Raw genomic sequence first — 57,671 nt, 5'->3', positions numbered from 1 at the left:
GGCGGCGGTGACGGCGGCGTTGCTGTGCAGTGCCCGGGCCGGCGACCACATCGTGGCGGCGCGCGCGCTGTTCGGCTCCTGTCGCTGGGTGGTCGAGACGCTGGCGCCGAAATACGGCATCGAGGCGACGCTGGTCGACGGCACCGACATCGCCAATTGGGAAAAGGCGGTCAGGCCCAACACCAGGTTGTTCTTCCTTGAAAGCCCGACCAATCCAACGCTGGAGGTCGTCGACATCGCAGCCGTAGCCTCGCTTGCCGATTCGATCGGCGCGCGGCTGATCGTCGACAACGTTTTTGCCACGCCCTTGCAGCAGAAGCCGTTGCAACTCGGCGCCCATATCGTCGTCTATTCGGCGACCAAGCACATCGACGGCCAGGGGCGCTGCCTCGGCGGCATCATCCTGTCGGATAAGAAGTGGATCGACGAGAATTTGCACGACTACTTCCGCCACACCGGTCCCAGCCTCTCGCCCTTCAATGCCTGGACGCTGCTGAAGGGCTTGGAGACGCTGCCGCTGCGCGTGCGCCAGCAGACGGAAAGTGCCGGCCGGATCGCGGACTTCCTCGCCGAGCGATCGGAAATTGTCCGCGTCATCTATCCCGGCCGCGCCGATCACCCGCAGGCGGCGATCGTCAAGAAGCAGATGTCGGGCGGCTCGACGCTGATCTGCCTCGACGTCAAGGGAGGCAAGCAGGCGGCCTTCGCCTTCCAGAACGCGCTCGATGTCGTGCTGATCTCCAACAATCTCGGTGACGCCAAGAGCCTGATCACCCATCCGGCGACGACGACACACAAGAATCTGAGCGACGAGGCGCGGGCCGAACTTGGCATCGGGCCAGGCACGCTCAGGCTGTCCGTCGGACTGGAGGACACTGACGACCTGCTCGAAGACATCGAGCAGGCCTTGACAGCCGCCAGGTAGGGATACGCGCCGAACTGCTGCGCTCTGATCTGCAAAGCAGGCGGGGTCAGGCGCCCGACGGCGTCTCTTCCAATTCCGCAACGGCGCTGGTTTGGATGGTCATCGTGTTGCCGCGCCAGTCGACGGCACCGCTGAGCCAGCCGCGCACCCAGATGGCGGGAAGCATCACGTCCCGCGCAACCATCGCCGGGATCATGCGCAGCGACAGGTGCCAGCCCTTGGCCGAGGCGAGAGCGCATTCCGGCAGATAGGCGACTATCAGCACGGCGATGGCGGTAGCCGGCAGGCTGAAACCGGCGCCTGCTGCCGCAACCAGCGCAAGCACCAGCGGCGGCGCCGCTCCGATCAGTATCTCGGGCGCGAAAAACAGTGGGAAGGTGACGCGACGCAGGCGTGCCCAGCGGGCCTGGCGCGACCAGATTTCGCCAAATGTGCGCAAGCCGAGCGGCTGTTCGAAGGGCGCGGCAACGAGATTGACGCGCAGTCCGAGCCCGTTGACCAGCTTGGTCGCGGCGGCATCCTCGGCAATCTCGGCGGCAAGCGCACGGATGCCGCCATTGGCGTCGAGCAATGGCTTGTTCCACAGCATGCTCTTGCCCTGGGCGAAACCGAGGCCGAGCGCCTCGCCGGTATATTGCCAGCGCGCCTGCAGCGTGTTGAGGAAAGCGCATTCGACCTCCGCCCAGAACCCGTCCGGCCGCGAGCCGATCGGCGTCGAGCAGACGAGACCGGTGTCCTGCCGCCATGCCGTCATCAGATGCTGGACATAGTCCCTCGGCATCAGGACGTTGGAATCGGCAAGGATGACCCAGTGGTGGCGCGCGGCCTCCCAGGCCTTCACACAATTGTTGAGTTTCGGATTGCCGCCGATGCGGTCGTCGCCGACCAGCAGCCGGGCCGGCACGGCCGGAAAGCGGGCTATCGCATCGGTGATCGGCCCGACCACCGGGTCGTCGGCATGGGCGACGCAGAAAATGAGCTCATAGTGCGGCCAATCGAGCGAGAAGGCGCGCTCGAGCGTCTCCTCGGTAAACGGCTCGACGCCGCGCGACGGCACGACGATCGACACCGGCGGCGCCTCGACGGCTGGCGGCGTGATCCTGCCAGGCCGCTTCAGCTTCAACGAAGCGAGCAGGATGCTGGCGAGATTGACAACAAGCAGAGCTATGGAAAGCAAGGCGGCTGTGACTGTCAATTCCATCAATGTCTGGTCGCTCCAGAAAAAACCGGCCGCATGAAAGCCGTTTTCAACAGTTCGACAGAATGCTGAGTCGCCCGGCCCTGCACACCATCCCCGGCCCTGCACACCATCATTGTCACGTGTCACTTAAATGACATTGTTGTTCGGCACCTGCGCTTAACAAATTCGGGCAACGATGGCAGACACCGAGGGGACGCACCCCGTTGACCGAACTGCGGAGAGGGTCGAATGTTCCGTCTGCATAGTGTGGAGTGATTTATGTACAGCGCCGTCACGCGCGACATCGAAGTGCAGGTCAAGCCGTTCTATCTGGAAGATCGCTCCGACCCGTCGGAGAACCGCTATGTCTGGGGCTACCAGGTGACCATCGACAACCAGTCGGATGAATTCGTGCAGCTTCTGTCGCGCTACTGGCAGATCACCGACGGCACCGGCCGGGTCGAAGAGGTGCGCGGCGCCGGCGTTGTCGGCGACCAGCCTGAACTCAATCCCGGCGATAGTTATCAGTATACGTCTGGCTGCCCACTCTCGACGCCATCCGGCATCATGGTCGGCCACTACACGATGCGCAATAAGCGGGGTGAGACGTTCGACGTCGCCATCCCCGCCTTTTCGCTCGACCTGCCGGGCACGCGGCGGACGGTGAACTGAGGCTCACTTGGGCTTCTCGCCCCAGGGCAAGGGGCGAGAAACCAAGCTCTGCGAAGGCACCGAGGCAGCACTGACGCCGGCTATTGAGCCGCAGCAAATTCCGCCGGGTCGAAGTCATATTGCTTCGAGCAGAATTCGCAGGCGACGTGAATGCCGCCATCCTCGGTGCTGTCCCTGATCTCGTCGGCGGAGAAGCCTCCGAGAATGCCGCGGATCTTCTCCCTGGAGCATGAGCACTGGTCGGCTACCGGCACGCCGCCGAAGACGCGCACGCCGTGCTCGTGGAACAGCCGGTAAAGCAACCGCTCGGCGCCGATCGTCGGGTCGATCAGTTCCGTCGGCTCGATGGTGCCAAGCAACGCCAGCAGTTCCTGCCAGGAATTGTCGGCCGGATCATGGATCTCCTCACGCGGATCGCCGTCGCCACCCGGAAGGTCGGGCACGCGCATGCGCTCCGCCGATTGCGGCAGGAACTGTGCCAGGATGCCACCGGCGCGCCATTGCTCGCGGGCACCGCCGATGCCGGGCGTCAACAGCTTGGCCACCGAAAGCCTGAGATCGGTCGGGATCTGCTCCGACTGCCGGAAATAGGTGCGGGCGGCCTCCTCCAGCGTCTCGCCGTCGAGTTGGACGATGCCCTGATAGCGCTGCGTGTGGGCGCCCTGGTCGATAGTCAGCGCCAGCACACCGCTGCCGAGCAGCGTCCGCTGCGAGGTCTCGCCGGCAGAAATCAGTGCCTCCAGCCGGTCGGCGTCGAAGCGGGCATAGGCGCGCAGCGCATGCGGCGTGGAAAAATCCGCCACCAGCATGTCGACCGGCCCGTCGGTGCGGGTCTGCAGGATGAACTTGCCTTCGAACTTGAGCGAGGTGCCGAGCAGCACCGTCAGCACGCAGGCTTCCGCCAGCAGGCGGGCGACCGGCTCGGGATAGTCATGACGGCTGAGGATCGCGTCGAGCATCGGCCCGAGCTGGACGGTGCGGCCGCGCACGTCGAGCGGGCCGACCTCGAAGGGCACGACATGATCGTCGCCGGCGTAGCCGAATTCGCCGAGTTTGGGTTGATGTTCAGCCAATTGACGGGTTTCCAACATGACAAAGCTCCGGGGCGCGGCGATGCCGCCCTCCGGGGCGCATGCGTCGAAACGCGCTCGATTTGCGTGATGCGCCTGAGATAGGCATCACGCACTCCCGGATCAAGGCGGCCGGGATCAAGGCGGCTCGGATCACGGTGACCAGGATCACAGCAGCCCGGATCAAGCGCCGAGGCACCAGGCCAAAACCGCCTTCTGGGCGTGGAGCCGGTTCTCGGCCTCGTCGAACACCACCGAATGCGGGCCGTCGATGACTTCGTCGGTGACCTCCTCGCCGCGATGCGCCGGCAGGCAGTGCATGAACAACGCGTCGGGCTTTGCCTTCGCCATCAGTGCCGCATTGACCTGATAGGGTGAGAAGACATTGTGGCCGCGAGCACGGTGCTCCTGGCCCATCGACACCCAGCAATCGGTAACGACACAGTCGGCCTCGTGGACGGCCTCCTCGGGCGAGCGGGTGAAGTTCAACTTGCCGCCATGCGCCCTCGACCAGTCGACATGCTTCTGCGCCGGCTCGCTGCCTTCCGGCACGGCCACGTTGAGGTTGAAGCGGAACCGCGCCGAGGCCTCCAGCAGCGAATGCAGCACGTTGTTGCCGTCGCCGGTCCAGGCGATGGTCTTGCCGGCGACCGGGCCGCGATGCTCCTCGAAGGTCATGATGTCGGCCATCAGCTGGCAGGGATGGGTGTCGTCGGTCAACCCGTTGATGACGGGGACGGTCGCGTTCTCGGTCAGCTCCAGCAGCCGGTCATGCGATGTGGTGCGGATCATGATCGCATCGACATAGCGCGACAGCACCTTGGCCGTGTCGGCGATGGTTTCGGAGCGGCCGAGCTGCATCTCGGCGCCGGTCAGCATGATGGTCTCGCCGCCGAGCTGGCGCATGCCGACGTCGAACGACACGCGCGTGCGCGTCGACGGTTTGTCGAAGATCATCGCCAGCACCTTGCCTTCAAGCGGTTTTGTCCGCTCGCCGGCCTTCAGCCTCGCCTTTCGCACGACGGCATCGTCCAGCATAAGGCGCAGATCGCCCTCGGAAACGGCGGAAAGATCGGTGAAATGGCGAAGGCTCATCTTGGGTCTTCCGACTGTTATTTCGCCGCAGCCGCGGCGATGGCGTCCGACAGGCCCCGGGCGCCGGCGCGGATGCGGTCGAGCGCCTCACGGATCTCGGCGTCGGTGACGGTGAGCGGCGGCAGCAGGCGAAGAACGTTGTCGCCGGCCGGAACCGCCAGCAGATGCTGGTCGCGCAACGCCATGTTCACCTTGGTGTTGGGCGCGGCGCATTTCAGGCCGAGCATCAGGCCGCTGCCTCTGATGTCTTCGATGACATCAGGAAATTCGTCGGCGACACCCGCCAGCCCCTGCTTCAGCAGCAACGCCTTGCGCTGCACATCCTCCAGAAAACCGTCTTCCAGCACCACGTCGAGCACGGCGTTGCCGACCGCCATCGCCAGCGGATTGCCGCCGAAAGTGGTGCCGTGCACGCCGGCGGTCATGCCGACGGCGGCCTCGTCGGTGGCGAGGCAGGCGCCCACCGGGAAACCGCCGCCGATGCCCTTGGCGACCGCCATGATGTCGGGCGTGACGCCAGCCCATTCATGCGCGAACAGTTTTCCGGTGCGGCCGATGCCGCACTGGACCTCGTCGAAGATCAGCAGCAGATCATGCTGTTCGCAGAGCTGCCTCAGCCGCTTCAGCGACTGCGTCGGCACCGGGCGAATACCGCCCTCGCCCTGCACCGGCTCGATCAGGATCGCGGCGGTCTCTGATGTGATCGCCTTTTCGACGGCGTCGATGTCGTCGAAACCGACCTGGTCGAAACCTTCGACCTTGGGGCCGAAACCTTCCAGGTATTTATACTGGCCGCCGGCGGCAATGGTCGCCAGCGTGCGGCCATGAAAAGCGCCTTCGAAGGTGACGATGCGAAAGCGCTCGGGATGGCCCTTGACGAAATGGTAGCGCCGCGCCGTCTTGATGGCGCATTCCAGCGCCTCGGCGCCGGAATTGGTGAAGAACACCTTGTCGGCGAAGGTGGCGTCGGCCAGCCGCTCGCCCAGACGGCTCTGCCCCGGAATCTCGTAGAGGTTGGAGACATGCCAGAGCTTGGCCGCCTGCTCGGTGAGTGCCGAGACCAGATGCGGATGGCTGTGGCCCAGCGAATTCACGGCAACGCCGCCGCCAAAATCGAGATACCGCTCGCCCTTGTCGGTGACCAGCCAAGTGCCTTCCCCATGGTCGAAGGCCAGGGGTGCGCGGGTAAAGGTCTCGAAAAGCGCCGAACCGCTCATTATATGCGTCTCCGGAACCGGAAAATCAAAAAGCCGCCAAAGCGGCGGCCTGTGCGGCTTATCGTGTTTTTCGGCCATGAAGTCAACGAAAACGTCGCGCAAGGACGCGCGGCAAGCTTTCCAGTGAGACGCCGGCTCATCAGCGACCGGGCAAGTTGGGGAAAACCGAAAAAACCGATTCGTGTTGGCCCTCGGACTCTTGTCACCGAGTCAGCGCATAAGGTACTTATAGGTCGAGAAATAACTAGATTTCGTGCGGCGGACCTAATCACCCGATATATGTGGTGTCTGCCCGGCGGAAGCCGGATCGTGGAAGGATTCCGATCGCCGCACATTTCAGCAGGAGCGCGGTCTCATGAATTGGACTGACGAGCGGGTCGAACTTCTTAGAAAATTGTGGTCGGAGGGGCTGAGCGCCAGCCAAATCGCCGCCCAGCTTGGGGGTGTCAGCCGCAATGCCGTCATCGGCAAGGTGCATCGGCTGAAACTGTCGGGCCGCGGACGCGCGACTGCCACGCCGGCACGCCAGAAGAAGAGCGTGCAGGGATCGACCGTGCAGAAATCGGTGTCGCGGGCCGCGAGCACTGCGCGGCATATCACCACGTCGATCGGCGCGACCGCGCTGCAGGCGCAATTCGACGCCGTACCGGTGACGCGTCATTATGTCCGTCCGGTCGAGAACGTCGTCGTGCCGATCTCGCGGCATCTGCAGCTCGTCGAATTGACGGAGCGGACATGCAAATGGCCGAATGGCGATCCGCTTTCGGAGGAGTTCCATTTCTGCGGCAACGACGCGGCCGAAACCGGGCCCTACTGCAAGTATCACGCCCGCGTTGCGTTTCAGCCCGCTTCGGAGCGGCGGCGGAGTAGATAAGGGAATAGGGGAGTAGGGCAGTACGGGAGTAGGTAAAGATTAGGCTTTGTGAGTGCGACCCTTGGCAACGCACTACATACTCCCTTACTGCCCTACTCCCTTACTCCCCCCTTCTTTCACAGCCAGCCGCTCTTGCGGAAGCGCCAGTAGAGAACCGAGCAGACCAAAATAATCGCTCCCAGAACGACCGGGTAGCCATATTCCATCCTAAGTTCCGGCATGTCGTTGAAGTTCATGCCGTAGATGCCTGCGAGCGCCGTCGGCACCGCCAGGATTGCAGCCCATGAGGCGAGCTTCTTGGTGATCGCCGTTTCCTGGCTCTGGCCAACCAGGAGGCTCGCCTCGAAGGCAAATGCGAGCACCTCCCGCAAGCTGTCGATCTTCTCCTGGACGGTGCGGATGTGGTCGGTGACGTCGCGGAACAGCGGGTGCATGGCCGCATGGATCTGCGGCAGGTCGGCGCTGGTCAACCGGCGGCAGACTTCCACCAGCGGCAGCGCGGCGTTGCGCAGGCGCAAGAGATCGCGGCGCAGCATATAGAGCCGCTCTATGTCGGAGCCGGTCATCGGCTTCAGCAGAACCCTGTCCTCGATCGCCTCGACCTCGTCCTCGATCTGCTCGAGCACCGGCATGTAGTTGTCGACGATGAAATCGAGAATGGCATAGAGGACGAAATCCTCGCCTTTGGCTAGCGAATGCGGGCAGCTTTCCCAATGCTGGCGAACGACGGCATAAGAAGTCGACGGACCGTGCCTGACGCTGACGATGTAGCCGGCGCCGACGAACAGATGCGTCTCGCCGAAGGTGACGCGCCTGTCGATCAGTTGAGCCGTGCGGGCAACGATGAACAACGCATCGCCATATTGCTCGATCTTCGGCCGCTGATGCGGATGCTCGGCGTCCTCGATCGCCAGATCGTGCAGGTGGAATTGCGCCTGGACACGAAGCAACAGGTCGCGGTCCGGCTCCAGCAGGCCGATCCAGACGACATGACCGGGCTTCTTGGCCCATTCGCCGGCTTCCTCGATCGGAATGTCGGCGACACGCCGGCCGGCGGTATAGACGCTGGAAGCGACGATGGCCGATGTCGGCGGGGCCGGCGTCAGGTTCCGAACGGTTTCCATCGCTACCTCCTGGAGGCATGGCCTCGGGTCAGGATCAGGAACGTTCGGTAAAGCTTAGCCTAAATCAGCAAGGGGTTCGAGAGGCAGCCGTTCACTTCGCCGGTAGCGTTGCGGGAAGCACAATCTTGTCTGTCTTGTCGCCCTTCGGCCGCTCGGCCGGCATCTGGTCGCCGGTGACGATGTAGTAGATCGTCTCGGCGATATTGGTGGCGTGGTCGCCGATCCGCTCGATGTTCTTGGCGCAGAACAGCAGGTGCGTGCAGGGCGTGATGTTGCGCGGATCTTCCATCATGTAGGTCAGCAACTCGCGAAACAGCGAGGTGTACACGGCGTCGATCTGATCGTCGCGGTCACGCACGAAGCCGATCTTTTCCACCGAGCGCGACGCATAGACGTCGAGCACTTCCTTGAGCTGCGTCAACGCCAGGTCCGCCAAAGCCTCGATGCCGCGGAACAGGCTGGTCGGCTGGCGCCCTTCTATGACGGCAACCACGCGCTTGGCGACATTCTTGCCGAGGTCGCCGACCCGCTCGAGATCCGCCGAGATGCGGATCGCGCCGACGATCTCGCGCAAATCCGTCGCCATCGGCTGGCGCTTGGCGATGATGATGATCGCCTTGTCGTCGATCTCGCGCTGCCCCTGGTCCAGAACGGCATCGTCGCGGATGACCTTCTGGGCAAGGCCAGGGTCGGCGTTGACCAGAGCGGCAATCGCCTGTTCGACCATGCGTTCGGCATGCCCGCCCATCGCGGCAATGCGCTTCGACAGATATTTCAGCTCCTCGTCATAGGCGCTGACGATGTGCACGGACTGCATGGAGATGCCTTCCCGGGTCTTCTGGTCCGAGTCGTTCCTCGAATCCCCGCTGATACGCTAGCCGGATGACAGAAAAAAGAAAGCGTTAGAGCGACGTGCGTCCACTAGGCCACAGAGTAGGCTCTAAAATCCTGTATCCACGCATCCGGCGGTCCTAATGTCTTCCGGTACTCGGGCCGGCGCGTGCTTAGATAGTGAGGTGTCAGTGCGCCAGCAAATGCACCGTGAAAGCTGCGCCGTTGCCGACCTCCGATGTGATCGACAGCCTGGCATTGTGGCGCGTCAGGATATGCTTGACGATGGACAGGCCAAGGCCAGTGCCCTTCTGGGTCCGGCTGTTTTCGACATCGACGCGGTAGAAACGTTCGGTGATGCGCGGGATGTGCTCCTCGGGAATGCCGGGGCCGAAGTCCCGGATGGTGACGTCGATGCCCGGTTCGGGACCGTCATCGCTGTGGGCAATCGTCACCACGACACGTCCACCCGACTGTCCGTATTTGCAGGCGTTTTCCAGCAGATTTTCGAAAACCTGGAAAAGTTCATCGCGATCCCCCGGCACATTGAGTGGTCCTTTCGCGAAATCCCGCTCGATGGCAACGCCGTTTTCCCGGGCAAGCGGACCCAGCGAATCGATGACGCTGTCGAGGGTCTGGCGGAGATCGACCTCGGTTCCCGGCTTCAGATAGGGTTTCATCTCCAGCCGCGACAGCGACAGCAGGTCGTCGATCAGGCGCGCCATGCGGCCGGTCTGGTTGTGCATGATCTGCAGGAACTGCTCGCGCGCCGCCGGGTCGTTGCGGGCCGGGCCGCGCAGCGTCTCGATGAAACCGGAAATCGAGGCGAGCGGAGTTCGCAGCTCATGGCTGGCATTGGCGATGAAGTCGGCCCGCATCCGGTCGATGCGGCGCGCCTCGCTCTGGTCCTTGAAGACCAGCACATAGAGGTCGGTGCCGTGGCCGACCGAAGATGCACTCACGCGATAGGCCCGTTCGACCGGCAGCTTTTCGGTATATTCGACGACGTCCGAAGCGGCGGCGCCCGACAGGATACTGTCCAGCAAGGCCTGCATCTCGGGCGCGCGGAATTTCAGCGACAGCGACATGCCCGGTGCGATGCCGCCGAAGGCGGCGAAGGCGGCGGCGTTGGCATGGACAATTGTCGCGGTGCGATCGAAGATGATCAGCGGATCGGCAACGGCGGCTGCCAGATATTCTCCCGACAGCTGTTGTAGCCCGCCTGCCTCGATCGCCGCGGCATCCTCCGCGGACTGGCGCGCTACGCCGGCCGGCAGCATCGCGGCGGCGAGCAGCAGCACAGCACATGCCAGCAGCACAACATAGAAGGACATGTTTGCGAAACCATAGACCGTCAAGACCGCGACGATGCCGGCCGCAAGCAGCCAGCGGCTGTTCCACAACCGGGTGGCGACGGCTTGCGCCATGGTTCGCTGTTCTGCGCCGCCCATATCAGCCATTGTCAGCTACTGTCAGCCATTCGCGCGCACTGTGCCTCCGTCCCCACCCCGACCGGCCAGGTTGGAAAATTCCCGCTGACCGGCGTTATCACTAAATCTGCTGCATCGTTCCTTTCGAAAATCGATTCCGATTTTCGGGCCGATGCAGTAAGGCTCCCAATAGCATGAGTCCGGAAGCTGGAAAGGTTCGTCTCGATGAAAAACCCCAAGGAAGATGCCGCCGGGCCTGTTCCAGGTCCGCAAAAGATCCGGATCAACGGCAAGGAGTTCGAGTTCGACATCGAGGATCCCAAGCTTCCGGACTGGATCGAGGACAACAAGCTGACCGCCGGCGGCTACCCCTACGACAAGAAAATGAAAAGCGACGAGTATGACGAGACGCTCGAGCGGCTGCAGATCGAGTTGGTCAAGGCGCAGGCATGGCTGCAATCAACGGGCAAGCGGGTGATGTCACTGTTCGAAGGACGCGATGCCGCCGGCAAGGGCGGCACAATCTTCGCGCTGCGCCAGTACATGAACCCCAGGACAGCGCGCAACGTGGCGCTGACCAAGCCTAGCCCAACCGAAATCGGGCAATGGTATTTCCAGCGTTATGTCGCGCACTTTCCGACATCCGGCGAGTTCGTCACCTTCGACCGCTCCTGGTACAATCGCGCCGGCGTCGAGCCGGTTATGGGCTTCTGCACGCCGGAGCAGCATCAGAAATTCCTGGACGAGACGCCGTATTTTGAACGGATGATCTGTAACGAGGGCATCCATTTCTTCAAATTCTGGCTGAACATCGGTCGGGAAACACAGCTCGAGCGGTTTCACGATCGCCGCTGGAGTCCTTTGAAGAACTGGAAATTCTCGCCGATCGACATTGCCGGCATCGCCAAATGGGACGACTACACCAAGGCGCGCGATCTCATGTTCGAACGCACGCATAAGGAATTCGCGCCCTGGATCATCATACAGGCCAACGACAAGCGGCGCGCGCGACTTGCCATCATCCGGCGCATCCTGTTGTCGCTTCCCTATGACGGCCGCGATCTCGACGCCATCGGCAAGGAAGACAAGAAGATCATCGGGGAAGGGCCTTCGTTCCTGGGAAGACAGGCCTGAAGCGCCGCCGCGCGCCCCCAAGGACGCGCCGCACGATTCCGGATGATCCTGTCATTCTGCCGAATGACGTCTCATGCCGCCAGCCGGGCAATCCGCTGCAGCCGCCGCAGCGTGGTATCGTCCTGCAAAGCCTGCTGAAACAGCGAAATCTCCTGGTCGATGCGATCGCAGAGTGCGCCTGTGTCGCCCTTGAGCAGGTCGCGCGTCTGCAGCAGTGCGGCGACCGGCTTCTTGGCGAGTTGCCTGGCTCTGCCAAGTGCGGCTTCCTCGACGTCGCCGACCACGATCTCCGTGACCAGGCCAAGCATCCTGGCGTCTGCGGCACTGAGCGTGTCGCCCAGGCAGAAGAAGCGGAAAGCGCCGGCATAACCGAGTTTTTGCGGCGCCAGGATGCTGGTCGCCGCGTCCGGCACGAGGCCGAAATCGACGAACGGCACCCGGAACGTGCTTTCGTCAGATGCGATCACCATGTCGCAATGGAACAGGATGGTGCAGCCGACACCGACGGCGTCGCCGTCGACACAGGCAAGGACCGGTTTGGGGAACGTCGCCAACGTGCGGAACATGTCGGTGACGGCAGCGATCAACCGTTGATGCTTGGTGGCGTCGAGGAACTCGGAGAAATCGCCGCCGAGGCAGAAGCAGCCGGCGAGGCCGCGCAGCACCACGACGCGCACATCATCGTCGATTGCAGCTTCGTGGAAGATCCTGGCCAGGCTTTCATAGGCTCGCCCGTCCAGCACCGGCCGGCCGTCATCCGACGACACCGTGACGATCAGCGAATGATTGCGGAACTCTGTTTGCGGGTGGATGTTCATGGCTGTCTCCAATTCTCACGAGGCCTGCCTCATTCCGAGCCTGTCGGGATATCCCCTGGCCAGAACCGGCGCGAAATGACTGCGACGCGACCGCACCACCTCAAGCGTGTGCTCGTTGAAGGTGAGCAGTGTGGCGACGACCTGCTGGTTACCATAGGTGCGCTGGTAGCCAAGCGGTTTCGCCAGGAAGTGCAACTGCAGCGCCCGCAGGACCCACATCGGTTCGAACTCGATGATCACCTGGTTGACATTCCGCTTCAGCCCCCACTCGACGAAGCCGGCAATGAGCTCGGTGCCGACCGTCGAGACGCCGCGCTTGCCGTCACGAAAGCCCGGCGCGACCGCATAGCGGGTCAGTTCCCAGACGTTCGGCCCGGATGGCGGCGTGCCTTCAAAGAGGTCCGCCAGCACCTCGGTCAAAAGATGCGCACGCGTTGTCGGCAACATCCGCTGATAACCGGCGAGCTCGCCATTGCGGATGACGAGCTGATGCACCGCCTCGTCATGGTCGAACTGATCGATCTCAAGGCCGTCGGGGCGCTGCAGATCGGTCCACCCCATCTCCTCGACGAAAATCTTGTAGCGTAAGCGATGAACGGCCTCCCAAAGGTCGGGACGTTCCATAAGTTCCTGTGTTGTAAGGGAAAAAAGCATCTGCCGTCTCCTAGGTTCAATAGGAAGATACGGCCGGGCTGTCCCGAGGAAATTACGCGATCACGTAGGCAAGAATTTCTAGGCCGGCACGGCCGAGCTAGCTAATATAGCCGCGCCTTATCGCTTCCGCGACCGCCTGCACCCGGTTGACGGCACCGAGTTTGCTTTTGGCGTTAAGAAGGTGTTTCTCCGATGTGTGTTCCGAAATGCCGAGAATCTGTGAAATCTCCCATTCGGACTTGCCGACGGCGGCCCATTGCATGCATTCGCGCTCACGCGGCGTCAGTTCGACGTGGTGGTCGACGGTCTTGGCCGCCATCGTGTGGATCTGCATGGCGCGGCCAATCGCATAGGTCGCCACCAGCGACACCAGCCCAAAATCGGCGCCCGACAATTCGACGGCCTCGCCGCCCAGCGACACCATGACGATCTGGCCATCGAGCGTGATCAGCGGGAAGGCCAATCCGTCGCGCAGCTTGAATTCGCCGGCGTCGCCCATCACTTCGCCGCTGCTCTTGTCGATGCGGATGCTCTGGGACGCTTCCCGCCACTGGAACGGCGCCTGCAGCTGCTTCATGTGGCTGACAACGGGGTCATGGTCGACATAGTTGCGCGCCACATAGCGCTCCAGCCATTCTCCCGGCCACTCGCAAAGCAGCACATGGTCCTTTTGCTGGCCTCTTGGCGTGCCCGGTTGCGGAACCGTTCCGGCCATCAGCGCCGTCAGGCCGAACTCGGAGGTTATGCCAAGCAGCTTTTCGCAGACCGCGGCCGCCGTATCGGCGTGCTGCAGCTGATCTATGAATTCCAGTGTGCGATCGAAGTGGCCCATTGCAACATCTACCCCATGTTGCCTTCCCGCGTTAAGATCAACGGCCCAGTGCTTGACCCGCACTTTGCCCTCGACCCCGGATTACAAACCTGCTCCCCTCAGTTTGCAGCGGCTTGCGGCTACCCTCCAGCCGACCGCCACACATGTTTGCAAGCTCGCTGAAGCATAGCCCTAAATCGGCGTGATGAAATCAAAAACCGTTGTGCCTGTGGCATTTTCGTACCAAAAGCCACATTGGACAGGACAGGGCGGAGCTCGATCGTGGCAATTCGGTGGATGACCATCGTCTTGATGCTGGCAATGACGGGGGCAGCGTGGCTCACGGGAGCGCGCGCCGCGGAGCCGCAAGTGCCGGTGCTGTGGGATGCCAAGGAGCGGCTGCCGAAGCCCGACCTTTCCGCGCTGCCGCGTCTGAGATTCCTGACCACCACCGATTTCCCGCCGTTCAACTTCCTCGACGGGGCGGGCCGCTTGTCCGGCTTCCACGTCGATCTGGCGCGCGCGATCTGCGCCGAACTCGGCATCGCCGAAAAATGCCAGATCCAGGCGCTGCCTTGGGCCGAGCTCGAAGGGGCGCTGCAAAAGGGCGAAGGGGAAGCGATCATTGCCGGCATTGCCGCCACGCCGGAGTCGCGGTCGAAATATGCTTTCTCGCGTTCCTACCTGCAGTTTCCGGCGCGCTTCATCATGCCGAAGGCAAAGGCGCTCACGGAGCCTATCTTCGACAGACTGCGTGGCAAGCGCGTCGGCGTGGTCGCAGGCTCCGCGCATGAGCGGATGCTGCGCGATTATTTCGGCACCGTCCAGGTCGTTCCTTTCGCGCAGCTGGAAGAGCTCTACGACGGTCTCAAGGCCGGCAAGGTCGACGCCGGCTTCGGCGACGGCATGCGCTTCGCCTTCTGGCTGGGCAGTTCGAATGCCGCAGCCTGCTGCCGCTTTGCCGGCGGTCCCTATCTGGCGCCCGAATATCTGGGGTCGGGCATGGCCATCGCTACCAGGGCCAACGATCCAGCGCTGGCCGCAGCGTTCGACTACGCACTGCAGGAGATTTCGGTGAAGGGCATCTTCGCCGAGTTTTATCTGCGCTATTTCCCGGTCAGTTTCTTCTGATCCGGCCCGGTCAGCTTTTTCTGATCCGGCCCGGTCAGTTTTTTCTGATCCGGCCCTGTCAGTTTCTTCTGAACCGTTGGGGTCTGGATCAAGTCAGCGTGCGCAGGCGAGCCTTGGCAGCACGGGCGATGGCGGCGACGGTGAGCGTGTCGAGATCGAGCTGGCGACGGATAAGCTGCAGCACCCTCACCTCCTCCAGGCGCATTTCGAGGTCGACGGCCGCGACCTCGAAGGCTGCGGCATAGGCGGTGTCAAGCAGGCGCTCGGGCAGTGCTTCAGCGACGTGCGCCAAAACGCCTTCCAACCCGTCCTTTTCGTGCAGCAACTTCTGGCAGTCCTGGGCGACGCCGACCAGCCGGTTGTGGTCGAAGTCCTCGAACACCGGCCATGAGCGGACGACGTCGCCAATCCGCGCCAATTCGACATTGGTCATGTCACGATCGGACGCGGAAGTGATGACCATAAGATAGATCAGGGCTTCGTGCGGTGGCAATGGCATTTAAAAACTCCTCAAACGGGCTCCGAAGTTAGGAACGCGGCACCGGCGTCGCAAGGAAAAAGCGCCGCGATCGTTGACGCCCACGGCAGGCACGCCTAGAGACCGGTTGAAAAAATCATCCGGCCCCTTCTTGCGACGATGCCAGCGAATAATTTGGAAAACAGTAACATGGCGGGATCAAACATCATCGATCTCAATCCCGAGGTGCTTGCGGCAGCGGCCGAAAGCAAGGCGTGGCCGTTCGAGGAAGCCAGGAAGATCGTCGATCGCTACAAAGGGGCTGACTTTCCCGAGACTGTCCTGTTTGAGACCGGCTACGGTCCGTCGGGGCTGCCGCACATCGGTACTTTCGGCGAGGTCGCACGCACCTCGATGGTGCGCCACGCCTTCCGCGTCCTCACCCGGGACACCGTCAAGACCAAGATCTTGTGCTTTTCCGACGACATGGACGGCATGCGCAAGATTCCGGACAGCGTCCCCGATCGCGCCGCACTCGAGCCGCACCTGCACAAGCCGCTCTCGTCCGTTCCCAATCCTTTTGGCGGCGACTATGCGAGCTTCGCAGACCACAACAACGCAATGCTTTGCCGTTTCCTGGACACGTTCGGCTTCGACTATGAGTTCGCCAGCGCGACGGAATACTACAAGGCTGGCCGTTTCGACGACGTTCTGCTGCGCGCTGCCGAACGTTTCGACAAAATCATGGACGTGATGCTGCCGACGCTCGGAGAGGAGCGTCAGGCGACCTACAGTCCGTTCTTGCCGATTTCCCCCAAAAGCGGCCGCGTGCTTTACGTCCCCATGAAGCATGTCGACGCCAAGGCCGGCACTATCACCTTCGACGATGACGGCACCGAAACCACGCTGCCCATAACCGGCGGCAGGGTGAAGCTGCAGTGGAAGCCGGATTTCGGCATGCGCTGGGCCGCGCTCGGCGTCGATTTCGAAATGTTCGGCAAAGACCACCAGACGAATGCGGTGATCTACGACCGTATCTGCAACATCCTGGGCGGGCGCGCTCCCGAGCATTTCGTCTATGAGCTGTTCCTGGACGAGAACGGCCAGAAGATTTCGAAGTCGAAGGGCAACGGACTGACCATCGACGAGTGGCTGACCTACGCGCCGACCGAAAGCCTCGAGCTCTATATGTACCAGCGGCCGCGGCAGGCCAAGAAGCTCTATTTCGACGTCATTCCGAAGGCGGTGGACGAGTATTACGCCTTTCTGTCCGCCTATCGCCGGCAGGAGTGGAAGGAGCGGCTGGGAAATCCCGTCTGGCACATGCATGACGGCAACCCGCCTGTCGTCGACCTGCCGGTATCGTTCGCGCTGCTGCTCAATCTGGTCAGCGCCTCGAACGCCCAGAACAAGGACGTGCTGTGGGGGTTCATTTTGCGCCACACGTCAGGCGTGACGCCGAAGACCCATCCCGAGCTCGACCGGCTGGCCGAGTATGCGATCCGCTATTTCGACGATTTCGTGAAGCCGGCCAAGGTGTACCGGGCCGCCGATGCGGTCGAGCGCGAGGCGCTGACGAAACTGTCCGAAGCGCTCGCCGCATTGCCGACAGATGCCGATGGCGAGGCGATCCAGAATGCCGCTCTCAACGTCGCGCGCAAGATCGAGCGCTATCAGGACCATTCGAAGCAGAGCCCGGAAGGCGGGCCGGGCGTCTCCGTCGCCTTCTTCCAGATGATCTACCAGATTTTGATCGGACAGGAGCGCGGCCCGCGCTTCGGTTCCTTCGCTGCGCTCTACGGAATAGCAGAAACCCGCGCGCTCATTCAGAAGGCGCTGGCTGGTCAGCTGGCGGCGTAGCCGCCGCCGAAGGATCGAGAATCGGCTGCGTCGGCTGCGCTGTGGCCGCAAAGGGGGCTGGTGCCGGAGGCAGGCCGGAGAGACTGGGCGCCGGCCCGAAAATGCCCTTCCTCGCCATACGGGCCTTCTCGCCGGCCTCGACGTAAGGGCCACCCTTGGCGGCGCGCGCCCAGCCGTTTTCGATCAACCACTGGCCGACATCCTGGTTGCCGACGCGGCATTCGGCGGTGATCAGGTCGCGGCCGCCCTCGGGTGGCACCGTGCAGACCACCGCCCGACCGCGCAGGAAGGCACGGAACGCCGTTCGCGCCCGGGTGCCACACGTCCACGACTTGCCGCCGTCGGTGCACGTTTCGTCCTGCCTGACGATGTCGACGCCGGAAATCGCGACGGAGTAGCCTTTGGCCCCGATCACACCGGCGGCCGATGCAACCGGCTGGAACAGTTTTGTCCCGTTCCAGTCGTCGGGCATTTTCGTTTTGGGCGGCTTGGGCGGTCCGGCCAGCGCCAACTCACTCAGCGGCGCGCGCGGCTCGACCCGCTCAAGCTCTTGCGGCTGAAGCTGCGGCGGCGCGACGACTTCCGGATCGATGGCCCTGGAACGCGCCTCTGGGCTCGCCGCCTTGGGTCGCGGATTTGCTGATGTAGCGGGCGCTTGGGATTGCGCCGCGATGCTGGCCTGCGCCCGAGCCGCGACGCGCCGATTTTCGTCCTGCAGCACGGCGCGGCCACCTGCGGCAATCGCAGCCCCCATTGCCAGGATCGTCAATACCGCGGCGGCGGCATGAAGCGGACTCACCGGCGGCCCCTACTGGCTTGCCCAGACAATCCGCGCCACCCATTCGACATCGCGCATCGGGATGTCGCGATCCGGGTGATCGGGATTGAGCGAGACCAGCATGATCGACTTCGCCGTCTGACGGTCCAGCACCTTGGCCATTACCTCGCCGGCATTGGTCTTGACGACGACGCGATCGCCCTTGCGGGTGGCGGCGCCCGGCTCGACGATCAGCACGTCGCCGTTGCGGTAGAGCGGCAGCATGGAATCGCCCTGGACCTGCAGCGCATAGGAGGTTTCGGTCGCCCGCGCTGGAAGCTCGATCAGGTCCCAGCCCTGCCCCACGGGAAAGCCGGCATCGTCGAAGAAGCCGCCGGCGCCGGCCTGGGCGAAGCCGAGCAGCGGCACCGAAGACGTCTGTGCCGGCAGAGATCCGGGGACGGTCTTGCCCCGGCCTTCGACCAGTCCGGTGAATTCGTCGAGCGAGGCGCCGGTCGCCTCGATGATTTTGGCCAGCGACTCGGTCGACGGCCAGCGCGGCCGCCCGTCCGAGGACAGCCGCTTCGACTTGTTGAAGGCGGTCGAATCGAGGCCCGCGCGTTTCGCCAGCCCCGAGGCCGAGAGCGAATAGCGCTCGGCGAGAGCATCGATGGCGGCCCAAACGCGATCATGCGAGAGCACTTTTGCTCCCCTTCCGAACAGGAAAAAATACCTTCTCCGTTCTAACCGGTGGCCGTGATTTTGTCCACCACCGAAGGCGGCGTCACGCCGCCTTCTTGGCCTCGCTCCTGGCATAGGGATCAAAGCGTTCGTAGAAAGTCTCGCCCTTCTCTGCCATCTCGAGCAGGAGCTTCGGCGCTTTGAACTCGCCGCCATACTTCTTCTGAAGACCCTTGGCGATCTTGACGAATTTTTTTGCGCCGATGCCGTCGATGTAGGACAGCACGCCGCCGGTAAAGGGCGCGAAGCCGAAAGCGAGGATCGAGCCGACATCGGCCTCGCGCGGATCGGTGACGATGCCCTCCTCCATCACCCGGGCCGCCTCCAACGCGATGGTGACCAGGAGCCGCTGCTTCAGTTCCTCATAGTCGACCTCTTCAGGCGGCAACTGCCGATAGAGATCCTTCAGGCCCGGCCACAGCTTCTTCTTGGCAGGCTTTTGCGGATAGTCGTAAAAACCCTTGCCGTTCTTGCGGCCGAAGCGGCCATGCGTGTCGACCAGCGTGTTGATCAGCGTCATCTGCTTCGGGTCGACCGCCTTGTCGCCGAGATCGCGCATGGTCTGCTTCATGATCTTCTGCGCGAGGTCGATCGCCGTTTCGTCCGTCAGCGCCAAGGGGCCGACCGGCATGCCGGCGGCCTTCGCCGCGTTCTCGATCATCGGCGCCGGAATCCCCTCGATGAGCATCTTGTAGGCTTCCGACATGTAGCGCAGCACGCAGCGGTTGACGTAGAAGCCGCGCGTGTCGTTGACGACGATCGGCGTCTTCTTGATCGCGCGGACGAAGTCGATCGCAGTGGCCAGCGCCTTGTCGCCCGTCTTCTTGCCCAAAATGATCTCGACCAGCATCATCTTGTCGACCGGCGAGAAGAAATGGATGCCGATGAAATTCTTCGGCCGCGCCGAATTCTTCGCCAGCGACGTGATCGGGATGGTGGACGTGTTCGACGCAAAGACCGCCGCCGGCTTCAGCACGGCCTCCGCCTTTTCGGTGGCGTCCTTCTTGACGCCCGAATCCTCGAACACCGCCTCGACCACCAGGTCGCAGCCTGCGAGGTCGGCATAGTCCGCCGTCGGCGTGATCAGCGACAGCAGCCTGTCCTTGTCCTCCGGCTTGGCGCGGCCCTTCCTGACCTGATCCGAGATCAGGCTGTCCGAATGCGCCTTGCCCTTGGCGGCAGCGTCCATGTCGCGGTCGAGCAGCACCACCGGAATGCCGGCCTTGGCCGTGACATAGGCGATGCCGGCGCCCATGAAGCCGGCGCCGAGCACGCCGATCTTCTTGAACTTGGTTTCCGGCACGCCGGCCGGACGACGCGCGCCCTTGTTCAGTTCCTGCAGCGACACGAACAGCGAGCGGATCATCGCCGCCGCTTCCCTGGTCTGCATGATCTCGGTGAAATAACGCTGCTCGATGCGCAAGCCGGTATCGAACGGCACCAGTAGGCCTTCATAGACGCATTTCAGGATGGCTGCGGCAGCCGGATAGTTGCCATAGGTCTCGCGACGCAGGATGGCGATTGCCGGTGGCCACAGATTGGCGCCGGCCACCGAATAGACCGGGCCGCCGGGCAGCTTGAAGCCCTTCTCGTCCCACGGCGCCACTGGCTTCAAGCCATTTTTGATCATGGCTTTGGCGGTTTCGACCAGCTTCGTCGGTTCGGCAATCTCATGGATCAGGCCCATCGACCTGGCCTTCTGCGGCGACAGCGTTTGACCGGAAGTCAGCATCTGCAGCGCCTGCTGCTGGTCGGTCAGCCGCGGCACGCGCTGGGTGCCGCCGGCACCCGGGAAGATGCCGATCTTCACTTCGGGGAGCGCCATCTTGACCTTGTCGGAATCGGCCGCGACACGGCCATGGCAAGCGAGCGACAGCTCGAACGCACCGCCCATGCAGGTGCCGTTGATCGCCGAAACCCACGGCTTGCCTGAGGTCTCCAGCTTGCGGAACAAGCCGGTCATGTAGCCGGCATTGTCGAACAATGCCTTGGTCGCCTTGTCCAGGTCCTTGGCTTTATCGGCTGCGAACTTCGACAGCATCTTCTGCAGCATGGTGATGTCTGCACCGCCGGAGAATGTGTCCTTGCCGGAGGTGATCACCGCCCCCTTTATCGACGCGTCGCTCGCCACCTTGTCGACGATGGCGTTCAGCTCCAGCATCGCCTCTTCGGTGAAGACGTTCATCGAGCGGTCGGGCATGTCCCAGGTGACCAGCGCGATGCCATCGGCGTCGATGTCGAGGGTGAAATTGGTGTAGCTCATCGGTCTCTCTCCCGTCAGACGCGTTCGATGATCGTTGCGGTGCCCATGCCGGCGCCGATGCAGAGCGTCACCAGCGCGGTGTTCAGGTCGCGGCGCTCCAGTTCGTCCAGCACCGTTCCGAAGATCATCGCACCGGTTGCGCCGAGCGGATGGCCCATGGCGATGGCGCCGCCATTGACGTTGATCCTGTCGTGCGAAATGTCGAAAGCCTGCATGTAGCGCAGCACCACCGAGGCGAACGCCTCGTTGAGCTCGAACAGATCGATGTCCGACAGCTTCATCCTGGCGCGCTTCAGCAGCTTCTCGGTCACGTCGACCGGACCGGTCAGCATCAGCACCGGTTCCGAGCCGATATTGGCGAATGCACGGATGCGAGCGCGCGGCTTCAGGTCGAGCGACTTTCCAGCCTTCTTCGAGCCGAGCAGAACGGCCGCCGCGCCGTCGACGATGCCGGACGAATTGCCGGCGTGGTGGACGTGATTGACCTCCTCCACCTCGGGGTGCTTCTGCACCGCGACGGCATCGAAGCCGCCCATTTCGCCGGGCATGACGAAAGACGGGTTGAGGGCCGCCAGCGACTGCATATCGGTCGAAGGCCGCATATGCTCATCGTGGTCGAGGATGGTCAGGCCGTTCTGGTCCTTGATCGAGATCACCGAATTCTTGAAGCGGCCTTCGCCCCAGGCTTTGGCGGCGCGCTTCTGGCTTTCGACCGCATAGGCGTCGACGTCGTCGCGCGAAAAGCCGTATTTCGTGGCGATCAGATCGGCCGAGATGCCTTGCGGCACAAACCAGCCCGGCAGGCCGACCGAGGGGTCCATGAACCAGGCGCCGCCGGACGCGCCCATGCCGACGCGCGACATCGATTCGACGCCGCCGGCGATGACGATCTCGTCGGCGCCCTGCGCGATCTTGGCGGCGCCGAAATTGATGGCGTCCAGGCCAGAGGCGCAGAAACGCGAGATCTGCATGCCGGGCGCTTTCGTGTCGTAACCGGCCTCGAAGGCGGCGGCGCGCGGAATGACAGAGCCCGCCTCGCCGACCGGATCGACGCAGCCGAAGATGATGTCGTCGACGGCGCCGGTGTCCAGCCCATTGCGGTCACGGATCGCCTCAAGCACCTTGGCGCCGAGCCGTACCGCCGGCACCTCGTGCAGCGAGCCATCCTTCTTGCCCCTGCCGCGCGGCGTGCGCACGGCGTCATAGACATAAGCTTCGGCCATTTTCCTGCTCCTTGGTTTGCTGAAAGTCTCTCAGAGAGAGCGCCCGATCAGCAATTTCATGATCTCGTTGGTGCCGCCGTAGATGCGCTGGACGCGGGCGTCGCGGAACATGCGGGCGATCGGATACTCATTCATGTAGCCATAGCCGCCATGCAGTTGAAGGCATTCGTCGACGACTTTTCCCTGCAGGTCGGACAGCCAGTATTTGGCCATCGAGGCCGTCACCGGGTCGAGGCCTCCATCGATATGGCGGGCGACGCAGTCATTGTAGAAGACCCGGCCTATGGTCGCCTCGGTCTTCAGTTCGGCCATCTTGAACTGGGTGTTCTGGAAATCGATAATCGCCTTGCCGAAGGCCTTGCGCTCCTTGACGTAGTCGATGGTCAACGCCAGCGCCCGTTCGACCATGGCGATGGCACCGGTGCCGATCTGCAGCCGCTCCTGCGGCAATTGCTGCATCAACTGGACGAAGCCCTGGCCTTCCTCGTGGCCGAGTAGATTGGAGGTCGGCACGCGCATATCGTTGAAGAACAGTTCCGACGTGTCGTTGGCCTTGAGCCCGATCTTGTCGAGGTTGCGGCCGCGCTCGAACCCTTCCACCTCGTCGGTCTCGACGACGATCAGCGAAGTGCCCTTGGCGCCCTTCTCCGGGTCGGTCTTGGTGACAATTATGATGAAATTGGCGAGCTGGCCGTTGGTGATGAAGGTTTTTGAGCCGTTGACCTTGTACTGGTTGCCGTCCTTCTCGGCGCGCGTCTTGACGCCTTGCAGGTCGGACCCGGCGCCGGGCTCGGTCATGGCGATGGCGCCGATCAGCTCGCCGGTCGCCAGTTTCGGCAGCCACTTCTTCTTCTGCTCCTCCGAGCCGTAGTGGAGGATGTAAGGGGCGACGATCGAATTGTGCAGGCCGATGCCAAAACCGTCGACGCCGACATGGCCGATCGCCTCGATGATGGCGCTCTCATGCGCGAACGTCCCGCCCGAACCGCCATATTCCTCCGGCATCGAGGCACAGAGCAGACCGGCCGCGCCCGCCTTCAGCCAGCACTCACGGTCGACCATCTCGTTCTTCTCGAACTCGTCATAGCGTGGCGCGATCTCTTCCGACATGAAGCGGTGCGCCATGTCGTAGAGCATGCCGACCTCGTCCGCCGCCCAGGCAGGTTTGGGAAGGCCAAGAATTTCGGCGGGGTTGGTCATGCTGTTTCTCCCTTGCGCCGACGTCCCCCTCCCCTCGAGGGGAGGGAAAATCGAGCTTAGAACGCTTCCGCCGGCAGTGCCATCAATGTATCGGCGCCGCTGGAGATGCGGGCGAGGTGCGCCGATGTTTCCGGCATGATCCGCTCCATGAAGAAGCGCGCCGTCACCAGCTTGCTATCGTAGAACGCCGAAGTACCATTGGCGCCATTCTCCAATCTCGCCCCGGCTGCCTTGGCCATCTGCGCCCACATATAGCCCAGCGCCACCAGGCCGAAGAGATGCATGTAGTCGGTCGAGGCGGCGCCGGCGTTATCGGGCTTGGCCATGCCGTTCTGCATCAGCCACATCGTCGCCGCCTGCAGATCGTTGAGGCCCTTCTTCAGCGCCTTGGTAACGGGCGCCATCTTCTCGTCAGTGCGGTTCTCCTCGCAGAACTCGCCGACCTCCCTGAAGAAAGCCTGCACGGCGCGGCCGCCATTCAGGGCCAGCTTGCGGCCGACGAGGTCGAGCGCCTGTATGCCGTTGGCGCCCTCGTAGATCATGGCGATGCGGGCATCGCGCACGAACTGGCTCATGCCGTGCTCTTCGATATAGCCGTGCCCGCCGAACACTTGCTGCGCCATCACCGCGTGGTCGAAACCCTTGTCGGTGAGCACGCCCTTGACCACCGGCGTCATCAGCCCGGTGTAGTCGTCGGCAGCCTGGCGGTCCTTGTCGTCACTGGCACGGTGGGCGATATCGGACTTGATCGCCGTCCACAGCGCCAGTGCGCGACCGGCCTCGTTGAAGGCCTTCATGGTCATCAGGCTGCGACGGATATCGGAGTGGACGATGATCGGGTCGGCCTTCTTGTCCGGCGCCTTCGGCCCAGACAGCGAGCGTCCCTGCAGGCGATCCTTGGCATAGGACACAGCGTTCTGGTAGGCAACCTCCGACAGAGAAAGCCCCTGCAGGCCGACGCCGAGCCTCGCTTCATTCATCATCGTGAACATGGCTTTCAGCCCGCCATTCGTCTCGCCAAGCAGCGTGCCTTGTGCCTCGTCATAATTCATGACGCAGGTCGAATTGCCATGGATGCCCATCTTCTCCTCGATCGAGCCGCAGGAGACGGTGTTCTTCTCGCCAGGATTGCCTGATGCATCGAGCTTGAGCTTCGGCACGATGAACAGCGAAATGCCCTTCACGCCTTCCGGCGCGCCCTCGATGCGGGCCAGCACCAGGTGGACGATGTTGTCCGCCATGTCGTGCTCGCCGGCCGATATGAAGATCTTCTGGCCCGAAATCCTGTAGGTGCCGTCGCCATTGGGAACCGCCCTGGTGCGCAGCAGGCCGAGATCGGTGCCGCAATGCGGCTCGGTCAGGTTCATGGTGCCGGTCCAGACGCCTTCGACCAGCTTTGGCAACCAGATCGCCTTCTGCTCGTCGGTGCCATGGGTAATGATCGCGGCGATCGCGCCCTGCGTCAGGCCGGGGTACATCATCAGCGACATGTTGGCCGAAATCATATATTCGGAAACAGCGGTATGCACCGCGTAAGGCAGACCCTGGCCGCCAAATTCGACGGGTGCGGCCAGCCCCAACCAGCCGCCCTCGCGGTATTGGTCGAAGGCCTCCTTGAAGCCTTTCGGCGTCGTCACCGAACCGTCGCCATGGCGCACGCAGCCTTCCATGTCGCCGACGCGGTTCAGCGGCTGCATGACATTTTCAGCGAGCTTGGCGCCCTCGGCGAGGATGGCCTCGACCACGTCCGGTGTCGCGTCGGAAAATCCGGGAAGATTGGAATAGCGCTGGTAGACCAGCACTTCGTTCAGCACAAACAGCGTGTCCTGGACCGGCGCCCTGTAGATCGGCATGCATTTCCTCCACCATGCGGCCTTGGCCCCGAATCCCCCAATGTGAAGTCAGACGGGCATGTGGACCAATGTTCAGGTCGGAATAGCAAAAGTTGACGTTTGCGTAAACGTCAATTTTTTGATGCGACAAATTATTCCGGCCGCTCGCTCATAGCGTAACGGCGCTGGCCGTAGCCAGTGCGAACAGATTGAAAATCCCGGCGCAGCCGCAAGACAACGGGAAGAGCCGCGCAGCCAAGGCCCACGCGGCTCTCTCCCAGAAGGCCGTTCACCGGAAGCCGGCGAAGAATTACCCGGCGACGCTGGCCTGCGGCGCCGAGCGTTCGCTCAGCATCTGACGCACCGCCGCCATCGAGTTGCTCAACTCGTTGATGGCATCGTCGATCAGAGCCCGCTGCTTCTGCAGGCGGGCAAGCTGCTTCTCCGACTTGTCGAGCGTCAGTCGCAACTGCTTGGTGTTGGAACCGCTGGGGTCGTAGAGGTCCATCATCTGCTTGACGTCGCGCAGCGAGAACCCGACCTTGCGGCCGAGCAGGATCAGCTTCAGCCGCGCCTTGTCGCGGCGCGTGTAGAGACGGGTCGAGCCGTCGCGCTGCGGATTGAGAAGGCCCTTGTCCTCGTAGAAACGCAGCGTACGCAGCGTTACTCCGTATTTCTTGGCCATCTCGCCGATGCGGACAAGATCCTCGCCGGCTTTATCGGACATGTCATTGGTATTGGCCGCGGCTTCGCCGGGCGAAACAAGTTTCATGGTCACTGGCTTTCCCCATCTGGTGGCGCCGCGGTCCTGGACCGTGCGTCGCCTGAGTCGAAGCGGGGGCGTGCTTCCACTCGTGGTTTCAACAAACAAAATCGCAAACGGCACAATCTGCACCCTTACGTTTACGTCAATTCTATACCGATAGCCGCCTCACGAAGCAAGGGCGTCGTGCGGGAGGAACTTTTTGCCGCATCCGCCAGCGCATGGCCAGGCGCTTCAGGCGCTCGTCAACATCGTTGCAACTTCTTAAGCTTGGTTAACGCGTTGTTTACCACGTTGGGCGAATTGTGCGCATGTCGGTCACCCGTGGTTATCCTGTAGCGAATTTTTCACGGTTTTTCGGAGTCCACCGCAGCAAAGCCGCGGCCGTCTTCGTTTCCGGCAGGACTTTGGGAACTGGTCATAAAGCCAGCAGCGATTGTGAACGGGCGCATCGATGAACAGCAAGCGGTCCTATCTCGATACACTCAACACCGGCCGGCAGCGCAGGGCGTACACCACGCTTGAACAGCTCAACCGTTCCCTGGAAACGCTGGAGCAGCGGCTGGAGCGGACGCGCGAGGACTTGAGCGAACGTCCCGATCCGCGCCGGCTGAGCGCGGAGCCGCGCTATGCCAGCGCCCGGCCCTATGAGGATCCGCGCCCGGCGCAGTCGCCGAAAAGCCCGGCGCCGGCTGCCTTCGATGAGAATTACCAGGCGATCGCCCGCGACATCGACCGCGTGCGCGGCCAGGAAGACGGCGTCGCCGTGGTCGGCAAGATCGCCGGCGAATTGCGCGGCCTGCGCGAGGAACTGCGCCACCAGATGACCGCCGGCCTGCAGCGCGAATTCGAAGCGCTGCGCAACGACATCGAGCGGGCTTTCCAGGCAAGCACCCAGACGGGTGGCCTATCGGCGGGAGGCAAAGGCAGCGCCGAACTCGGCGTCGAGTTCGAGCGGCTTTCCGGCGCCATCCAGTCCCTGGCCGAAAAGAGCGACGACAGAAGCGTCAACATGCTCCGGCTCGATCTGGAGCAGGTCAAGGCCGCGCTCGACACATTGGCGCGCGAGGAGAGCGTGCAGGCGGTCGGCCGCCGCTGGGACGAGTTCGACCGCCGCTGGACCGCGTTTGAGGATCGTGTCGATGCCGATCAGCGACAGCGGTCGGACGCACCCGGTCTTTCGATGCTGACCGAACGGCTCGAACAGATCAGCAATGCCGTCAACAATCTGCCGGAATCGCTTTCGCTGCGCTCGCTCGAAGAGAAGGTCCGCACGCTTGCCGGCGCCGTCGAGCATTTCGCCCGCCAGCAGGACAGTCTCGGCAGCAGCACATTGGCGATGATCGACGAGCGGCTGGACGAGATTTCCCGCGCCATCGTCGCCTCGACCGTCGCTGCGCAGGCCAATTCATTCGACCCCGAAGCATTCGAGCGTATCGAGAAGCGGATCGCCTCGCTTGCCGAACAGATCGAGGAAGTGACGCAAGTCCACCCCAGCGGCGAGGTCATCGACCGCCTCAACATGCTGTCGAGCCGGGTCGACGACCTTGCCAACCGGGCCAATTTGCCTGAGCAGGCGATGGAGCGTCTCGACAAGCAGATCGCGCTTATTGCCGACAAGATCGACCGGGCGCCTGCCATGCCGGACGCCGACTATATCTTCCAGGGGCTGGAACAGCGTTTCGACGTGCTGTCCGGCATGATGGAGCGCCGCCAGGGCGACGCGATCGAACAAGGCAACATGCTGTTTCGCGATCTCGAGCGCAGGTTGGACGAAGTTGCCGACAGGCTGGACCAGCGCATGCCGCAGATCGACGGGGCCGGCATCATGGACGCCCTCGACGCCCGCTTCAGCGCGCTGGCCCAGCGCTTGGAGACGCGCGTTCCCGATCACGCAGGTGAAGCGGCGATCCGTGGCCTGGAAAGCCGGCTCGAAGACATTTCAGTCCGGCTGGATTCATCGGCGGCACAAGTCGCCGGCATCGACCCGGCCCTGATCCGCAGCCTGGAAGCGCAGGTCGCGGGCCTGTCGGCGCACCTTTCGAAACCCGGCGCGCCACTGCCGGAATTGGAGGATATCAGCCCTCGACTCAACGAAATCGAGAAGTCGCTGGCTGGCACCCGCGATTCCATCCTCAGCGCGGCGCGCGAGGCAGCCGAGAGCGCCGTCCGTTCGTTGGCGGGCTCCAGTGCCAACACGGCGGCCGTCTCTGGCCTCGCCCAGGATCTGAAGACGCTCGAAGCACTGACGCGCCGTTCCGACGAGCGCAATTCGAGGACCTTCGAAGCCATCCACGACACGCTGCTCAAGATCGTCGACCGGCTGGGCTCGCTGGAAACCGACGAGCCGGCCGACGCTGTGAGCGAACTTCTGAATACGCAGCCGGCCGAGCCGGACAGCTGGCGCGGCGTGCGATCGTCAAAGATGGCCGTACGTGACGCGCCGTCCATGGACATCGACCAGCCATCGCCGCTGACGGAAGACATGGCCGACCTCGACAGCCATGTCTCTGCCATGATCAGTGATGAACCAGGTTCCCATAGCGAACCGGGCACGCGTAGCGACCTGGGCACGCGTAGCGACCCGGGCACGCGTACGCCGGCCGAAGCCGCCGCGGCCGCAGCCATGGCGGCGCTTGGCTCGGACACGGCGGAAAAAAGCCAGCCGACCGGCGGCCGGAAGTCGATGCTCGGCGGACTGGCGCGCGCCTTCAAGGCCAAGAAGGAGACGATCGTTCCGCCGCTTGCCGGCTCCGCGCCTGATGTCGAGATACCGATTGCCGATCTCGACGAGCCGCTGGACCCGAAGGTTGCCAACCGGCCGCTGGAGCCCGGCTCCGGCCCACCTGACCTCAACGCCATCATGAAGCGCGTGCGCGACGAACGCGGCCCGCCCGGCAGGGCCGGCAATGCCGACGCATCGAAATCCGACTTCATCGCCGCAGCCAGGCGCGCGGCGCAAGCGGCCGCTGCCGAGGCCGACGCTCTCAAGCGGCAATCGACGATGAGGGGGCCGGTAAAGGCGCTCAGGATCGGCGACTTGCTCAAGGCGCGACGCAAGCCGATTCTGATGGCAGCCGCCGCGGTCATGCTGGCGCTCGCCGGCCTGCAATTGGGCAAGGCCTTTGTTTCCGACCCGGTCGATATTGCCAGCAACGACACGGCGCCGATGGCGGCCGCGCAGCCAGCGGAAAGCGCATCGATCGGTACCGTCAACGAGCCGAAGACGGACACAGAAACTGCAGGGGATAGCGCACCAGACCACGCTGTCCGACAGGCAGAGCCATCCGAATCGGTAGCCGAGGACGACATGCCGGCGCAGGCCGCCATCGCCACGCCGTCGGATAACGAGAGATCGGCAGATGCCGAAACGCCGATCGACTCAGGGTCCGCGGCCGAGCCTGTTCCTGCATCAATGGCTTCAACGACGTCGCCCGATCCGGCGGCGGCGAACGTGACAGCGTCGGCACCTGCGGGCCCGACGGCTGCGGACGCCGAACCAATGGCCACCGCGCCGGACGCCACGCCCGCGACCCAGGACATGACCGGCACGGTCACGTCAGCGGTTGCTTCGACGGCGGCGGCCACTGCCAAGATCGACATTCCAGCCGATGCCGGCCCGGCTGCCTTGCGTGACGCAGCGGCCGGCGGCGACGCCAAGGCACTGTTCGAGATCGGCTCGCGCTACGCCGAATCGCGCGGCGTCAAGCAAGACATGGCAGCGGCCGCCAAATGGTACGAGAAATCAGCCGAGCTCGGCTTCGCACCGGCGGAATACCGCATCGGCAACTTCTACGAGAAGGGCACCGGCGTCGCGCGCGACGTCAAGAAGGCGAAGACCTGGTACCAGCTCGCCGCCGCGCAGGGCAACGCCAGCGCCATGCACAACCTCGCCGTGCTCTTCGCCATGGCGGCGGACGGCGTGACCGACAATGAATCGGCCGCGCACTGGTTCCAGGCCGCCGCCGATCTCGGCGTCAAGGACAGCCAGTTCAATCTCGGCATCCTGGCGGCGAAGGGCGTCGGCATGAAGCAGAATCTCGAAGAGTCCTACAAATGGTTCGCGCTCGTCGCCAAGACCGGCGACAAGGATGCGGCGGCAAAGCGCGACGAGATCGCCAAGGCACTCAGGCCCGAGCAGCTCGAACGCGCACGCGCCGCCACGGAGCTGTGGAAGGCAAAGCCGCTCGATCCTGCGGCCAATTCGGCCGATATTCCCGAATCGTGGCAGGACGGCACGCCGCAGACGACCGCCAGCGTCGACATGAAGAAGGTCGTTCAGAACATCCAGCGCATTCTCAACAAGAACGGCTACGAAGCCGGTAATGACGACGGCGTGATGGGCCAGAAAACCAAGGATGCCATCATGGCTTTCCAGACTGACAACGACCTGAAGCCCACCGGCACGGTCGACGAAAAGCTGGTCAAGGCGCTGCTTGCGCGCAAATAACGGCAGATGCGTCGTTTCCGCGACGCCTTTGCCACACATTTGCCTGTTAACTGATTGAGTTGTTTTTTGTTTCGGCGACGTGGCGAGGTTTGACTTCGCCGCCCGGCCGGCGCAAGAACGGACAGGCTTTTGGCGCGAATGCCCGCCACGGTTGCATTCGCCGACGGGCAAACTGATCGAGACTGACGGGTGGGCATCTATCTCCCGATCGCGGAAATTTCCGTCAACATTTTCGTGCTGCTGGCCATGGGCGCGGCGGTGGGTTTCCTCTCGGGCATGTTCGGAGTGGGCGGCGGCTTCCTGATCACGCCGCTGCTGATCTTCTACAACATACCGCCGGCGATCGCAGTCGCCACCGGCGCCAACCAGGTCATCGCCTCCTCCTTCTCCGGCGCATTGTCGCACGTGAAGCGCGGCACGCTCGACTTCAAGCTCGGCGGTGTGCTTTTGGCCGGCGGCATCGTCGGCTCGACCGGCGGCATCTTCGTCTTTGGCTTCTTGCGCCGGCTCGGCCAACTCGACCTGTTCATCTCGCTGCTCTACGTCGTGCTGCTCGGCACCGTTGGCGGGCTGATGCTGGTCGAGAGCGTCAATGCGCTGCGCGCCGCGCGCAGCGGCGCGGCACCGGTGCTGAAGAAATCCGGCCAGCACAACTGGATCCACCGCTTGCCGCTGAAGATGCGGTTCAGGGCCTCGAAGCTTTTCGTCAGCGTCATCCCGGTGCTCGGCCTCGGCGCCGGCATCGGTTTCCTGTCGTCGATCATGGGCGTCGGCGGCGGCTTCATCATGGTGCCGGCGCTGATCTATCTCTTGAAAGTGCCGACCAACGTCGTCGTCGGCACCTCGCTGTTCCAGATCATCTTCACCTCGGCCTACACCACGCTGGTCCATGCCACCACCAACCAGACGGTCGACGTCATGCTCGCCTTCTTGTTGATGGCGGGCGGCGTCGCCGGCGCGCAATACGGCGCCAAGGCCGGCCAAAGGCTGCGCGGCGAGCAGCTCAGGGCGCTGCTGGCACTGCTGGTCCTGGCGGTTGCCATCCGGCTCGCCATCGATCTGTTCGTGACGCCGCCCAGCCTCTATTCGCTGTCCGGCGCGGATCCGACCTGATGGCGGGTTTTAGGACGTTCCTGGCCGTTGCCTCGCTGTCGCTGTTCGCCGCCTCGTCACCGGCAAGAACGCAGACGCCGGTTACCGAAAACATCCAGATCGGCCTGTCCACCGACCATGTCTCAATCACCGCCGGCTTTTCCGGCGCCGACCTCACCATCTTCGGCTCATTGGAAAATGCCGACCCGCGTGTCGCGCGCCAGGGGCGCTATGACATCGTCGTCGTGCTTGAGGGTCCGGCCCGGAAGGTCGTCGTGCGCCGCAAGGACCGGGTGCTCGGCATCTGGATCAATCTGGAGTCCGAGACCTTCAAGAATGTGCCGGTGTCCTATTCGGTGGCGACGACGCGCCCGCTGCAGGACGTCACCGACCCCAACAGCTACAAGCAACTGTCGCTCGGCGCCGCCAACATCTACATGCAGCCGGCCGACGTTGACGACAGTCCGGCGACCATCCAGGAATTCACCGCAGCGCTGCGCGAGCGCAAGACGGCGACCGGCCTCTACAGCGTGAATGTCGGCGGCGTGCAGTTCCTGTCGCAGAACCTGTTCCGCGCCACCGTCAGGCTCGCCCCCAATGTTCCGGTCGGCACCCACAAGGCACGCGCGTTCCTGTTCAAGAGCGGCCTGTTCATCAAGGAAAGCTCCGCCCAGCTCGAAATCCGCAAATCCGGTTTCGAACAGTCGATCTTCCGCGTCGCCCACGATTATTCTTTCCTGTATGGCGTCTTCGCGGTGTCGTTGGCCATGCTGACCGGCTGGCTCGGAAGGCTCGTCTTCCGGAAGGATTAAACTCTCTTCAACAGGCGGTTCCCCTTTTTACGCTCGTGGGTTAGACCGCGACCCCGGCCCGGCCGAACACCGGCTGTCGCTCCCCAAATAAAAAATACAGGACTTTGAGATGCGACCAGCATTCGGCGGTATCGACTTCGGCACTTCGAATTCCACCGTCGGCGTGATCAGGGACGGGCAGCCGCAACTGGTGGCGCTGGAAGACGGCGAGGTGACGCTGCCCAGCGCGGTGTTCTTCAATTTCGAGGACAACCGCACCTACTTTGGGCGCCGCGCCATAGCCAACTATACCGACAGCATCGAGGGTCGCCTGATGCGCTCGCTGAAGAGCGTACTCAGCGGTACGCTAGTCCATGAAAAGACGCGCATCAAAACCCGATCGATCGCCTTCACCGAGATCATCGGTCTGTTCGTCGGTCACCTCAGGAAAAGGCTGGAAGAGGATACGGACGATACGGTTGAAAGCGTGGTGCTCGGTCGTCCCGTGCAGTTCGTCGACGACGATGCCGAGGCCGATGCCAAGGCCGAAGGTGAACTCGAAAACGCGGCCCGTACCCAGGGCTTCAAGCATATCGCCTTCCAGTTCGAGCCGATCGCGGCGGCGCTCGACTACGAGCAGAAGGTGACGCGCGAAGAACTGGCGCTGATCGTCGACATGGGCGGCGGCACGTCCGACTTCTCGATCGTGCGGGTCTCGCCGCAGCGCGCCCGCTCCCTCGATCGCAAGGACGACATCCTGGCCAGCCGAGGCATCCACATCGGCGGCACCGACTTCGACCGGCTGTTGAGCATCGCCCATGTGATGCCGCAACTCGGCTACCTCTCGCCGACCAAGGACGGCAAGCGCAACTTGCCGGCCAGCTACTTCATCGACCTGGCGACATGGCAGCGCATCAATCTGGTCTACACCGCCCGCGCGATGACGCATCTGCTCCAGATCCGCTACGAGGCGGAACGCGCCGACCTGGTCGACCGCTTCATCGACATCGTCGAGCATCGTTACGGGCACGCGCTGGCCGCTTTGGTCGAGAGGGCCAAGATCGAGCTGACGGAGCAACCGTCCGCCGAGGTGATGGTCGCGCTGACGGGAGCGAAGTTTGCGACCGAAATTACGCGCGCCGGGATCGACGACACGATCGCCAGGTATATCGAACGGGTGGCCGCGACGGTTGGTGAGACGATCCGCGACGCGCAGGTGAAACCGTCCGACATCACCGCGGTGTTCCTGACCGGCGGATCGACCGCCATTCCGCTGGCAAGGCAGCAGATATTGGCCCTGGTGCCGCAGGCGTCGGTCATCGAAGGTGACATGTTCGGCTCGGTCGGGCTTGGGCTGGCGCTCGATGCGCAGCGGAAATTCGGCTGACCCGGCTTACCCGCGGACGGTCTCGCCGGCCCTCACGCCCAGATGCGCCTTGAGCGCCATCTGGGCCAGACTTGCCTGCCGGTCACGATGCGTGATCATGGCGAAATCGCGCTTTGGCAGATCGATCGACACGGCTCGCAGGCTGCCTTCGGCAACCGCGCGTTCGACAACGAGCTCCGAAATGATGGTGGCGCCGGCGCCGGCCTCGACCGCCTGACGGACCGCCTCGTTGCTCGGCAGCACCAGGAATATCCGCAGCTCTGCGAACGATATCCCTTCGCGGCGGGCAAGATCTTCCAGCACCTCGCGAGTGCCCGATCCGCCTTCCCTGATGATCCAGCGGAGTTCCCTGATATCGGGATGCCCGCGCGAGACTTCGGCGATCTCGGGATGTGAATGCGCCACGACCAGCATCAGGCGATCCACATCGACCTTGGCGCGCCGCAATATGTCCGATTCAGTGCGCCCCTCGACCAGGCCAAAATCAGCCGTACCGTCGAGTACGGTGGTCTCAACCTGCCTGGTGTTGCCGATGGTCACGCTCAGCCTGACGGCGGGATAGGCCTCGTGGAAGGAGGCCAGCCGGCGCGGCAGCCAGTAGCTGGCGATGGTCTGGCTGGCGGCGATGGAAAGGCTGCCGGTGATCGTCTGCGAGACGTGCTCCAGCACGTCGTGGGCGGCAGCCGCCCGTTCGAGCACGGCCTTCGCCTCGGGCAGAAACCTGCGCCCGGTCTGCGCCAGTTCGATGTTGCGACCGACCCGGTTGAACAGCTGGACGCCATGCTGCTGTTCGAGCGAGCGGATGGCGGCCGAGGCGGCCGACTGGGAAATGCCCAGCAGTTCGGCCGCCTTGGTCATGTGCGCCCGTTCGGCGACGGCAACGAATATCCGCAGTTGGTCCAGGGTCATGCGGAGAATTAAGAAACAAGTTCGATTGGAATTACAAGAGCAACTTGTTAGACAGATCGATTGCTTTGTTCTAATTTTCCCGGCGGAGTTGGAAAAAAATCGCGGCCAACCTGCAACGGGTAGAAAAGTGATCGGGCGGTTCAAATCCTTGTTTGCCCATTGGACCCGCGGTCTGCGGCGTCGGCTTGCCGGCGACCGTTATCATCCGGAAGAACACTACATGCGCGGCCCCGGGCCGAAGACGAGAGCCAAATTCGCAGACCGCAAAAGCCCCGAATCATGAACCACGGACCGCTGCGCGGCGCCAATTCCGCACCGTCCCAACGGTCGCTTGCCAACACCCGCGCGCCCGACGAGGGCGACGGCGTCGATACCTCACCTGACGTCTCCGACAGCATCGCCAAGACCACCTGCTACATGTGCGCCTGCCGGTGCGGCATCGACGTCCACATCAAGGACGGCAAGGTCCGCTACATCAACGGCAACAAGGACCATCCGGTCAATCGCGGCGTGCTGTGCGGCAAAGGCAGCGCCGGCATCATGCAGCACTACAGCCCGGCCCGGTTGAAGAAACCGTTGCTGCGCAGCGGTCCGCGCGGCACCGGCGAATTTCGCGAGATCGAGTGGGAGGAGGCTTTCTCGATCGCCACGGAACGGCTTTCGAAAATCCGCCGCACCGATCCGAAGAAACTCGCCTTCTTCACCGGGCGCGACCAGTCGCAATCGTTGACCGGCTGGTGGGCGAGCCAGTTCGGCACGCCGAATTTCGCCGCCCATGGCGGCTTCTGCTCGGTCAACATGGCGGCCGGCGGGCTCTATACGATCGGCGGCTCGTTCTGGGAGTTCGGCGAACCCGACTGGGACAACACCAGGTACTTCATGCTGTTCGGCGTCGCCGAGGACCATGATTCCAACCCGATCAAGATCGGTCTCGGCAAGCTCAAGGCGCACGGCGCCAAGGTGGTCTCGATCAATCCATGCCGCACCGGCTACAACGCCATTGCCGATGACTGGATCGGCATCCGGCCCGGCACCGACGGCCTGTTCGTGTTTGCTCTCATCCATGAACTGCTGAAGGCCGGCCGCGTCGATCTCGATTATTTGCTGCGCTACACCAACGCCCATATCCTCGTCATCCAGGAGCCGGGTGCAGCCGATGACGGGCTGTTCGCACGCGACAGCGGCGGCAATCCGCTGGCCTGGGACAGGCTGGCCAAAGTCTCCGTCAGCGCCACCGATAATGGTGCAAAACCGGCGTTGACCGGCAACTTCCAGGTCGATGGCCGCCGCTGCGTTCCGGTCTTCCAGCTCGTTGCCGACCGCTATCTGCAGGAGAGCCATTCTCCCGATGCGGTCGCCGAACGCTGCGGCGTTACCGCCGACACCATCCGCCGCATCGCCGCCGAACTGGCGCATGTCGCCTTCGAGCAGGCGATCGAACTGCCGGTGGCGTGGACCGACTGGGCCGGCCGCCGGCACGAGACGATCAAGGGCCGGCCGGTGTCGATGCACGCGATGCGCGGCATCTCGGCGCATTCGAACGGTTTTCACACCTGCCGCGCCATCCACCTGCTGCAAGTACTCCTGGGTACGGTGGACGTGCCCGGCGGGTTTCGCTTCAAGCCGCCCTATCCGCGGTCGGCGCCGCCGGGGCCGAAGCCGGCGGGCAAGGACGTCAGGCCGATGACGCCGCTCGAAGGCATCCCGCTCGGTTTCGTCTGCGGCCCGGACGATCTGCTGGTCGATGACACCGGCACGCCGATCCGTATCGACAAGGCCTATTCCTGGGATGCGCCGCTGGCAGCACACGGGCTCATGCACACGGTCATCCGTAACGCCTGGGCCGGCGACCCCTACAGGATCGATACGCTGTTCATGTACATGTCCAACATGGCCTGGAACTCGTCGATGAATACCGTCGAGACGATGGCGATGCTGACCGATATGGATGCGTCAGGCGAGTACAGGATCCCGTTCATCATCTATTCCGACGCCTATTATTCCGAGACCGTGCCGTTCGCCGATCTCGTGCTTCCCGACACGACCTATCTCGAGCGTCATGACTGCATCAGCCTGCTCGACCGGCCGATCAGCCACGCCGATGGGCCGGGTGACGCCATCCGTCATCCGGTTGTCGAGCCGGACCGCGACGTGCGGGCGTTCCAGACGGTGCTGATCGAGCTCGGCGCGCGGCTCGGCCTGCCCGGCTTCGTCGCCGACGACGGCTCGGCCAAATACCGCGACTATGCCGATTACATCGTCAATCATGAGCGCAGGCCAGGCATCGGCCCGCTCGCCGGCTGGCGCGGCAAGGACGGAATTTTGATCGGCAAGGGCGATGCCAATCCCGACCAGCTTCGGCGCTACATCGACAATGGCGGCTTCTGGCACCACGATTTTGCCGACGACCAGCGCTACTACAAGATGGCCAACCGATCCTACCTCGAGTTTGCCGAGACCATGGGTTTCATCCCGAAGGCCGAGCCGATCGTGTTCCAGCTCTATTCCGAGCCGATGCAGCGGTTTCGCCTCGCCGCGCGCGGCCATGGCAGGGTGCTGCCGCCGGAGCCGGAGCGCAGCCGCATCGAAACCTATATGGACCCGTTGCCGTTCTGGTACACGCCCTTCGAGGAGGCGGTTGTCGACGTTGAGAAATACCCTCTGCATGCTCTGACGCAGCGGCCGATGCACATGTATCATTCCTGGGGCTCGCAGAACGCCTGGCTCAGGCAGATCACCAGCCAGAACCGCCTGTTCGTGCACAGCCGAACCGCCGCCGGCCTCGGGCTTGCCGATGACGACTGGGTTTGGATCGAGAGCATCAACGGCAGGGTCAAGGGACAGATCAAGCTGGTCGACGGGGTCAACGCCGACACGGTGTGGACCTGGAACGCGATCGGCAAGCGGCGCGGCAGCTGGGGCCTGAAGGACGACGCGGCCGAATCCAACCGCGGCTTCCTGCTCAACCACATCATCGGCGACCAGATCTCTGCCGATGCGAACGGCAAGCGCTACTCGAATTCCGATCCGGTCACGGGCCAGGCGGCATGGTTCGACCTGCGCGTCCGCATCGTCAAATGCGCGGCTGAAGAAGCCGGCTTCACCGAGCCGCAGTTCGAGCGCTTCCGGCAGCCACCGCATTTCGAGCCCTCGCCCGACAAGCTCAGTTTCGGCGCTGAATTCCGCCGGACAAGAGAGGCTTCCAGATCATGACCTGCCTTCCCGCCCATACCGACAAGAAGCTCGGCCTGGTCATCGACCTCGACACCTGCGTCGGTTGCCAAGCCTGCGTTACCGCCTGCAAGGAATGGAACACCGGCGGTCACATGGCGCCGCTGACCGACATCGATCCCTATGGCGGCGATGCCGACGGGGTCTGGTTAAACCGCGTGCACAGCTATGAGCACATGACGGAGATGGGTGGGCGCACGGTCAATTTCCCACGCTCCTGCCTGCATTGCGAGACACCGGCCTGCGTCACCGTCTGCCCGACCGGCGCCTCCTACAAACGGGCCTCGGACGGCATCGTGCTGGTCGACGAAGACAAGTGCATCGGCTGCAAATTGTGCAGCTGGGCCTGCCCCTATGGCGCGCGTGAGTTCGATACCGATGTCGGCGTGATGAAGAAGTGCACGCTGTGCGTCGACCGCATCTACAACGACAATCTGGCGGAAGAAGACCGCGTGCCGGCCTGCGTCGCCGCCTGTCCGACCAGCGCGCGGCACTTTGGCGACCTCGGCGACCCGGCATCGGCGATCTCGCAACTGGTGGCCGAACGCGGCGGCGTCGACCTGATGCCCGAACTCGGCTATCACCCGACCAACAAATATTTGCCGCCGCGCGCCCACACGCCGCGCGCTGCATCGGTGCCGGCGCCGAGGCTCGAACCGTTGCGGGTTGAAGGCGGTTTCCTCGGCTGGGTCGACCGCATGCTTTCGCATTGACCAGCAACCAGCCTCATGCATCCAGCCTTCTCCGTCGTCTTCTTCACCACTGCCACGGGCGCCGGTTACGGCCTGCTCGCGCTGCTCGGCGTGCTGGCCGGACAAGGATTTGTCCCGCCTGACTTCTGGCTCGGCCTCGTCGGCATGGGGCTGGCTCTCGGCCTGATCTCGGCCGGCCTGTTGTCGTCGGCCGGCCATCTCGGCCGACCAGAACGCGCCTGGAGAGCATTCTCGCAATGGCGCAGCTCATGGCTGTCGCGCGAAGGCGTTGCCTCGGTCGCGACCTTCGTGCCGACGGGATTGTTCGCCGTCGGCTGGCTGTTCCTCGGCCGCACAAACGGCTGGGTGGCCGTCGCCGGGCTGCTGGCTGCGGTCGGCGCGGTCGCCACCGTCTGCACCACCGGCATGATCTATGCCTCGTTGAAGCCGATCGCCCAGTGGCACAGCCGCTTCACTTTGCCCGGCTACCTGATCTTTTCGGCGATGAGCGGCAGCGTGCTTCTCAACGCGCTGCTGCAGGGCTTCGCCCTCGGCTCGACTATCGTTCTGACAGGTTGCGTACTGCTGACCTTGCTCGGCTGGGGCTGGAAGCTGGCAAATTGGCGATACAATGACAGGCTGGAAATCCCGACCAACGCCAACACCGCTACCGGACTTGCCGGCGGTACGGTGCGGTCGCTGGAATGGCCGCACACCGAAGAAAACTACCTGCTCAAGGAGATGGGCTTTCGCATCGCCCGCAAGCACAAGGCGCGGCTGCGCCAGATCACGCAAGTGCTGGCCTTCGCTCTGCCCGTCTTGCTGCTGATTGCCGCATTCGCCTTGCCATGGCCCTATGCGGCGGTGCTGTCGGCACTCGCCACATCAGCCCAATTCGCCGGCATGCTGGTCGAACGCTGGCTGTTCTTCGCCGAAGCGAAACACACCGTCACCCTCTACTACGGCCGGTAGAGCAGCTCAGCCCGGCCGCAGCATCGCGTGGGAAATCGCAAAAATGCGCTCGGTGCCGAGCATATAGGCCATCAGCGTCTCGCGGCGGAACAGCCCGGCATAGGCGCGGTCGAGCACGTTGAGCGAGCCGGTATAGGCGCCGAAGGCCGGCATGATCATGCGGCCGCCGTCGCCGGCAAAGCAGCGCCGTCGCACCGAGCGGCCCTGCTGCACGATGCGGGCGCAAGGGTGCAGATGACCTGATACCTCGCCTTCCACTCTCACCGCCGAAGGCTCGTGCCGGAATACGAGAGAGCCTATGGCCAGCTCGCGCACCGTCTCGCCGGGCAGGTCGGCCGGCGCATCCGGGTCATGATTGCCGGCAACCCAGAACCAGTCGCGGCCGGCCATCAGCGTCTCCAGGCGTTCGCGAAAGCTTGAATGCATGCGCGCGGCGCCGCCGCCGTCATGAAAGCTGTCGCCGAGGCTGATGACGATCGCCGGCTGATAATCGGCAATCACCGCCTGCAATCGCAGCAACGTCGCACCGGTATCATAAGGCGGGATCAATGTACCGCGCCGTGCCAGCGACGAGCCCTTTTCCAGATGCAGGTCGGACACGGTCAGAAGCCGAAGCTCGGGAAAATAAAGCACGCCGCGGCGATCGCAGATCGCACGCTCGCCGGCGATGCCGATAGGATCGGCATCCGCCAGGAGCGCCGTCATGGCGAGTGCGAATGTCATTTCGTCCCCATGGCCTCCTCGACCAGCGTTGCCGCATCCATCAGCAGCGTATCATCGGCCTCGCCATGCACCGGCATCTTGCCGATCTCGAGCATGATCGGCACGGCGAGCGGCGAAATCTGCTCGAGGTCTTTATGCACGATTCGTCCCTTGATACGCGAGAGCATCTCGGCAAGTCTGCTGACATCCAGCAGACCCGTGGCCGCGTCGGCACGCGTCGCCTGCAGCAGGATGTGGTCGGGCTCATGGCTGCGCAGGACGTCGTAGATGAGGTCGGTCGAGACGGTGACCTGGCGGCCGCTCTTCTCCTGGCCCGGATGACGTTTGTCGATCAGTCCGGAGATGAGCGCGCAATTGCGAAAGGTGCGCTTCAAAAGCCAGCTGCCGGCCAGCCAGGCTTCGAGATCGTCGCCCAGCATGTCCTGGTCGAAAAGCGCGGCCAGCGACGGTTTCTTCGCCCGGAACATCCTGCCCATATCGGCCAGCGACCAGATGGCAAGCGCATAGTCGGTGGCGACGAAGCCGAGCGGCCTGGCTCCCGCCCGGTCGAGGCGGCGGGTGAGCAGCATGCCAAGCGTCTGGTGCGCCAGCCTGCCCTCGAACGGGTAGGCCACCAGATAGTAGCGGTTGCCGCGCGGAAAGGTCTCGATCAGCAGGTCGTCGCGCTTCGGCAGCACCGATTTGTCGGCCTGGAAGCGCAGCCAGTCGGCGACCTGTTCCGGCAGCTTCTTCCAGCGCTGCGGGTCGTCCAGCATGATGCGGACCTGTTCGGCGAGGTAAGTCGAAAGCGGGAATTTGCCGCCGCCATAATAGGGCACCTTGGCGTCACTGCCGGGCGCATTCGACACGAAGCACTCATTGTCGCGGATGCCCTCGAAGCGCAGCACCCTGCCGGCGAACATGAAGGTGTCGCCATGCGTCAGCGTTTCGAGGAACGCCTCCTCGATCTTGCCGAGAACCCGGCCGCCGCGCGAGGCAGAGCCTTTGACATAACGCACGTTGAGCGCCGGCACCTCGATGATGGTGCCGATATTCAGCCGGTACTGCTGGGCGATGCGAGGATTGGACACGCGCCACAACCCGTCCTTGTTCAGGCGGATGCGGGCGTAGCGCTCGTAGTTTTTCAGCGCATATCCGCCGGTGGCGACGAAGTCGACGACACGATCGAACGTCGGCCGGTCGAGTTCGGCATAGGGCGCGGCGGTTCGCACCTCCTCGAACAGCGCATCGGCATGAAAAGGCGCGCCGCAGGCGCAACCCAGGACATGCTGCGCCAGCACGTCGAGCCCGCCATTGACCAGTGGCGGCGTGTCCTGGGCGCCGAGATAATTGGCGTCGAGCGCCGCCCGGCATTCCAGCACCTCGAAGCGGTTGGCCGGAATCAGGATCGCCTTCGACGGCTCATCCATGCGGTGGTTGGCGCGGCCGATGCGCTGCGCCAGCCGGCTCGCACCTTTGGGAGCGCCGACATGCACGACCAGGTCGACATCGCCCCAGTCGATGCCGAGGTCGAGCGTCGACGTGGCGACGATGGCACGCAAGGCATTCTCGCCCATGGCTTTTTCGACGCGCCGGCGCTGGGCGACATCGAGCGAGCCGTGATGCAGCGCGATCGGCAAAGTGTCCTCATTGACCCGCCACAATTCCTGGAACAGCAGTTCGGCCTGGCTGCGCGTGTTGACGAACAGCAGGGTCGTCTTGTGTCGCTTGATCTCGCTATAGATCTCCGGTGTCGCGTAGCGGGCCGAATGTCCGGCCCACGGCACGTGCTGTTCCGAGTCGAGGATGGAGATGTCGGGCTTGGCGCCGCCGGTGACGACGATCAATTCGGCCATGCAGCCGGGTGGATTCTGACTGACCAGCCAGCGCCGCAATTCGTCCGGCTCGGCGACCGTCGCCGACAGGCCGATCGTCTGCAAGCCGGGAACAAAGGATCGCAGCCGAGCCAGTCCGAGCGACAGGAGATGCCCGCGCTTCGACGTCACCAAGGAATGCAGTTCGTCGAGCACCACATAGCGCAGATCCTCGAAGAAGCGCCTGGCGTCGGGCGCAGCAATCAGCAGCGCCAGTTGCTCGGGCGTCGTCAGAAGGATGTCGGGCGGGGCCAGCTTCTGCCGCTGGCGCTTGTGCGCGGGCGTGTCGCCGGTGCGCGTCTCGATGGTGACGGACAGGCCGATCTCTTCCACCGGCTTGCCGAGATTGCGCTCGATGTCGACGGCCAGCGCTTTCAGCGGCGAGATGTACAACGTATGGATGCCGCGACGCGCCTGCCCTGGCTTTCCCCCTGGCCGCCCGGCCAACTCGGTTAGTGAAGGCAGAAATCCGGCCAGCGTCTTGCCGGCGCCGGTCGGCGCGATCAGCAGAACCGATTGCCCGGCCTGGGCAGTCGCCAGCAATTCTATCTGGTGGGCGCGCGGCGACCAGCCTCTTTGCGCGAACCATTTGAGGAATGGCTCGGGCAATCGCACGGCGGCATTCTGTTCGGCGAGGCGCGGCTGCTCTGTCACCCGCCAGAGGTAGCGCGGTGCCGTGCAATCGCCAAGCAGAATCGGAACAAAAGGTGATCGTGCGCTTTTCCTTCCCCCCCTTGTAGGGCATCGGTCAATGCTCGGTCGCTATTGAGGTTGGCGCTCTACGGCGCCCCCCTCTGTCCTGCCGGACATCTCCCCCACTTGGGGGGAGATCGGCAGTTCCGCCGACAGCGCCTCTTTTTCGAGGTTGGCGATTGGCGAAATCAAAGATGACGGCCAATCTCCCCCCTTGTGGGGGAGATGTCCGGCAGGACAGAGGGGGGCGCTGTCCCGCCGGCGTATCAAGTCGCACCGGCGAGCCCCGCCTCGATGACAATATGCTGGCAGACATTGTCGATGTCACGAATGACGTCGTCGTTCCAGAAGCGCAGGATGGTCCAGCCATCCCGTTCCAGACGCTTTGTCCTCGCCTCGTCGCCTGTATTGGCTTCGGCATGCTGCGAACCATCGACTTCGACGACGAGCTTCTTGTCCGGGCAAGCGAAGTCGACGATGTAACCAGCGATCGGAAATTGTCGGCGGAAGCCAAGCCCCATCAGCCGATGCGCGCGAAGCTCGTTCCAAAGCTTCAGTTCGGCGTCGGTCATGGCTTTGCGCATCGATTTGGCATTTGCGCGATTTCGCGGAGGCAGTGGCGTGTGAGGCATTTGGTCAGTGCTCGGTCCGTATTGAGGTTGGCGCGCTACGGCGCCCCCCTCTGTCCTGCCGGACATCTCCCCCACTTCGGGGGAGATCGGCAGCTTCGCTTTGGCCGCCAATCCTGCAACGATGGTGATTAGAGAAGGAAAAGCGCTTGCGCTACGGCCGCCTAAACCCTGTCGGACCGCCATAGAGATAGCCGATGCGGGCGACGGCCTGCCTGAACCCTTCACGCGAGACCAGCATGGTGTGGCCGTTGGCGTGGATCATCGTTTCCGGATCGGTCATGACAGCGACATGGCCTTTCCAGAACACCAGGTCGCCGCGCCGCAACCCGGCAAGATCCGGACCCGGGTGGAGCGGCTCTCCGATGGTCGCCGCCTGCATGTCGGAATCGCGCAGCACTTGCCTGCCGGTCATGTGCATCGCCAGTTGCACGAGGCCGGAGCAATCGATGCCGAAGCCGGAGGCGCCGCCCCACAGATAGGGGGTGCCGAGAAAAGTCTCCGCGACCGCGACATAGTCGGCAGCCGGCTCTCCTAGAGGCCTGAGATGGCCTGAGATGACTGCCTCGCCGGACGGCAGCAACGCATAATGCGTGCCGCGCGTTTCTGCCGCGCCGGTCACCGTCAGCGCCGATCCCATCGACAGTTGCCCGCTCAGCGGAAGCCGCAAATCAGGTCCCGGATAGAGGAAAGTGCGCGGCACCGAGACGACATGGGTGGGCGCATGGTCCCGTCCGCCCAGCACGGTGTCGGCGACATAGCCGACATAGCCGTCGCGCTCCGACTGGATCCAGGCCCAGCCCTCGGCATCTTCGAAGACGAGGACGTCGTCACCGAACAGGGCTTGCGTGTTGACGCCGGCATCCGGCCGCGGCGCCTTGCGGATGTCGGCCACTGCGGCTGAAATCCGCGCTGGCCGCCCGGCGACGAAGCGATCGGCGGCGACCTCGCCTTTCAGCCTGATATCGGCGAGATCGGAACGGAAGGCGTGAAGGCGGGCATCCCTGGCGGTCAAATCGGCAACTCGACTCTGGCTTGGTGTTGGAGCATGGTCTCTTCCGAAAACGGTGCTGCTTTGCTTCGCTGACCTGCGGTTCGGAATCCCTGCTCTAGATCGGCAATTCCTGGGCTCTGGCAATGATAACATCGCCGAAGCGCTCGACAAAGAGAGCACCTTCTACGGTTCGCTTGACCAGCACGTTGCGCTTGTCGAGTTCATCGCGATGGCGCGAAACCAGCTTCATTGCGCCCATCGTGTCGAGCGCCCGGGTGATCACCGGCTTGGTGACATTGAGCCGCGCGGCGAGGCCGCGCACCGTATGCGGCGGTGGATCGAGATAGATCGTGAACAGGATCGCCGTCTGGCGCATGGTGAGGTCCGGCGCATCGTCGCGCACCTGGTGCAGCATCACCTGCTGCCACAGTCGCAAGGCCTGGCTTGGGCGCATCGAAATCGACATCCGGCCACAATGACGGCAAATTGTTTCGGTTCCGTTTCAGTCACGAGAATGTCCTGCACCGCACCGTCAGGCGTAGCGTTTCGAGATGACTCTTTCCAGCGCGCGGATGCCTTGCGCCTCGCCGCCGGCGAGACCGTACGGACGATCGGACGGGTTCCAGGCGAAGATGTCGAAATGCGCCCAGGCGGCGGTCTTCTCGACGAAGCGCTTCAGGAAAAGCGCCGCGGTGATCGAGCCGGCGAAACTGTCTGACGTGACATTGTTGATGTCGGCGATCTTCGACGACAGCTTTGCGCCATAGGGTTTCCACAGCGGCATGCGCCACAGTGGATCCTCGACTGCGACGGAGGCCGCAGCCAGGTCGGAGGCCAGCGCTTCATCGCCGGTGTAGAACGGTGGCAGATCGGGACCGAGCGCGACGCGAGCAGCCCCGGTCAAGGTCGCCATGTCGACCAGCAGTTGCGGCTCGTCGTCGTCTGCCAGAGCCAAGGCGTCCGCCAGCACCAGCCGTCCCTCGGCGTCGGTGTTGCCGATCTCGACGGTGATGCCCTTGCGGCTCACCAGCACGTCGCCGGGCCGGAAGGCGTTGCCGGCAATCGAATTTTCGACCGCCGGGATCAGCACACGCAGCCGGACCTTCAGCCCGGCGGCCATGATCATCGAGGCGAGGCCCAACACGTTGGCCGCGCCGCCCATGTCCTTTTTCATCAAAAGCATGCCCGAGGACGGCTTGATGTCGAGACCCCCGGTGTCGAAGCAGACGCCCTTGCCGACCAGCGTCACCTTCGGGGCGTTCTCCGGTCCCCAGATCATGTCGATCAGCCGCGGTGCGCCTGTTGAAGCGCGGCCGACCGCATGGATCATCGGGAAATTCTTCTTGACCAGGTCGTCGCCCCTGGTCACCGACACTTCGGCGTCGTACGTCCCGGCCAGCGTCCGAACTGCCTTCTCCAGCTCGTCAGGTCCCATGTCGCTGGTCGGCGTGTTGACCAGATCGCGCGTCAGGAAAACGCCATCGGCGATGCGGCGAACGTACGCCCCTTCAGCGCCGGGCGGCAGCGAGAAACGCAGCGTCCTGCCAGGCTTTTTGCCATAGCGGGTGAAGACATAGCCGCCGAGCGCCAATGCGATGGCCGCGATTTCCGGCTCGGCCAGTGTGGAGGCGAAATGCCAGTCGCCTGCGGGCAAGGCTCTCGCCAGCGCGCCGATGGCAAGCGCGCCTTCGCCGTCGCCCGTGCCAAACAGGGCGCCGGCAAGCGCGCCGTTTTCGTCGGGCAGGATCAGCGTCCGGCCAGCCTGACCGGAAAAGCCGTTGGCCGTGGCCCAGGCGCGCGAGGAGGAGGCAAGCCCTGCCGCATCCAGTCGATCCTTCGCCACCAGATATACCGGCAAAGTGGTCTTCAGTTTTCCCTCGATGAGTTCGACTGGCATTCGATGATCTCCGGCTTCCGAGTCGGCGCTTTTTAACGATCCGTTAGGGTTAACAGAATATTTCTGCGGGAGGGAAGATGGCCACGTAAAAGCCAATTTGACGAATGGAGGCCCGGGTGCAGATGCCGACCAACCGCATGACCAACGCCACGGCCAAGCGGCTGATCACCACGGCGTTCATAATAGCGCTCGCGGCCAGCGTTGCAGGCTGCGGGACCAGCAAGCTGACGACCGGCTCGATCGGACGCCCCAGCGGCAAACCCTTGGAAACCATGTCGGCCGGCGAGTTGCACAAGGCGACGATCGCGCTGGGTCAGTCCTACGCCAAGAACCCCAACGACAAGCGGATCGCGACGAATTACGCCGCGGCGCTGCAAATGGATGGCGACGCCGACCAGTCGCTCGCCGTGATGCGCAAACTGGCGATCGCGCTGCCGAAGGACCGCGACGTGCTCGCCGCCTATGGCAAGGCACTTGCCGCCAACGGGCAGTTCGAGCCGGCGCTCGATGCGGTGCGCCGCGCGCAGACACCGGAGTATCCCGACTGGAAGCTGGTGTCGGCGGAAGCCGCTATTCTCGACCAGCTTGGCCAAAGAGACGGGGCGCGCCAGAATTACCGCAAGGCGCTTGACCTCAAGCCGAACGAACCTTCGATCCTTTCCAATCTCGGCATGTCCTATGTGCTGGAAGGTGATCTGCGCACGGCTGAAACCTATATGCGCTCGGCCGCCCAGCAGCCGAATGCCGACAGCCGCGTCCGCCAGAACCTGGCGCTGGTCGTCGGCCTGCAGGGCCGCTTCGACGAGGCCGAGACGATCGCCTCGCAGGAACTGTCGCCCGAACAGGCGCAGGCGAACGTGACCTACCTTCGCCAGATGCTCGCCCAGCAGAACGCCTGGAGCCAGCTCAAGGACCAGGACAAGACAAAGCCCGCCACCAACTGACCGCGGCGCGGTCTTGCCTTCTCCCCTTGTGGGAGAAGGTGGATTGGCGCGCAGCGCCAAGACGGTTGAGGGGTGTTGGCCGGAGCGCCGTCGGTGCCAAGCTGGAGCACCCCTCATCCGACCGCTTCGCGGCCACCTTCTCCCACAAGGGGAGAAGGGGGAGCCGATCGCTGATCGTCGAGATCGACGGCAGCCAGCATACGGGTTCGAAACGATCGGGTACGAGACGCCGAAGGCATTGTCGCCTATTGGCTGCTCGACGCCGGCTGGTCGCCGAAAATGCCGCGCTCGCTGACCTGGATGCCGGCGGGACCCAGAATGATGGCGAACAGCACCGGCAGGAAGAACAGGATCATCGGCACGGTGAGCTTCGGCGGCAAGGCCGCGGCCTTCTTCTCGGCGGCGTTCATGCGCATGTCGCGGCTTTCGCCGGCAAGCACGCGCAGTGCGTGCGCCACCGGCGTGCCGTAGCGCTCGGCCTGGACCAGCGCCTGCGACACCGACTTGACCGATTCCAGGCCGGTGCGGCTTGCTAGGTTCTCGTAGGCCTGCTTGCGCTCCTGCAAGTAGGAAAGCTCGGCATTGGTCAGGATGAACTCTTCGGCAAGCGCCACCGACTGCGCGCCGATCTCGTCGGCGACCTTATGAAACGCCGCCTCCACCGACATGCCGGATTCGACGCAGATAAGCATCAGGTCGAGCGCGTCCGGCCACGCCATCTGGATCGACTGCTTGCGCTTGGTGGCGCGGTTGTTGACATAGAGCACCGGCGCGTAAAAACCGGCATAGGCGACGACGATACAGACGAACAACTTGATGAGAGGCGGCTGCTCCGGCAACCCGCCGAGCACGAACAGATAGATCGCAGCCAGGGCAAAGCCGACAAACGGCAGGATCAGACGGAAGAAAAGGAAACGCGTCAACGGATTCTGCCCGCGGAAGCCAGCCACCTTGAGTTTCTGCAAGGTGCCTTCATCGGCCAGGGCGCGCCTGAGGTCCAGCCGGTCGACAATATTGCGCATGCCGATCGACTGTTGCTCGCGCAGGCCCTTGCGGCGGCGATCGGCATCGAGGGCAAGCCGCGCACGCTGCTTGGCGCGCAGTTCGTCGCGCTCCAGCGCCACCGATTTCATGCGCGCCTTGAGCTGGTTTCCGCCAAAGGCAGGCAGCAGCGTGAACACGGTGGCAAACACCGCAATGCCGACCAGCAGGGCAATCAGAAATGCCGGATCGGTAAGGGTTTTGACGACGTTCTCGGTCATGCGCTAAACCTCGAAGTTCATCATCTTGCGCATCACCAGGATGCCGATCGACATCCAGACCGCGGAGCAGCCGAGGATCAGATTGCCGACGCTGGTGGTGAACAATGGCATGATGTAGTTCGGGCTTGTCAGGTAGACGAGACAGGCGACGACGAATGGCAAGGCGCCGATGATCACCGCTGACGCCTTCGCTTCCATCGACAGCGCCTGGACCTTTGCCTTCATCTTCTTGCGGTCGCGAAGCACGCGCGAAAGATTGCCCAGAGCCTCGGACAGATTGCCGCCGGCCTGGGACTGGATCTGGATGACGATGCCGAAGAAGCTCGCCTCGGTGCACGGCATCGTCTCGGCCATGCGCAGGCTGGCGTCGGGGATCGACAGGCCCATCTGCTGCGAATCGATGATGCGGCGGAACTCGGTCTTGACCGGTTCGGGGGATTCATTGGCGATCAGGCGGACGGCGTCGTTCAGCGGCAGGCCGGATTTGACCGCACGCACGATGATGTCGAGCGCGTTCGGAAATTCGTTGAGGAACGCCTTGACCCGGCGGGCGCGGCTAAACGAAACGAACCAGCGTGGCAGGCCGAGGCCACCGACCAGCAGCGCACCCGGCAAGACATACAAAGGCGCACCGGCGAAATAGGCAAGAAACGTCAGGACGACGCCGCAAACCGCCGAGTAGAGATAGAAGCGCTCGAGCGAGACCTTCATGCCCGCCTGACGGATCTGGGCCTTCAGGGGCGGCTTTTTGGCGAGGCTCTGGCTGGTTTTGTGCTTCTGTTCGAGGTCCTTCAGTGAATCCTGAACCGATTTGCGCCGCTTGGCCGCTTCCGCCACGCGATCGCGCGAAGCCTTGACGACGGCACCATCCGTCTCGGCGGTCTTGATCGTTTCAAGCCGCCTGCCGACCTGCTTTTCGGTGCTGATCCGGTTGAACAGAAAAGCATAGGCGACCGCGCCGGCGCTGAGGCCGGCGAGCACGATGAATGCCAATACGGTGCCGTCAATTCCAAACATCGGCCCTGGCCCCTACGCCTGCAGATGAATCAGTCAGCGCGTTTCTCCATCGCCTCGAGCGCATTGGCGAGGCGCTGTTCCTCGCCATAGTAGCGGGCGCGCTCCCAGAAATGCGGACGACCGATGCCTGTCGAAACGTGCTCGCCCAGCAGCCTGCCGTTCGCGTCCTCACCTTTGATGTTGTAGAGAACGATGTCCTGCGTGATGATGACGTCGCCCTCCATTCCGATCACCTCGGTGATGTGGGTGATGCGCCGCGATCCGTCGCGCAGACGTGCGGCCTGGATGATCACGTCGACGGAACCGACCACGATTTCACGCACGGTTTTCTGCGGCAGCGTGTAACCGCCCATCGCGATCATCGATTCGATACGGTTCAGGCATTCGCGCGGGCTGTTCGAGTGGATAGTGCCCATCGAGCCGTCATGGCCGGTGTTCATCGCCTGCAGAAGATCGAACACTTCAGGTCCGCGCACTTCGCCGACGATGATGCGCTCGGGCCGCATGCGCAGGCAGTTCTTGACCAGATCGCGCATGGTCACCTCGCCCTCGCCCTCGAGGTTGGGCGGGCGGGTTTCCAGACGCACGACATGCGGCTGCTGCAGTTGCAGCTCGGCCGAGTCCTCGCAGGTGATGACGCGCTCATCGCGGTCGATATAGTTGGTCAGGCAATTGAGCAGCGTCGTCTTGCCCGAACCGGTACCGCCTGAAATGACGATGTTGCAGCGGACGCGGCCAATGATCTTGAGAATCTCGGCGCCGGGCGGCGAAATGGCGCCGAACTTGACCAACTGGTCGAGTGTCAGCTTGTCCTTCTTGAACTTGCGGATGGTGAGAGCGGCGCCGTCGATGGCGAGCGGCGGCGCGATGACGTTGACGCGGGAGCCGTCGGGAAGGCGCGCGTCGCAGATCGGGCTCGATTCATCGACGCGGCGGCCAACCTGGCTGACGATGCGCTGACAGATGTTAAGGAGCTGCTGGTTATCGCGAAAACGGATGCCGGTCTGCTCGACCTTGCCGTTGACCTCGATATAGACGTCCTTGGAGCCGTTGACCATGATGTCGGCAATGTCGTCGCGAGCGAGCAACGGCTCCAGTGGCCCGTAACCGAGCACGTCATTGCAGATGTCCTCGAGCAGTTCTTCCTGCTCGGCGATCGACATCGCGAAATTCTTGATCGCGATGATGTCGTTGACGATGTCGCGGATTTCCTCGCGCGCGCTTTCGGGATCGAGCTTGGCGAGCTGCGACAGGTCGATGGTGTCGATGAGCGCGGCAAAGACCTGGCTCTTGGTGTCGTAGTAGGTTTCGCTCTTTTGGCGCTGGAGCTTTTTCGGCTCCGGCGCCAATGGCGGCGCCTCGACAGCACGGCGTGCGGGCGGCGCGGCAGACACGCCAGGCGTGCCGGATAACGGCGGCGGTGCGGGTTTGGCGAGAACCGCCGTTTCCGCAGGTTTTGCCGCCGGCGCGGCAGGCGCAGGTGCCGGCTGACGGAATTCCGGGGTGAACCGGCTGCCGTCGTCGCTGCCTCTTTTACCAAACATGATCGATTACCAATTCCGCTCCGGAAGCATCACTTCTTGCCGCGCGAGAGCTTGCCAAGGAGATTGCCGAGGCCCGCTTTCTTTCTTGCCTTGATTTCGCTGCGCCCGGTCAGCACATGCGCAATCTCGTTGATAATGCCGACAACCGGGTTCCTGGCATCCATTTCGCCGAGCATGCGCCCGTTGTTGGCGGCGTTTCCGAACAGCAGCGGCTCGAAAGCAATGACCGACATCGGCGACAGGCCGAGCGAATCGGCGAAGTCGGACGACGAAATCTCCGGGCGCTTCGGCACTCCGGCCTGGTTGATGATCAGTTTCGGCGGCGGATCGTTCGGGCGAAGCCGCTTGAACATGTCGGCCAGATTCTTGGTGTTGCGCAGATTGGCCAGCTCCGGCGTCGCCGTGATCACGATCTCGTCGGCTTTGACCAGTATGTTCTTCGTCCAGCCCGTCCAGACGTGCGGAACATCGAGCACCAGCAGCGGCACGCTGCGCTGCGCCGTGTCGATAAGCTGGGTGAAAGCCTCCGGGTCGAAATCGTAGACCCGATCGAGCGTTGAAGGCGCTGCAAGCAGCGACAGGTGCTCGGCGCACTGGGCAAGCAGCCGATCGAGATAGACCTCGTCGAGGCGCTCCGGTGAGAAAACGGCTTCGGCAATGCCTTGCGCCGGATCCTGATCGAAATTGATGTTGGCGGTTCCGAAAGCCAGGTCGAGGTCGGCGACAACCACTTCCGACTTGAACAGCGACGACATCGCCCAGGCCACATTATGGGCAATGGTCGAGGAGCCGACGCCACCCTTGGCGCCGATGAAGGCGATCGAGCGGCCGATCGGCTCGGCTTCCGGATCAACGAAAATCGTCGAAATCACGCTGACGATATCGGCCATCGATACCGGCGCGATGACATATTCGGAAATGCCGGAGCGGATGAGCTCGCGATAGAGCCCGACATCGTTGTAGTGGCCGATGACCACGACCTTCGAGGTCGGATCGCAGTATTCGGAGAGCTGCGTGAGCTGCTCGAGCAATTGCTTCGGCTCGCTGCGCGATTCCAGCAGGATCAGGTTCGGCGTCGGCGCCGATTGGTAGAACTCGATGGCGGTGGCGATGCCGCCCATATGGACCTTCAGATGGGCCTTGGCCATGCGGCGATCCTCGCCGGCGCGCTCGATCGGATTGGCAACGCCCTCGGTCTCGCAAAATGCCTGGATCGAGATGCGCGGAATCGGCCGCAGCGCCTGCATGGCGGCGACATCCTGCTGCGAGCTTTCGCCGCCGTCTAACCCCGTGTCGTAGGCAAGATTGCTCATTGTCATTTCTTTCCGTGACTTGTCTTCCCGTAACTGGCGCGGCTCAAGCTCAATACTCGACTTCCGAATTGCCGAGGAACTCGTCCGAAATGCCTCGCTCGCGGTAGACGTCGATCACCCCGCTGCGATTTTCTGCGTCGATAACGGATTGCTTGCGGGGCCCGAGCAGATCGGTAGGGTTTGCGATCTGGGCGGCAAGATTGTTCTGATACGAGCAGCCGAAATCGGCATAGTGCTTGTTTTCCGAGGTCTGCAGCAGGTCTTCGGGCCAGCGTCCGCATCTGCCGGTCTGCGCCTTCACCGTGACATAGGCGACGCGGATCGGCGCGGACGCTTCGGGCGAAGCCGACTGGTAGGTGGTGATGACGATCCGGCTGCGGCTGATGCCGCTGGCAATCGCAAGCCTGGCGAAATCGCGACCGGCCGCGGTCGCGGCGATCTCGTTCGCCGAACCGCTCGGGATCGAGATCGTCAAGGTCGGAGCGGCGCTCTTGTCATAGCCATCCAGGAAGCCGAGAAGCGTGTCGCGCTGCGACCCGGTCATGCCGCGATCGCCGGCGCCGACCGGAAGGTCGATCTTCTGGTTTTTCTCGGCAATGACGATCGGATGGTTGGTGCGATAGTCGTCCGGAACAGCGCCGACCGTGATGCTGTCCCGGTTGGCGCAGCCCGCCAGCAATGCGGCGACCGCAACCGCCAGGAGCGGAACGACCGGCTGGCTGATCCGCGACCGGCCGGACCGCATCGCTGCGATGATTGTCCTTGGCTTCAATGCTGACCGAGACATGTCCGCTTCCCCCTTACTTGTAGATGAAGCCGACGACGCCGTGGTAACGGCCGTTGGGCTTGTCGGTCTGCATGGTGCCGTAGACGCGATTGACACGGCCAAGGAACATGCCGGCGCCATCGCTGGCGGCGTTGAAATTGTCGTCCGGCTTGGCAAGGGCGTTGCGCGTCACCGGCTTCACCAGATAGGGCGTAATGATGATGACCAGCTCGGTCTCGTTGCGGACGAAATCCCGGCTGCGGAACAGCGTGCCGAGCACCGGAATCTTGGTCAGCCCAGGCAGGCCGTTGACGGCTTGCCTGATGTCATCCCGTACCAGGCCGGCGATCATCATCGAGCCGCCGGAAGGCAGCTCCACCGTGGTGTCGGCCAAGCGTTTACGGAGCGACAGGACGTTCGTGCCGGGGCTTGTTACACCCTCGGATAAGGATACCGATGCCTCGGTCGTCGGCTCGGAAACCGACGTCCTGACCTTCAGGCTGATGCGGCCGGGAGACAGCACCACCGGCTGGAATTCCAGGCCAATGCCGTATTCGAGCTTCTCGATGTCATACGTCTTCACACCGGTCTGGTTATCGTCGGACACAGCTTGGGAAACGCCGGTCACCATATTGTACTCGCCGCCGACCTTGAAGGTCGCCTTCTCGCCGGATACAGCCGTCAACGTCGGCTCGGCCAGGGTTTTCATGACGCCTGACTGCTCCATGGCGTTGATATAGGCGTCCAGCGTCGAGGTGCCGATAGCCAGGCCAGAGTTCGACAGCGACTTGCCCAGGCCGGTGAAATTGTCGCTCAACGCGCTCCAACTGATGCCATTGCTGCTGCCGCTGCCGATCAGGTTGACGCCGAGCTGCTTCATCACCGAGCGGCTGACTTCGGCCACCGTCACTTTCAGCGTCACCTGGTCGTCGCCGATGATCTGCAGCAGGTTGACGATCTGGCTGACGCGACGCTCGGAATCCGGATTGTCGATGTCGACACCGGCTTCGGCCGAGCCGCCGGAGGCGGTCTGCGAATACTGTCCCGTGGTCGCTTCACCGCCGGACACGAAGATGGTGGCCAGCTGTTCCGCGCGCTTGGCATCCAGCGGAGTGTCCACGGTTCCGGTCAGGACGACGTTGTCGTTCAGCAATTCGACCGTGATGCTCGATGACGGTATGAAGCGCCTGATATAGTCTTCCAGTCCGGCGACGTCGCGTTCGACCGCCAGGTCGAGGCTGACAATCTGTTCGCCATTAGGGCCGAAGACGAAGATGTTGGTGTCGCCGACCGCCTTTCCGAAGAGATAGATGCGCCTGGCGGTGCGGGTCACCGCATCGGCGACCGCCGGGTTGGCGACGAGAATATCGTAGGCATCGCTCGGCAGGTCGATGACCACCGATTTGTTGAGACCGAGCTTGACGCGCTGGGTGGCGGTCGAAGCCGACACCTCGGCGCCTGCCGCATTCGCCTCGATGAGGCCATGTGCATTCGTTCCAAGCAGGAACAGGCCGAGAGCCGCAGCCAGTGTGACCGGAGCGTTTAACCTCATTGCCTTGCTCCCACTTCGGAAACTTCGCCCGACTTGATCAGGCGCACTGTTCCGCGCCGGCCATTGCCGGAAACGAGATAGTCGGCCTCGCCCAGATTCTTCTCCTGGGTGTCGGTGATCGACCGCAGCGCCAATGTCAGGCGATCCGCCATCTGCTGGGCGACGGTGATGATTTCCGCCTGCTGCGGTGTCAGTTCCAGCGTCGCGGTCTGGCCGACCCTGGTCCGCTTGCCTTCCTCGTCCTCCTGGATGGTCTGGTCGATCGCCAGGACGCGAATGTTCTTGAGGATGGTCTCGGTGGTAAAGCCGCTGCCGCCGGCTGCCGGATCGGCCCTGCGGGTCATGATGACGTCGACGAAATCATTGGGAAGAATGAAGCCGCCGGCCGACGTGTCGGCCGATACGGCTGTGGCGACGGCCCGCATGCCGGAGGGCAGGATCGACGACATGAAGCTCTGTCCCTCGCCGATCAGCTTGGAGCGCCGCAACGGCTCACCGGCATACATCGCCACACGGGCGACGCCGCCTTTCAGCTTCTCCAGCGCATCGGGCTCCGCGGCGCGGGTTATGAAATTCGCGTTGATGCCGTCGGCCGGCCAGGACTGCCAACTGATGTTGTTCTCCAGCGGACTGCCCATCGGAACGTCGCCGGACAGGACAAGCACGTCCTGCAGCGCGATTGCCGGCGCCTGGGGGCCGGAATCGACGATTTGAGGCGGCGGCGTCGCCACCATGTTTTTTGCGACATATCCTGCGCCACCCGCCGCGGCGACCGCCACGCCCAGAATGATCAGTCGGGATGCTGGCATCTGTCCGAACCTCGTCCTTGGCAAACAAACTAGCCAAGCCGGACCATGCAGCGGCAATCGTCAAAACAAGGTTAATTTAATACTTACGATCGTGATTAATTTAAGGTTTACATAAATTTGAGGCATCGGTCCGGACCGCAAAAAAGGCGGCCAAATCCGCCTGTTTAAACGCCAAATCGAATGTGAAAGGCAGGCCTGACGCGGGAAGAATCAGACCGCCAGGCTTGCGAGCGCCCATGCCATCAACGGGGAAGCCGGAATGGTGAGCAGGCCGCCAATGCCAAGCGCAATGCCATAGGGAACGCCTGATGTCTCGTCGGCGAAATGGCGTAAAAACGGATTGTGGCTTGTGACGGCCGCAAGCGGCGATTTCCGATAGACGAGGATGGCGAGCGTCAGCAGGCCGCCGATGACGGTCGAGACCAGGAGATATTCGACGAGGTGGATGTTCAGCCCCATCCAGACGGCGCTGGCGGCCAGCAGCTTGGCGTCGCCGCCGCCCATGCCGCCGAGCGCGAACAGCCCGAAGGTCACGGCGAGGACCAGGCCGCCGGCGGCAAAATGCCAGCCATAGCTTGCCCAGTCCATGCCGGTCAGCGGCGCGACCAGGGCGAAGACGGCGACAAGCAGCACAGGCACGCGATTGGCGATCGTCATCGACAGCATGTCGGAGATCGCGGCAAAAAGCATGCAGAACGGAAAGACAACGAAGATCAGGGCTTCAAGCATGGGCGTGGCGCCTGTGGTCAAACTGTGGCCGGCCCCAGCCTAGGCATGTCCGATTAACGATTGGTGAGGCCGAAATTTCAAATCGTCCGATACGATTAGATAAGGGCCGCCAGTGCGGCGGCCCTTATCTGGAAACAGCTGAGCGCCGCTAGCTGCCTTAGGGGGCGACGGGGGCGTTGGTCACCGCGTTTCCGATAACGTTGAACTTGGTGTTCAGCGCGGTGCCGAGCTGGCCGGCGCCGACCATGATGGCGAGCGCGATGAGAGCGGCGATCAGACCGTATTCGATGGCGGTCGCGCCGGATTCGTCCTTCACAAAACGTGCAATGAGATTAGACATTCGAGAGCTCCTACTCCAGGTGTTACAGCAATTCCGTCAACTTCTCTGTTGGCTGATCGGATACTGCCAATCTATCGAGAAGCTCTTTCAATCGGCTTAATAAACAGCCTTACCGATTCCTTTCCGTCCTCGATGGCATTGCCTGGTTAATTGTAGACTAAGCGACGCCTATGGATCCGACAGGCACGGCAGGCTGCGAAAGGCGCAATTTAGCGACCTGGTTCCTCGACACAGTGATGTTGACGATCGGTGATCGGCAACGAACGTCGATAAATCCCGTCTTTGAGACTAGCGGATGCATCCCCCCTTCGTCATCCCAGAGCGAAGCGACGCGGCACCACCCCGTTCCGCGAAAAAGCTCGAACCATTCTGGATTGGCCATCTCGATCAGCTCGATCTTCCACTGGCGCGGCCAGCGCTACAGCGACTTCTCGCGCCGGATGGAGTCGCGAATGTCGAAATGTTCCTCGTACCAGACCAGGCGCTGCACGCCGTAGCGGCTGGTGAAGCGCGAGCCTGCGCCGGATTTGTGCTCCGGCATGCGGCGGCCAAGATCGTCTGTTCGCGGATGTAAATCGTGCCGCGCTTCTGGCTCGCGGTCATATAGCCGGTCATGGACAAAGGGTAGCTCGGACCGTTGCGGATGCAAGTGCCGTTCTGGGCCGCTGCATTCTTCGGCTGATGTCACGATCGGGTGGGAGGGAGCCTTGCGGCGTCCCCCCTCCCACACCACCGTGCGTACGGTTCCGTACACGGCGGTTCATGAAGCGTGGTTTAGGCGTCGAAGCTCGTTTTGAAGCGAGATCAGCCCGAGCTTGTTGAAGAAGGCATTGCGGAAGGCATCGCTCATATGACTGGCCCCGGCATTCCACCACGGGCCGCGGCCGTTTGAGGCCCCGTCACGCGCACGCTGCTCCGTCAATCCTCGCTGCATCAGCCGCATGAACCGGGTGCATGGCCGTTTCCATTGCCGCCACAGGATGCAGCGCAACCTGCGCCGTACCCAGCGATCCAGTTCCT

48 protein-coding genes and 2 pseudogenes (1 of these 50 running past the window's edge) are annotated in these 57,671 nt (G+C 63.2%); 14 read left to right on the top strand and 36 right to left on the bottom strand.

Going from position 1 to position 57,671, the window contains the following annotated elements:
* Positions 1–925: the 3' portion of an O-succinylhomoserine sulfhydrylase gene (locus BLT09_RS31210; protein WP_091600341.1), read on the top strand. 266 nt of this gene lie to the left of the window's left edge; only the last 925 of its 1,191 coding nucleotides appear in the window; its start codon lies off the left edge, out of view; its stop codon occupies positions 923–925.
* A gap of 46 nt (positions 926–971) precedes the next feature.
* On the opposite strand, the gene BLT09_RS31205 is transcribed toward BLT09_RS31210, so the two are convergent.
* Positions 972–2,126, bottom strand: a complete 1,155-nt coding sequence (locus BLT09_RS31205; protein ID WP_091600340.1) for a ceramide glucosyltransferase — start codon at positions 2,124–2,126, stop codon at positions 972–974.
* Positions 2,127–2,384: 258 nt separating this feature from the next.
* Here BLT09_RS31205 and apaG point away from each other — a divergent pair, with 258 nt between their 5' ends.
* A complete protein-coding gene (apaG, locus tag BLT09_RS31200; RefSeq protein ID WP_091600339.1) occupies positions 2,385–2,777 on the top strand; it encodes a Co2+/Mg2+ efflux protein ApaG in 393 nt (130 codons plus the stop codon).
* An 80-nt stretch (positions 2,778–2,857) separates the two neighbouring features.
* Here apaG and BLT09_RS31195 read toward each other — a convergent pair whose 3' ends face one another.
* From BLT09_RS31195 to BLT09_RS31185, 3 genes are all read right to left on the bottom strand, one after another.
* The gene (locus BLT09_RS31195) at positions 2,858–3,868 is read right to left on the bottom strand and encodes an Hsp33 family molecular chaperone (protein ID WP_167366584.1); all 1,011 of its coding nucleotides are present in this window, start codon (positions 3,866–3,868) and stop codon (positions 2,858–2,860) included.
* A gap of 162 nt (positions 3,869–4,030) precedes the next feature.
* Positions 4,031–4,942: an ornithine carbamoyltransferase gene (gene argF, locus BLT09_RS31190; protein WP_027155178.1), complete on the bottom strand. Its 912-nt coding sequence runs from the start codon at positions 4,940–4,942 to the stop codon at positions 4,031–4,033.
* Between the two features lie 17 nt (positions 4,943–4,959).
* Positions 4,960–6,159 (bottom strand): aspartate aminotransferase family protein, encoded by a 1,200-nt coding sequence (locus tag BLT09_RS31185; protein WP_091600346.1) that lies wholly within the window; start codon positions 6,157–6,159, stop codon positions 4,960–4,962.
* Positions 6,160–6,514: 355 nt separating this feature from the next.
* Between BLT09_RS31185 and BLT09_RS31180 the strand changes: the two genes are divergently transcribed.
* Positions 6,515–7,033 carry a GcrA family cell cycle regulator gene (locus BLT09_RS31180; RefSeq protein WP_027155176.1) on the top strand — a complete coding sequence of 173 codons (519 nt, stop codon included), beginning with the start codon at positions 6,515–6,517 and terminating at the stop codon, positions 7,031–7,033.
* 116 nt (positions 7,034–7,149) lie between these two features.
* Here BLT09_RS31180 and BLT09_RS31175 read toward each other — a convergent pair whose 3' ends face one another.
* From BLT09_RS31175 to BLT09_RS31165, 3 genes are all read right to left on the bottom strand, one after another.
* Positions 7,150–8,157: a magnesium and cobalt transport protein CorA gene (locus BLT09_RS31175; protein WP_027155175.1), complete on the bottom strand. Its 1,008-nt coding sequence runs from the start codon at positions 8,155–8,157 to the stop codon at positions 7,150–7,152.
* 91 nt (positions 8,158–8,248) lie between these two features.
* Positions 8,249–8,974 (bottom strand): phosphate signaling complex protein PhoU, encoded by a 726-nt coding sequence (gene phoU, locus BLT09_RS31170; protein ID WP_023802181.1) that lies wholly within the window; start codon positions 8,972–8,974, stop codon positions 8,249–8,251.
* Between the two features lie 202 nt (positions 8,975–9,176).
* A complete protein-coding gene (locus BLT09_RS31165) occupies positions 9,177–10,415 on the bottom strand; it encodes a sensor histidine kinase (protein WP_413468404.1) in 1,239 nt (412 codons plus the stop codon).
* Between the two features lie 228 nt (positions 10,416–10,643).
* On the opposite strand from BLT09_RS31165, the gene ppk2 reads away from it, so the two are divergent.
* Positions 10,644–11,552: a polyphosphate kinase 2 gene (ppk2, locus tag BLT09_RS31160; RefSeq protein ID WP_091600336.1), complete on the top strand. Its 909-nt coding sequence runs from the start codon at positions 10,644–10,646 to the stop codon at positions 11,550–11,552.
* A gap of 71 nt (positions 11,553–11,623) precedes the next feature.
* Here ppk2 and BLT09_RS31155 read toward each other — a convergent pair whose 3' ends face one another.
* The 3 genes from BLT09_RS31155 to BLT09_RS31145 form a co-directional block, all read right to left on the bottom strand.
* On the bottom strand, positions 11,624–12,370 hold the full coding sequence (locus BLT09_RS31155; protein ID WP_084646899.1) for an enoyl-CoA hydratase-related protein: 747 nt from the start codon (positions 12,368–12,370) through the stop codon (positions 11,624–11,626).
* A 15-nt stretch (positions 12,371–12,385) separates the two neighbouring features.
* Positions 12,386–13,024 (bottom strand): acyl-homoserine-lactone synthase, encoded by a 639-nt coding sequence (locus tag BLT09_RS31150; RefSeq protein ID WP_027155170.1) that lies wholly within the window; start codon positions 13,022–13,024, stop codon positions 12,386–12,388.
* A gap of 97 nt (positions 13,025–13,121) precedes the next feature.
* Positions 13,122–13,856 (bottom strand): helix-turn-helix transcriptional regulator, encoded by a 735-nt coding sequence (locus tag BLT09_RS31145; protein ID WP_091600335.1) that lies wholly within the window; start codon positions 13,854–13,856, stop codon positions 13,122–13,124.
* A 291-nt stretch (positions 13,857–14,147) separates the two neighbouring features.
* On the opposite strand from BLT09_RS31145, the gene BLT09_RS31140 reads away from it, so the two are divergent.
* Positions 14,148–14,966: an ABC transporter substrate-binding protein gene (locus BLT09_RS31140; RefSeq protein ID WP_091600345.1), complete on the top strand. Its 819-nt coding sequence runs from the start codon at positions 14,148–14,150 to the stop codon at positions 14,964–14,966.
* An 88-nt stretch (positions 14,967–15,054) separates the two neighbouring features.
* Here the strand turns inward: BLT09_RS31140 and BLT09_RS31135 are convergent, their stop codons facing one another.
* A complete protein-coding gene (locus tag BLT09_RS31135; RefSeq protein ID WP_091600334.1) occupies positions 15,055–15,465 on the bottom strand; it encodes a tellurite resistance TerB family protein in 411 nt (136 codons plus the stop codon).
* 168 nt (positions 15,466–15,633) lie between these two features.
* Between BLT09_RS31135 and BLT09_RS31130 the strand changes: the two genes are divergently transcribed.
* Entirely contained in the window at positions 15,634–17,283 is a 1,650-nt protein-coding gene (locus BLT09_RS31130) for a lysine--tRNA ligase (protein WP_091600333.1), read from the top strand.
* On the opposite strand, the gene BLT09_RS31125 is transcribed toward BLT09_RS31130, so the two are convergent.
* The 7 genes from BLT09_RS31125 to BLT09_RS31095 form a co-directional block, all read right to left on the bottom strand.
* The gene (locus BLT09_RS31125; protein WP_091600332.1) at positions 17,246–18,082 is read right to left on the bottom strand and encodes a thermonuclease family protein; all 837 of its coding nucleotides are present in this window, start codon (positions 18,080–18,082) and stop codon (positions 17,246–17,248) included. The genes BLT09_RS31130 and BLT09_RS31125 overlap by 38 nt on opposite strands.
* A 9-nt stretch (positions 18,083–18,091) precedes the next feature.
* Positions 18,092–18,742, bottom strand: a complete 651-nt coding sequence (locus tag BLT09_RS31120) for a S24 family peptidase (protein ID WP_091600331.1) — start codon at positions 18,740–18,742, stop codon at positions 18,092–18,094.
* 82 nt (positions 18,743–18,824) lie between these two features.
* A complete protein-coding gene (locus BLT09_RS31115) occupies positions 18,825–21,044 on the bottom strand; it encodes a 3-hydroxyacyl-CoA dehydrogenase NAD-binding domain-containing protein (protein ID WP_091600330.1) in 2,220 nt (739 codons plus the stop codon).
* 14 nt (positions 21,045–21,058) lie between these two features.
* Positions 21,059–22,267, bottom strand: coding sequence for an acetyl-CoA C-acetyltransferase (locus tag BLT09_RS31110; RefSeq protein ID WP_023802169.1), 1,209 nt, complete (start codon positions 22,265–22,267; stop codon positions 21,059–21,061).
* A 30-nt stretch (positions 22,268–22,297) separates the two neighbouring features.
* On the bottom strand, positions 22,298–23,467 hold the full coding sequence (locus BLT09_RS31105) for an acyl-CoA dehydrogenase family protein (RefSeq protein WP_091600329.1): 1,170 nt from the start codon (positions 23,465–23,467) through the stop codon (positions 22,298–22,300).
* A gap of 56 nt (positions 23,468–23,523) precedes the next feature.
* Positions 23,524–25,320 carry an acyl-CoA dehydrogenase gene (locus tag BLT09_RS31100; RefSeq protein WP_091600328.1) on the bottom strand — a complete coding sequence of 599 codons (1,797 nt, stop codon included), beginning with the start codon at positions 25,318–25,320 and terminating at the stop codon, positions 23,524–23,526.
* A 289-nt stretch (positions 25,321–25,609) separates the two neighbouring features.
* On the bottom strand, positions 25,610–26,071 hold the full coding sequence (locus BLT09_RS31095) for a MerR family transcriptional regulator (RefSeq protein WP_023802166.1): 462 nt from the start codon (positions 26,069–26,071) through the stop codon (positions 25,610–25,612).
* A 445-nt stretch (positions 26,072–26,516) separates the two neighbouring features.
* Here BLT09_RS31095 and BLT09_RS31090 point away from each other — a divergent pair, with 445 nt between their 5' ends.
* The 4 genes from BLT09_RS31090 to BLT09_RS31075 all read left to right on the top strand — a co-directional run bounded on the left by BLT09_RS31090 (position 26,517) and on the right by BLT09_RS31075 (position 33,782).
* Complete coding sequence (locus tag BLT09_RS31090; RefSeq protein WP_091600327.1) at positions 26,517–30,512, top strand: peptidoglycan-binding protein; 3,996 nt, start codon at positions 26,517–26,519, stop codon at positions 30,510–30,512.
* A gap of 189 nt (positions 30,513–30,701) precedes the next feature.
* Positions 30,702–31,625: a sulfite exporter TauE/SafE family protein gene (locus BLT09_RS31085; RefSeq protein WP_091600326.1), complete on the top strand. Its 924-nt coding sequence runs from the start codon at positions 30,702–30,704 to the stop codon at positions 31,623–31,625.
* Positions 31,625–32,416, top strand: coding sequence for a TIGR02186 family protein (locus BLT09_RS31080; RefSeq protein ID WP_091600325.1), 792 nt, complete (start codon positions 31,625–31,627; stop codon positions 32,414–32,416). The genes BLT09_RS31085 and BLT09_RS31080 overlap by 1 nt, the downstream gene beginning before the upstream one ends.
* Positions 32,417–32,525: 109 nt before the next feature.
* Entirely contained in the window at positions 32,526–33,782 is a 1,257-nt protein-coding gene (locus BLT09_RS31075; RefSeq protein WP_091600324.1) for an Hsp70 family protein, read from the top strand.
* A 6-nt stretch (positions 33,783–33,788) separates the two neighbouring features.
* Here BLT09_RS31075 and BLT09_RS31070 read toward each other — a convergent pair whose 3' ends face one another.
* Entirely contained in the window at positions 33,789–34,691 is a 903-nt protein-coding gene (locus BLT09_RS31070; protein ID WP_091600323.1) for a LysR substrate-binding domain-containing protein, read from the bottom strand.
* Between the two features lie 279 nt (positions 34,692–34,970).
* On the opposite strand from BLT09_RS31070, the gene BLT09_RS31065 reads away from it, so the two are divergent.
* The 3 genes from BLT09_RS31065 to BLT09_RS31055 are packed head-to-tail and all read left to right on the top strand — an operon-like array spanning position 34,971 to position 39,586.
* Positions 34,971–37,904 carry a molybdopterin oxidoreductase family protein gene (locus tag BLT09_RS31065; RefSeq protein WP_091600322.1) on the top strand — a complete coding sequence of 978 codons (2,934 nt, stop codon included), beginning with the start codon at positions 34,971–34,973 and terminating at the stop codon, positions 37,902–37,904.
* Complete coding sequence (locus BLT09_RS31060; RefSeq protein WP_091600321.1) at positions 37,901–38,635, top strand: 4Fe-4S dicluster domain-containing protein; 735 nt, start codon at positions 37,901–37,903, stop codon at positions 38,633–38,635. The genes BLT09_RS31065 and BLT09_RS31060 overlap by 4 nt, the downstream gene beginning before the upstream one ends.
* 15 nt (positions 38,636–38,650) lie before the next feature.
* Complete coding sequence (locus BLT09_RS31055) at positions 38,651–39,586, top strand: dimethyl sulfoxide reductase anchor subunit family protein (RefSeq protein ID WP_091600320.1); 936 nt, start codon at positions 38,651–38,653, stop codon at positions 39,584–39,586.
* Between the two features lie 6 nt (positions 39,587–39,592).
* Here BLT09_RS31055 and pdeM read toward each other — a convergent pair whose 3' ends face one another.
* From pdeM to BLT09_RS31025, 6 genes are all read right to left on the bottom strand, one after another.
* Positions 39,593–40,309 carry a ligase-associated DNA damage response endonuclease PdeM gene (gene pdeM, locus BLT09_RS31050; RefSeq protein ID WP_091600319.1) on the bottom strand — a complete coding sequence of 239 codons (717 nt, stop codon included), beginning with the start codon at positions 40,307–40,309 and terminating at the stop codon, positions 39,593–39,595.
* A complete protein-coding gene (locus BLT09_RS31045) occupies positions 40,306–42,816 on the bottom strand; it encodes a ligase-associated DNA damage response DEXH box helicase (protein ID WP_091600318.1) in 2,511 nt (836 codons plus the stop codon). Before BLT09_RS31045 ends, pdeM begins: the two co-directional genes overlap by 4 nt.
* 305 nt (positions 42,817–43,121) lie before the next feature.
* Entirely contained in the window at positions 43,122–43,487 is a 366-nt protein-coding gene (locus BLT09_RS31040) for an endonuclease domain-containing protein (protein ID WP_091600317.1), read from the bottom strand.
* A gap of 151 nt (positions 43,488–43,638) precedes the next feature.
* Complete coding sequence (locus BLT09_RS31035) at positions 43,639–44,499, bottom strand: C40 family peptidase (RefSeq protein WP_167366583.1); 861 nt, start codon at positions 44,497–44,499, stop codon at positions 43,639–43,641.
* Positions 44,500–44,593: 94 nt separating this feature from the next.
* Positions 44,594–44,944, bottom strand: coding sequence for a MarR family winged helix-turn-helix transcriptional regulator (locus tag BLT09_RS31030; protein ID WP_027151718.1), 351 nt, complete (start codon positions 44,942–44,944; stop codon positions 44,594–44,596).
* A gap of 66 nt (positions 44,945–45,010) precedes the next feature.
* Entirely contained in the window at positions 45,011–46,375 is a 1,365-nt protein-coding gene (locus BLT09_RS31025) for a leucyl aminopeptidase family protein (RefSeq protein ID WP_091600315.1), read from the bottom strand.
* A gap of 122 nt (positions 46,376–46,497) precedes the next feature.
* On the opposite strand from BLT09_RS31025, the gene BLT09_RS31020 reads away from it, so the two are divergent.
* Positions 46,498–47,319 (top strand): tetratricopeptide repeat protein, encoded by an 822-nt coding sequence (locus BLT09_RS31020; protein ID WP_091600344.1) that lies wholly within the window; start codon positions 46,498–46,500, stop codon positions 47,317–47,319.
* A 245-nt stretch (positions 47,320–47,564) separates the two neighbouring features.
* Here the strand turns inward: BLT09_RS31020 and BLT09_RS31015 are convergent, their stop codons facing one another.
* The 11 genes and pseudogenes from BLT09_RS31015 to BLT09_RS34720 form a co-directional block, all read right to left on the bottom strand.
* Positions 47,565–48,581 carry a type II secretion system F family protein gene (locus tag BLT09_RS31015; RefSeq protein ID WP_091600314.1) on the bottom strand — a complete coding sequence of 339 codons (1,017 nt, stop codon included), beginning with the start codon at positions 48,579–48,581 and terminating at the stop codon, positions 47,565–47,567.
* Positions 48,582–48,584: 3 nt separating this feature from the next.
* A complete protein-coding gene (locus tag BLT09_RS31010; protein ID WP_091600313.1) occupies positions 48,585–49,598 on the bottom strand; it encodes a type II secretion system F family protein in 1,014 nt (337 codons plus the stop codon).
* 29 nt (positions 49,599–49,627) lie between these two features.
* Positions 49,628–51,142, bottom strand: a complete 1,515-nt coding sequence (locus BLT09_RS31005) for a TadA family conjugal transfer-associated ATPase (protein ID WP_091600312.1) — start codon at positions 51,140–51,142, stop codon at positions 49,628–49,630.
* Positions 51,143–51,171: 29 nt separating this feature from the next.
* Positions 51,172–52,455, bottom strand: coding sequence for a CpaE/TadZ family protein (locus BLT09_RS31000; RefSeq protein ID WP_208602567.1), 1,284 nt, complete (start codon positions 52,453–52,455; stop codon positions 51,172–51,174).
* A 49-nt stretch (positions 52,456–52,504) separates the two neighbouring features.
* Positions 52,505–53,242, bottom strand: a complete 738-nt coding sequence (locus tag BLT09_RS30995) for a CpaD family pilus assembly protein (RefSeq protein WP_091600310.1) — start codon at positions 53,240–53,242, stop codon at positions 52,505–52,507.
* 13 nt (positions 53,243–53,255) lie between these two features.
* Positions 53,256–54,773 (bottom strand): type II and III secretion system protein family protein, encoded by a 1,518-nt coding sequence (locus BLT09_RS30990; protein WP_091600309.1) that lies wholly within the window; start codon positions 54,771–54,773, stop codon positions 53,256–53,258.
* Positions 54,770–55,582, bottom strand: coding sequence for a Flp pilus assembly protein CpaB (gene cpaB, locus BLT09_RS30985; protein ID WP_091600308.1), 813 nt, complete (start codon positions 55,580–55,582; stop codon positions 54,770–54,772). The genes BLT09_RS30990 and cpaB overlap by 4 nt, the downstream gene beginning before the upstream one ends.
* 210 nt (positions 55,583–55,792) lie before the next feature.
* Positions 55,793–56,311 carry an A24 family peptidase gene (locus BLT09_RS30980; protein ID WP_091600307.1) on the bottom strand — a complete coding sequence of 173 codons (519 nt, stop codon included), beginning with the start codon at positions 56,309–56,311 and terminating at the stop codon, positions 55,793–55,795.
* 157 nt (positions 56,312–56,468) lie between these two features.
* On the bottom strand, positions 56,469–56,651 hold the full coding sequence (locus BLT09_RS30975) for a Flp family type IVb pilin (protein WP_091600306.1): 183 nt from the start codon (positions 56,649–56,651) through the stop codon (positions 56,469–56,471).
* Between the two features lie 337 nt (positions 56,652–56,988).
* Positions 56,989–57,266, bottom strand: a pseudogene (locus tag BLT09_RS30970) (GIY-YIG nuclease family protein); the annotation flags it as partial.
* Positions 57,267–57,411: 145 nt separating this feature from the next.
* Positions 57,412–57,671: pseudogene (locus BLT09_RS34720) on the bottom strand (group II intron reverse transcriptase/maturase); the annotation flags it as partial.

The sequence above is a fragment of the Mesorhizobium muleiense genome (assembly GCF_900099905.1).
Classification (GTDB): Bacteria; Pseudomonadota; Alphaproteobacteria; order Rhizobiales; family Rhizobiaceae; genus Mesorhizobium; species Mesorhizobium muleiense.
Note: the sequence above shows the minus strand (reverse complement) of the source record. Positions and strands in the feature narration are given on the sequence as shown.

Excerpts from the sequence above, each read along its gene's own strand:
- BLT09_RS30980 (WP_091600307.1), bottom strand. The coding sequence starts at position 56,311 with ATGCTTGAAGCCCTGATCTTCGTTGTCTTTCCGTTCTGCATGCTTTTT.
- BLT09_RS31100 (WP_091600328.1), bottom strand. The coding sequence starts at position 25,320 with ATGCCGATCTACAGGGCGCCGGTCCAGGACACGCTGTTTGTGCTGAAC.
- BLT09_RS31165 (WP_413468404.1), bottom strand. The coding sequence starts at position 10,415 with ATGGCGCAAGCCGTCGCCACCCGGTTGTGGAACAGCCGCTGGCTGCTT.
- apaG (WP_091600339.1), top strand. The coding sequence starts at position 2,385 with ATGTACAGCGCCGTCACGCGCGACATCGAAGTGCAGGTCAAGCCGTTC.
- BLT09_RS31130 (WP_091600333.1), top strand. The coding sequence starts at position 15,634 with ATGGCGGGATCAAACATCATCGATCTCAATCCCGAGGTGCTTGCGGCA.
- BLT09_RS31030 (WP_027151718.1), bottom strand. The coding sequence starts at position 44,944 with ATGTCGATTTCGATGCGCCCAAGCCAGGCCTTGCGACTGTGGCAGCAG.
- ppk2 (WP_091600336.1), top strand. The coding sequence starts at position 10,644 with ATGAAAAACCCCAAGGAAGATGCCGCCGGGCCTGTTCCAGGTCCGCAA.
- BLT09_RS31135 (WP_091600334.1), bottom strand. The coding sequence starts at position 15,465 with ATGCCATTGCCACCGCACGAAGCCCTGATCTATCTTATGGTCATCACT.
- BLT09_RS31040 (WP_091600317.1), bottom strand. The coding sequence starts at position 43,487 with ATGCCTCACACGCCACTGCCTCCGCGAAATCGCGCAAATGCCAAATCG.
- BLT09_RS31070 (WP_091600323.1), bottom strand. The coding sequence starts at position 34,691 with ATGACCCTGGACCAACTGCGGATATTCGTTGCCGTCGCCGAACGGGCG.
- BLT09_RS31155 (WP_084646899.1), bottom strand. The coding sequence starts at position 12,370 with ATGAACATCCACCCGCAAACAGAGTTCCGCAATCATTCGCTGATCGTC.
- pdeM (WP_091600319.1), bottom strand. The coding sequence starts at position 40,309 with ATGACATTCGCACTCGCCATGACGGCGCTCCTGGCGGATGCCGATCCT.
- BLT09_RS31175 (WP_027155175.1), bottom strand. The coding sequence starts at position 8,157 with ATGGAAACCGTTCGGAACCTGACGCCGGCCCCGCCGACATCGGCCATC.
- cpaB (WP_091600308.1), bottom strand. The coding sequence starts at position 55,582 with ATGCCAGCATCCCGACTGATCATTCTGGGCGTGGCGGTCGCCGCGGCG.
- BLT09_RS31055 (WP_091600320.1), top strand. The coding sequence starts at position 38,651 with ATGCATCCAGCCTTCTCCGTCGTCTTCTTCACCACTGCCACGGGCGCC.
- BLT09_RS31140 (WP_091600345.1), top strand. The coding sequence starts at position 14,148 with ATGCTGGCAATGACGGGGGCAGCGTGGCTCACGGGAGCGCGCGCCGCG.
- BLT09_RS31180 (WP_027155176.1), top strand. The coding sequence starts at position 6,515 with ATGAATTGGACTGACGAGCGGGTCGAACTTCTTAGAAAATTGTGGTCG.
- BLT09_RS31195 (WP_167366584.1), bottom strand. The coding sequence starts at position 3,868 with ATGTTGGAAACCCGTCAATTGGCTGAACATCAACCCAAACTCGGCGAA.
- BLT09_RS30975 (WP_091600306.1), bottom strand. The coding sequence starts at position 56,651 with ATGTCTAATCTCATTGCACGTTTTGTGAAGGACGAATCCGGCGCGACC.
- BLT09_RS31095 (WP_023802166.1), bottom strand. The coding sequence starts at position 26,071 with ATGAAACTTGTTTCGCCCGGCGAAGCCGCGGCCAATACCAATGACATG.
- BLT09_RS31110 (WP_023802169.1), bottom strand. The coding sequence starts at position 22,267 with ATGGCCGAAGCTTATGTCTATGACGCCGTGCGCACGCCGCGCGGCAGG.
- BLT09_RS31150 (WP_027155170.1), bottom strand. The coding sequence starts at position 13,024 with ATGCTTTTTTCCCTTACAACACAGGAACTTATGGAACGTCCCGACCTT.
- BLT09_RS31185 (WP_091600346.1), bottom strand. The coding sequence starts at position 6,159 with ATGAGCGGTTCGGCGCTTTTCGAGACCTTTACCCGCGCACCCCTGGCC.
- BLT09_RS31010 (WP_091600313.1), bottom strand. The coding sequence starts at position 49,598 with ATGTTTGGAATTGACGGCACCGTATTGGCATTCATCGTGCTCGCCGGC.
- BLT09_RS31205 (WP_091600340.1), bottom strand. The coding sequence starts at position 2,126 with ATGGAATTGACAGTCACAGCCGCCTTGCTTTCCATAGCTCTGCTTGTT.
- BLT09_RS31025 (WP_091600315.1), bottom strand. The coding sequence starts at position 46,375 with ATGCCAGTCGAACTCATCGAGGGAAAACTGAAGACCACTTTGCCGGTA.
- BLT09_RS31090 (WP_091600327.1), top strand. The coding sequence starts at position 26,517 with ATGAACAGCAAGCGGTCCTATCTCGATACACTCAACACCGGCCGGCAG.
- BLT09_RS30995 (WP_091600310.1), bottom strand. The coding sequence starts at position 53,242 with ATGTCTCGGTCAGCATTGAAGCCAAGGACAATCATCGCAGCGATGCGG.
- BLT09_RS31015 (WP_091600314.1), bottom strand. The coding sequence starts at position 48,581 with ATGACCGAGAACGTCGTCAAAACCCTTACCGATCCGGCATTTCTGATT.
- argF (WP_027155178.1), bottom strand. The coding sequence starts at position 4,942 with ATGAGCCTTCGCCATTTCACCGATCTTTCCGCCGTTTCCGAGGGCGAT.
- BLT09_RS31115 (WP_091600330.1), bottom strand. The coding sequence starts at position 21,044 with ATGAGCTACACCAATTTCACCCTCGACATCGACGCCGATGGCATCGCG.
- phoU (WP_023802181.1), bottom strand. The coding sequence starts at position 8,974 with ATGCAGTCCGTGCACATCGTCAGCGCCTATGACGAGGAGCTGAAATAT.
- BLT09_RS31105 (WP_091600329.1), bottom strand. The coding sequence starts at position 23,467 with ATGACCAACCCCGCCGAAATTCTTGGCCTTCCCAAACCTGCCTGGGCG.
- BLT09_RS31065 (WP_091600322.1), top strand. The coding sequence starts at position 34,971 with ATGAACCACGGACCGCTGCGCGGCGCCAATTCCGCACCGTCCCAACGG.
- BLT09_RS31020 (WP_091600344.1), top strand. The coding sequence starts at position 46,498 with ATGCCGACCAACCGCATGACCAACGCCACGGCCAAGCGGCTGATCACC.
- BLT09_RS31080 (WP_091600325.1), top strand. The coding sequence starts at position 31,625 with ATGGCGGGTTTTAGGACGTTCCTGGCCGTTGCCTCGCTGTCGCTGTTC.
- BLT09_RS31145 (WP_091600335.1), bottom strand. The coding sequence starts at position 13,856 with ATGGGCCACTTCGATCGCACACTGGAATTCATAGATCAGCTGCAGCAC.
- BLT09_RS31000 (WP_208602567.1), bottom strand. The coding sequence starts at position 52,455 with ATGAGCAATCTTGCCTACGACACGGGGTTAGACGGCGGCGAAAGCTCG.
- BLT09_RS31075 (WP_091600324.1), top strand. The coding sequence starts at position 32,526 with ATGCGACCAGCATTCGGCGGTATCGACTTCGGCACTTCGAATTCCACC.
- BLT09_RS31060 (WP_091600321.1), top strand. The coding sequence starts at position 37,901 with ATGACCTGCCTTCCCGCCCATACCGACAAGAAGCTCGGCCTGGTCATC.
- BLT09_RS30990 (WP_091600309.1), bottom strand. The coding sequence starts at position 54,773 with ATGAGGTTAAACGCTCCGGTCACACTGGCTGCGGCTCTCGGCCTGTTC.
- BLT09_RS31005 (WP_091600312.1), bottom strand. The coding sequence starts at position 51,142 with ATGTTTGGTAAAAGAGGCAGCGACGACGGCAGCCGGTTCACCCCGGAA.